We start from the raw sequence: 56,492 nt of genomic DNA, 5'->3' as shown, positions 1-56,492 counted from the left end.
CGTCGGTGGAGACGAAGCGGGCGGTCGATGACTCCTCCGTGTTGCGCGTGGGGTCGACGTGGATGCCTAAGGACGAGAGGTTGTCGAGGGACGCGGCGCGTACCTCGGCGGAGTGTTGCCCGACCCCGGCGGTGAAGACGATCGCGTCGACCTTGCCGAGTACGGCGTAGTACGCGCCGACGTACTTCTTGATCCGGTAGCAGTACACGTCAAAGGCCAAGTGGGCCCGCGCATCCCCAGCCTCCCGCCGCCGCGACAACTCGCGGAAGTCGTTCTCCCCGGACAGCCCCTTCAACCCAGACTCGGAGTTCAGCGCCCGATCGATCTCATCGACGGACCAGCCAAGCTCCCGCGCCAGATGCCCCAGGATCGCCGGATCCACGTCCCCCGACCGAGTCCCCATCACCAGACCCTCCAACGGCGTCAGCCCCATGGAGGTATCCACAGACTCACCACCCCGGACCGCGGTCGCCGAGCACCCGTTCCCCAAATGCAGCACGATCACGTTCACGTCAGCCGGCGCGCGACCGAGCAACGCAGCTGCCTGCTCAGAAACAAATGAGTGCGAAGTCCCATGAAACCCGTACCGCCGAATCCCATGCGACTCCGCCCACTCCCGCGGCACCGCGTAGGTGTAGGCGTACGGCGGCAACGTCTGATGAAACGCCGTATCGAACACCGCCACATGCGGCACCTCAGCCAGCAACCGCCGCGCAACGGAGATCCCCTCGAGATTCGCCGGATTGTGCAACGGCGCCAACGGCACCAAATCCTTCACCTCGGCGATCAAATCGTCGTCGATCAACGCAGGCGAAGCGAACCGAGCCCCACCGTGTACGACGCGATGCCCGACGGCAGCCAGATCCGCCTCATCCAGCGAAGGCCCGTACGACGAGAACGCCTCGACCACCCACCGCAGCGCCTCTTCGTGCGACCCGATCGACTCCTCGCCCCGCGACTCCCCGTCAGGCCCGCGATGGGACTGACGACCGCCCTCCTCCCCGATCCGCTCGACGATGCCACCGGCCACGCTCTCCCCCGACGACCCGTCGACGAGGCTGTACTTCAGGGAGGAGGACCCCGCGTTGATCACCAGGACGTTGTCGCTCATCTACTCGCCGCCCTGCTGTGCCTGGATCGCGGTGATCGCGACCGTGTTGACGATGTCCCGGACCGTCGCGCCACGCGACAGGTCGTTGACCGGTTTTCGCAGACCTTGCAGGACGGGCCCGACCGCGACCGCGTTCGCCGAGCGCTGGACCGCCTTGTACGTGTTGTTCCCGGTGTTCAGATCGGGGAACACGAACACGGTGGCCTTGCCGTCGACCGGCGAGTCCGGCAGCTTGGTCCGGGCGACGGCGGCGTCGATCGCGGCGTCGTACTGGATCGGCCCCTCGACGGGCAGGCCGGGTGCGCGCTCCCGGACGATGGTGGTTGCCTTCGACACCTTCTCGACGTCCGTCCCGGTGCCGGACGTGCCGGTCGAGTACGACAGCATCGCGACCCGCGGTTCGATGCCGAAGGCGGCCGCGGTCGCCGCCGACGAGGTCGCGATGTCGGCCAGCTGCTCGGCGGTCGGATCCGGGATGATCGCGCAGTCGCCGTACACGAGCACCTGGTTCTGCAGGCACATGAAGAACACCGACGAGACGGCGGAGACGTCCGGCACTGTCTTCACGACCTCGAGCGCCGGCCGGATCGTGTGCGCGGTGGTGTGCACGGCGCCCGACACCATCCCGTCGGCCAGGCCGAGCTCGACCATCATCGTGCCGAAGTACGACACGTCCTTCACCAGCTCGCGCGCCCGCTCGAGGTCGATCCCGCGGTGCTGCCGGAGCCGGTGGTACTCCGCGGCGAACTCTTCCGCCAGCGGATCGTCCTCGGGGTTGACGACTCGTGCCGCAGCGATGTCCACACCGGCCGCGGCCGCCCTCGCACTGATCGCGATCGGGTCACCGAGCAGCGTCAGGTCCGCGACTCCACGACGCAGGAGTACGTCGGCAGCGCGCAGGATCCGCTCCTCCTCGCCCTCCGGCAACACGATGTGCTTGCGGTCGGCAACTGCCCGGTCAAGCACCTGGTGCTCGAACATCAGCGGGGTCACCGCGCTGGTGCGCGCCACCGCGAGCTGGTCCAGGAGCGCCCGGCCGTCGACGTACTGCCCGAACAACGCGAGCGCCACGTCCACCTTCCGCGGCGAGTCCTTGGTCAACCGGCCCCGTACGGCGGTCAGCGCGGCCGACGTCGCCTGGGTGCCGAGACGGGTCTCGAGGATGGGCAGGGTGACGCCGAGCCCGCCGATCAGGCGCTGGACCTGGTCCGGCAACTCGAATCCGCCGTTCAGGACGATGGCCGAGATCTGCGGGAAGTTCCGGGACGCGTGCGCCATCAGGACCCCGAGGACGACCTCCGGACGGTCGCCGGCCGTCACCACGGCGGCGCCCTCGGACAGCCGGTCGAGGACGTTCGGCATGGTCATCGCGGCGACCACCAGCCCGGTCACCTCGCGGGACAGCAGTTGCGGATCGCCGCTGAGCAGGCGGCCGTCGATCGGAGCCAGGAGGTCCGCGACCGACGGCTGGTTCAGGACCGGCTCCTCCGGGATCGCGAACGCCGGAGCGCCGGCGCCGGCCAGCGCGTCGACCACCGGAGTCAACAGGTCCTTGCCGACCCGGTTCGCGATCACCGCGAACAGCGAGCCGTGGTTCGCGTGCAGCTCGGCGACCGCGATGTCGGCGATGGTCCGCACGTCGCGCGGCGTGCGGTCGTACCCGTTCAGGACCAGCAGCACCGGTACGCCGAGGTTCGCCGCGATCTTCGCGTTGTACGAGAACTCGGTCGGCGTACCCACATCGGTGTAGTCGCTGCCCACCACGACGACCGCGTCGGCCCGCTCGGCGACCGCGTGGAATCGCCGCACGATCGTGTCGAGCGCGGCATCCGGGTCCGCGTGCACCTCGTCGTACGTCACTCCGACGCTGTCGTCGTACGGCACGGCGACGGCCTCGTGCGAGGTGAGCAGATCGAGCACGTAGTCGCGTCCGCCGTGCCCGGCGGCGTCCGCGCGGACGATCGGCCGGAACACGGCCACCCGCCCGACCCGCCGCGAGAACTGCTCGAGCACCCCGAGCGCCACCGTGGACTTCCCGGTGAACCCCTCGACCGAAGCGACGTACACGCTGCTGCCCATACCGGCACCCTAACCACCCGGCGCTCCGACCCGCGCCACCCGGACGGGCCGCCACACGCCATCATTGGGGGATGCGAGTCCACCTCCCCACGCGCGCCCACGCCGCCGTGGTCGCGGGAGCGGCGGCAGTTCCCGCGCTGGTCTGCGCGGCGACGGTGCCGTTCCGGGCCCGAATCGAGAACACCAACGCCGCCCTGGTGCTCGTCCTGGTCGTGATCGCCGCCGCGGCGACCGGCATCCGGCGCGCGGGGATCATCGCCGCGTTGTCCGGCACGGTGTGCTGGGCCTTCTTCCTCGCACAGCCGTACCAGCAGTTCACCATGACCGATCAGGCGGACATCGCAACCGCCGTACTGCTCTCCGTGGTCGGCATCGCGGCCGCGGAGATCCTCTGGGGCCGCCGACGGCAGGTCCGCGCCGACCAGCAGCAGGCGTATCTCGACGGCATTCTCCGTACGGCGGGCATCGTCGCGGCCGGCAGCTCACACACCGAGGGCGTCATCGAGCACGTCGCCGACCAGCTCGTCGACCTGCTCGGCGTCGACGACTGCTACTTCGACAGCGACACCCGAGACGAGGCCCCGGCCGCCCTCGTCCGCGGCGGCACCGTCGTACGGCGGGGCCGCGAGCTCGACGTCGAACGTTTCGGCCTACCCACCGACTGCGAGATCGAGCTCCGCGTCCACCACGACGGCATCACCCGCGGCCGCTTCGTCCTGGTCGCATCCACCCGCCTGGCCCGCCCCTCACTCGCCCAGCGCAAGGTCGCAGTAGCCCTCGCCGACCAGGTCGGCGCCGCCCTAGCCACCCACCACCGCCCGACCTGATCGCACTCAGTTCTGGAAGGACGTGGTGATGAAGGACTTGATGTGAGGTAGCTGGTCGGGGGCGATGGTGTGGCCGCCGGGGAAGGGGTGGAGGCGGACGTCGGCGGAGTGGTGGCGGAGTTGTTCGGTGAGGCGGCGGGTTTGGGCGGGGGTGGCCATCGGGTCGTGGTCGCCGTTGACGATCAGGACGGGTTTGCCGGCCAGGGAGGCGTCCCTGGGTTCGTCGGCGGTGAACGGGACCATGGCGGCCAGGAGTACGGCGCCTGCCAGGGACTCGGGGTGGCGTAGGAGGAGGGCGGACGCCATATTGGCGCCGTTCGAGAAGCCGACCGCCAGCCAGGAGCCGGCGGGTACGTCGTACTTCTGCTCGGCGGCGGTGAGGAAGGCGGCCAGTTCGTCGGCCCGGAGGCGGAGATCCTCCTCGTCGAACACGCCCTCCCGGATCCTGCGGAAGAAGCGGGGCATGCCTTGCTCCGAGACCATCCCCCGCGGCGACAGGACGGCGGCGTCGGGAGCCAGGTGCTGCCGCAGTACGAGGAGGTCGTGCTCGTCGCCGCCGGTGCCGTGCAGCAGGAGGAGCGGTGGCGTGACGGTTCCCGGTTGCCAGACGTGTGGGCGCCGGAGCAGGTCCTCGCTCATTCGTCGACTTCGTCCGGCCGCGGGGCAGGCGGGACGCGGAGCGGCGGGAGCGAGGCTTGGATCTGCTCGCGGTTCGGCTCGAGCCAGGGCGGGAGTTTCAGGTGCTGGCCGAGCTCGAGCAGCGGTTCGTCGACGGTGAATCCGGGCTGGTCGGTGGCGATCTCGAGCAGGACGCCGCCCGGTTCCCGGAAGTAGATCGAGGTGAAGTATCGCCGGTCGAGGATCTCGGTGACCTTGACGCCGGCCTCGATCAGCTCGAGGCGCCACTTCGCCTGGGTCTCGCCGTCGGGCGCCCGGAAGGCGATGTGGTGTACGGTCCCAGCGGCCTGGAGTCCGCGCGACACGTTCTTGGGCTGTACGTCGACCGCCGTACCCTGCGCTCCTCCCGCCATCACGAACCGTGACCCGTGGGCGGAGTCGTGGCCGTGCTGCATGCCCAGCATGCCGGCCAGCATGTCCGCCGTCGGATCGAGCAGCCGCTCCGTCATCGTGACCGAGAACAGGCCGCGGATCGCATTGTCGAACGGGATCGAGGCGACACCGTCCCAGCCGGACCGGCTGTCGCCCTCGGACGCGACCAGCTCGATCACCAGGCCGTCGGGATCGCGCAGCCGCAGCACCTCCTCGTCCGTGCGGGCGACCGGCTCGTCCGCGTCGACGTCGAGCGCCCGCAGCCGCTTCTGCCACCACCCGAGCGACTCCGGCGGGACGCTGAACGCGGTCGCCGTGGTCAGGCCGGCGCCTTGCCGCCCGTACGGCGCTCCGGGCCACGGGAAGAACGTCAACAGGGTCGAGGGCTGGCCCGAGGAGTCGCCGTAGTACAGGTGGTACGTGTCCGGGGCGTCGAAGTTGACCGTCCGCTTCACCAGGCGCAACCCCAGCACCTTGGTGTAGAAGTCCACGTTCCGCTGCGGATCCTCCGCAATCGCCGTCACATGATGCAGCCCGTGCGGCGCGACCGACTCGACCATCGCTCGACCCCTCCCATCGCGAACGCCTACCCATTCGACAGTACGACCGGATGTCCGCCGCGACCACGGCCAAGACGTCAGCGATGGCCGGAGTTGTCCTCGGTGGACTCGCCACTGCCGGAGCTGCCCGAGTCGGAGCCGCTCCTGTCCTCCCCCGATCGATCGGTGCTCTTGCCGTCGCCAGGCTCGGTGGTCCGGTCGTCACCAGGCTCAGCGGTCCGGTCGTCACCAGGCTCGGTAGTGCGGCTGTCGTCTGAGGGCTTGGGTGTGCGGGTGCGGTCGCCGCCGTGGTCGTCCGGTGTCCGCGACGGGGTCGGCGTAGGCGTGACAGTCTCGGTCTGCGGGCGGATCGTCTCGGGTGGTGGGAACCACAGCGGCGCCGGCGACGGTCCCGGCGTACCAGGGTCGAACGCCGACCAGACCGCCGTACCACCCGCGATCAGCCCGGCCGCGGCGACGAGGCCGAGCAGGCCACTCCCAGCCCAAGCCAGATACCGAGCGGGCCGGCGCGCGGCGCCCTGGTCGTCGCCGCCGGTCGCCAGGACCACCGGCCGTCGGCGCGGGTCTTCCGAGTCCATACCGCAAGCCTGCGACGTCAGCCCGCCCCGTGCCATCGGACGTTGGTACTAGTACCTACCGCTCGCGCTGACGCTGCGCCCACAACGCAGCCTGCGTCCGGTCGGTCACCCCGAGCCGCTGGTACACGTTGGTCAGGTGTGCCTTGACCGTCCGCTCGCTGATCCCGAGCCGCCGGGCGATCGTCTTGTTGGGCAGTCCCGCCCCGACCATGTCGAGGACCTCCTGCTCCCGCTCGGTCAGCTTCGTCTCCGGCCCGGGACTGCGCCGGTTCGTCAGCAAGACCCGCGCGGCCTTCGGATCCAGCGGCGACCCACCGGCGACGATCTCCCGAACCCCGGCCAGGATGACCTCAGGCTCGCTGTGCTTGAGCAGATACCCCTCCGCCCCCGCCTGCAACGCGTCCAGGATCCGCGCCTGGTCGCTGAACGACGTCAGCACCAGCACATGCGTGTCGGGGTTGCCCGCGACGATCCGCCCGGTCGCAGCGATCCCGTCGGTGCCCGGCATGGACAGATCCATCAGTACGACGTCCGGCCGCAACTCGGCCGCCATCGCCACGGCCTCGTCGCCGTCCCCCGCCGCTCCGACCAGCTCGATGTCGTCCGCCGTACCGAGCAACTGCGACAGGCCGGTCCGGACGATCGCGTGGTCGTCGACGATGAGCACCTTGATCACACCGGCACCTCGGCTTCCACCCGTGTCCCCTGGCCCGGAGCGGCCCGGACCGTCAGCCTGCCACCCGACTCGGCCAGCAGGTCGCCGATCGAGCGTAGCCCGAGATGCCCGTTGCTGCTGCGCTCGTCGAGCCGGGACTCGTCGAACCCACGACCGTCGTCGTCGACCACCAGGACCGCTCGGCCGTCGAAGCGCGCCGCCCTGATCAGCACGCCGCGCGCGCCACTGTGCGCAGCCACGTTCCGAACCACTTCCTGTGCTGTCCGGAACAGCAGCGCGGCAGCCGCCGGCGGCAGGTCCTCCGCACCCTCGGTCTCGAGTTGTACGTCGATCCCCGCCCGCTCGAGCGCACCGGCCAGCTCGGCCAACGCCGAGGCCAGCCCTTCCTCGGCCAGGTTCGGCGGATAGATGTCGACCAGCAGGGACCGCAGCGAGCCGATGCTCTGCCGCAGCCGCCCGGCACTGTCCGCGATCAGCTCGGCGCGCTGCCCCTCACTCGGGTTCCCCAGCCGCATCGCGTCGAGCGCGTAGTTCAGCCCGGTCAACTCCTGTACGACGCCGTCGTGCAACTCCCCCGCGATCCGCCGGCGCTCGGCGTCCGAGGCCTCGACCGCGTGCCGCAGCAGCCGCTCGCGCTCACGCTGTTGCCGCTGCACCCGGCGCGCGAGCGACCACGCGAACGGGATCTGCACCAACTCCAGCACCAGCAACGCACCCAACGACGGTGGAGCGAAGCGCTGCCACGCGTCCTGCCCCGCCTGGGTCACGGCCTGGTACTGGAAGTACGCCTCGAACAACATCGGCTGACCGTCGGTCCCCCGCACGCCGACGTACACCTCGAGCAGCTTCCCGTACGGGACCTCGAACCGGTTCTCCGGCCGGCTCAGGTCGCTCACCTCCGACGCACTGCTGCCCTGCCGCTCCAGAGCCTCGGCCTCGTCGGCGCCGAGCGGGAACTGGGCGCCGATGAGCTGCGGCTCGTCGGAGTACACGATCCGCCCGTCGGCGTTCCACAGCTTCACCCGGACCAGCGAGCCCTCCAGCACGTACTCCCGCATCGCGGCGTCGAACGACCGCAGCGCCGCAGGCTGACCGGAGACGACGGCCGCGTCCAGCCGCGGCTCGACGACGCCGCGGGCGGTCACGTACGTCACCTGGCGAGCCGACTCGGTCGCCTGCTCGACGCCGGCCTGGCGTGCCACGATCGCGATCAGCGCCGCGAGTGACAGCAGGACGATCAGGCCGGCCGCGGTGAACCGGAGCAGCAGGCCGACCGTCGAGATCGGCTCGCGCTCGGTCCGCGAACGTCGCAGTCTCATGTCTCGGATGGTAGGCGGGCCGCCCAGGTACGGGCAGCCCGACGACAGTCGTAGTACCAAGGTGCACTACCGGGCCCGACCGGCATACGGGGAGCGTGGTGGACATGAAGCTCCCGCTGTCGCTCGCCGTCGCCCGGCCCGCCGTCAGAGCGCACCGTGGCGCGCTCGCGGCCGCTGCCGGCCTCGTCGTACTGCGAGTCGGCGCGGTGCTGCTTCGCCCGTGGCCGCTGGCGTTGGCGGTCGACCATGCGCTCGCACCAGAGCAGCAGTCGGCCGTGGATCCCGTTCTGCTGCTGGCCCTGTCGGCGCTGGCCGGCGTACTGCTGTCCACGGTGATCGGACTGCTCGACATGGCGAGTCTGCAAACCGCCGAGGGCGCGGCTGAGCGGATCGGAGCGTCGCTGCGGGCCACCATGTTCCAGCAGACGATGACGCGGTCCCTGCGCTGGCACGACCGGATGCGCAGCGGCGAGCTCGTGTCCCGGCTGACCACGGACGTCGGTCGCGTGCTCGACGGAGTCGTGGCCGTGACCACGTCGTTCCTGCCGGATGCGGTGATGCTGGTCGGGGTCCTCGCCCTGCTGTGCGTCTTCGATCCGCAACTCGCCCTGATCGGCCTCACGGTCGCGCCCGTACTGGCCGCCCTCGCGGTCCGTCAGCGCAGGCTCATTCGTACGGCGCAGCAGGACGCTCGCACCGAGTCGGGACGGTTGGCTGGGGCAACGACCGACTTGCTGCGGAACGTCCGCGCCGTGCAGGCGTTCGGCCGGATCGACCGCGCCGCGACGATCTTCGGCGCCCGCAACCGCGCCGTACTGGAGGTCGAGCAACGGGCGATCGGAGTGGACGCCCGGTGGACTCCAGTGGCCGACGTAGTCCTCGCGACCGGCGCGGCATTGGTGCTCGTCGTCGGTGGGCGCCAGGTGCTGGCCGGGGCGCTCTCGGTCGGGCAGTTGCTGGTGGTGCTGGCCTATCTGCGTGACTTGTACTCGCCGGTCCGCGGGCTGACTCGGCTGTCCGCCGTACTGGCGAAGGCCGGGGCGAGCGCGACGCGGGTGCAGGACGTGCTGGACTGCGACGAGGCGGTCGAGGATCGGTACGGCGCACGGCCCGCGCCGGCGTTGCGGTCGGGAGTGCGCTTCGAGCGAGTCAGGTTCAGCTACGAATCCGCGCACCCTGTGCTGACGGACTTCGACCTCGACATCGCCGCCGGCGAGACGGTCTGTCTGCTGGGGCCGAGCGGGATCGGCAAGAGCACCGTGCTGCACCTGCTACTCCGGCTGTACGACGTCGACGCCGGGCGGATCCTGATCGACGGGGTGGACCTCCGCGACTGCACGCAGCGGAGCCTGCGGGAGCGTTTCGCCTTCGTCCCGCAGGACCCGTGGCTGCTCGACGCCACCGTCGCCGAGAACATTGCCTTCGGCAACCAGGACGCTACTCGTGCGGGCGTGATCGCGGCCGGGCGGGCCGCACTGGTCGACGAGTTCGCCGACCGGCTGCCGTTCGGGTACGACACTCCGCTGGGTGAGGGCGGCGTCCGGCTGTCCGGCGGCCAGCGCCGCCGGGTCGCGATCGCCCGCGCCGCGGTCTCGCCCGCGCCGATGGTGCTGCTGGACGAGCCGACCGCGTCGCTCGACCCGGTCTCGGCCGCTGCGGTGATCGAAGCGATCCGGTCGACGACGACCCGGCGCACGGTCCTGCTGGTCACCCACGACCGCGACCTGGCGGCCATCGCCGACCGGGTCGTCACCCTGCTCCCGCACGGGAGCGAACTCCAACCGGCCGGAAGGAGGTGACAACCATGCTCCGCATCAAGCCGGTCATGCACCGCGGCCGCGGACGGTCTCGTAGCCGTTCCCGGTCCCACAGTCGCAGCCGCAGCAGGTCGCGTAGCCGTTCGCGCTACTGACCGCCCCCGGCCCGCCGGCACCCGTCCAGAGTGCCGGCGGGCCACCACCGATCGAAGGGTTGTCGACGTGATGATTGTTGACACTGTGGATGGCCTGGCCCTGTGGGACTGGGCCGAGGGCTGTGAGCTCCCGGGCGGCATGCTCGCCCTCGAGCGCCTGGGCGTCGGGCATCGCTGCGAGACCTGGCTGGTGTGGTCCGCGGAGTTGTGGGCTCCCGCCGTACTGAAGGTCGCGCGGCCGCATCAGGTCGGCCATCCGCGCGCGGTGAAGGCGCTCCGGCGTGAGATCGCCGCGCTCGCCGGCGCCTGGCATCCGGCTCTCCCCCACCTGATCGCCGCCGGCACCGATCACCCGATCCCGCACCTCGTGCTTGAGTACGTCGACGGCCCCACCCTCGCCGACGAACTGGACTCGGACGGCCCGCTGCCCGCGGACCAGGTCGCGCTCCTCGGTGCGCAGGTCCTCCCGGCATTGATGACGCTGCACAACCGCGGCCTCGCGCACCTCGACGTCAAGCCGGAGAACATCGTGCTGCGCGACGGCCGGCCCGTCCTGATCGACTTCGGTACGGCGCGCGCGATCGGCAGTCCGCAACCCGCCGGTCGTCCGGTCGGCACCGTCGGCTACGCCTCCCCCGATCAGGAGGCCTGCGCTCCGGTTTCCGTTGCCATGGACCTCTACAGCCTGGGCGAGACGCTCAAGGAGGCCGTGCAGACCTTAGGATTGTCGACAATCCTCAGCCGTCTCACTGCGCCCGAGCCCGCGGACCGCGGCACCACCACCGAGGCGCTCGTCGCCCTCGCCACCGCAGCCGGCGACCTTCGCCCCTGGCCCTCCTGGCTCGACCGCTTCACCAAGTCAGCACACTGCGGGGTCGGCGCAATTTTCGGCGCGGCCGCCGACGATGGTGGCGAGAACCTCGAGGTTCGGTAGCGAGTCGACCGGAGCGGTTGTCGGGTTGTCCGAGAGGATGACGAGGTCGGCGTACTTGCCCGGCGCAAGGCTGCCTTTCACGTCCTCCTCGAAGGTGCCGTACGCGGCGTCGATGGTGAACAGACGCAGCGCCTGATCGACCGTGAGGCGCTGCGCCAACTGCCAGTCCTCCGGCGGACGGCCCTGGTAGCTCTCCCGGGTCATCGCCTGGTGGATCGCCTCCAGGGGCGATCCGTGCGGCACCTGGTTGCCCACTGCAAGTACCAGCCAAGGGATGTCCGTGCTGCCGATGGTGCGAACGTTGCTCTCCACCAGATCCCGCCAGCGGGCGATCCAGCGGGTCTGGCCACGAGCCACCAGCTCCGGGAATCCTGCCTCTGCCGCCAGGTCGCCAGGGATCCCGGGCTGGATGGACGCGATCATCCCCAGCTCACCCATCCTGATGAGCTGGTCGTCGCGGACCTGGATCACGTGCTCGGCGCGGTGGCGTGCGTCCGGGACCGGCTCCGCGGCTTGTGCCCGCGCGACAGCCGTCAGGTACTGGTCGAGCGCCTGCGCGCTGATCGCGTGCGCGGTCACCTGCCAGCCGAGGCGGTGCGCCGACAGCACGTACTCGTCCAGCTCGGCCTGCCCCCAGTGGAACTTCGTGCCCCAGTCGTGGTCGAGGAACAGCTTGATGCCGCCCAGCCGAAGGTGCGGGCTGTACTCGTGCCGCGGCTCGAACCCGCGGAACCACTGGCCGAACTTCTCGTCCTCGAAGTTGACCGGCAGGTAGGCGTTGACCCGCAACCGGAGCCGGCCGGCCGCGTCGAGCGCCCGCAGGTCGGCCAGTCGCTGATAGTTGACGAACTGCTCGTTGATGCTGGTCCACCCCCGGCTGAGGGCCGCGTCGATCGCCAGGTCGGCGTTGTACCCGATCATGTTTCCGTCGCCGATCCAGTGCGCGTGCGAATCGATGAACCCCGGCAGCACCGTCCGCCCGCCGAGATCCACGACGCGCGTCGGGCGTTCCCGCAACGCCAGCACCTCGTCGTCGCCGCCGACCGCCAGAATCCGTCCGTTGCGCACCGCAACCGCCTCGGCCCGGGGCTGCCCGTCGTCCATCGTGAGCACGACCCCGTTGTGGTAGATCGCCTCGGGCGCATCGGGACTCGTCGCGGCAAGCGGCAGCAGCAGAAGCGCCCCGCACCCGACGACAACCCCACCAAGGCGCCAAGACAACCGCACGCCTCATCGTCCCACCGCGAGGCCTTAGACGCGATCACCCACGACGTGCTGCGCAGGGATAGGGAGTACTCCCGATGTGCGATCCCTACCTCAGAGGAGCAGATTACGCCGTCATGGGAGATGTCGAAGACAGCAACCAACCGCCCCGCCTCCTGATCATCGGCGGCACCCTCGACCACGTCCGCAAGGCCCGCGAACTCGGCATGGACGTGCTGCTCGCTCAATTCCCGGACGAGTACGACTGCAGCCACTGGGTGTACGTCGACCAGGCACTCCTGCTCGAGTACGGCGACATCGACCGCCTCCTGCCACTGGTCCGGGCACTGCACGAGGCGTACCCGTTCCAGGCGGCCGTGTCGCTGTTCGAGCTCGGACTGCTTCCGGCGGCCCGGACCAACGAGGAGCTCGGACTCGCCGGCGAGTCGGTCGCGACCGTGGAGCTCCTGCTGGACAAGTGGCGGATGCGCCGGCACCTGGACGCGAAGGGCATCAGCCCGGTGGCCTCCGCGGTCGGCCGGTCGACGGACGACGTACGGGAATTCGTCGAGGCGCACGGCCTCCCGGTCATCGTGAAGCCGACGCGTGAATCGGGCAGCCTGGCGGTGTTCTCCCTCCGCGACCAGGCCGACGTCGACGCGGTCGCCGAACGATTCCGGGCCCTCGACGGGCGTTGGGGAGCCAAGGACCTGACCGCCGCGGATTCGTTCGACGAGTTCCTGATGGAGGAGTTCCTGGACGGTCCCGAGATCAGTGTGGAGACGCTGAGCTTCGACGGCCGGCATGTGGTTGTTGCGGTGACGGACAAGGAGACCGGCCCCGGTTTCGTCGAGCTCGGGCACTCGCAGCCCAGCGGCCATCCGGCCGAGACGCTGCGCGAGGTCACGGAGTTGGTGACGGAGTTCCTGGGCGCCGTCGGGCTGCAGAACGGTCCAGGGCACACCGAGGTCAAGCTGACCTCGCGTGGTCCGCGGATCATCGAGTCGCACAATCGCGTCGGCGGTGACCGGATCAACGACCTGGCCGAGCTCGTGTACGGCGTCGACATGGAGCGATCCGCGTTGGGCGCGCCGTTCGGCCTGGTGGAGCCGCTGGCCGGGTCGCCGGAGCCGCGAGGTGGAGCGGCCGTCCGGTTCCTCACCCCGTCCCCCGGCCGGGTCGTGGAGATCGCCGGCGTGGACGCCGTACGTGCGGATCCGGCGTTCGTCGACCTGCGGTTGAAGGTGGGGCCGGGCGACGTCGTACCACCGCTGACCTGGAACGAGGACAAGGTCGGTCACGTCATCGCCCGTGGCGCGACCGCCGCCGAAGCGATCGCCAACGGGCAGCGGCTGGCCGCGGCGATCGACGTACGCACGGAGCACGTCTGATGAGCACGGTCGAGCCGCGCTTCCGGGACGCGCTGCGCACCCTGCCCGGGCGGGTGTGGATCGTCAGTCTCGGCGTCCTGGTCAACCGGCTCGGCAACTTCCTGCCGGTGTTCATCGTGCTCTACCTGATCGGGCGCGGGTACTCCGCCGGCGCCGCCGGGTTCGTGCTGGGCGTGTCCGGGCTGGCCAACGTGCTCGGCAACGCCATCGGCGGATACCTGACCGACAAGATCGGACGCCGGTGGACGATCGTGGTGTCCGCGGTACCCACCGCCGGGCTGACGGCTCTCGTGCCGTTTCTCGGACCGTATCCGCTGATCGTCGCGGTGGTCGGCCTGATCGGCGTCACGTCTCAGGTGTATCGGCCGGCCGCGGCCGCCGTACTACTCGATTCCGTGTCGACTCCTCAGCAGCGGCTGGCCGCGTTCGCGGTGTTCCGGTTTGCGATGAACGTCGGAGCTGCGCTGGGCGGCGTCATCGGCGGTGTGCTGGCCAGCACGTCGTACACGGAGCTTTTCCTGGGCAACGCCGTCGCGTGTCTGCTGTTCGGCGTGGTCATGGCGGTGCTGCTGCGGGATTCGCCGCAGCAGCAGTCCGCTCAAGACGAGGCCTCGGCGGAGGACCAGGCGGTGGGGTATCGGCAGGCGCTCGCCGACCGCACGCTGGTGAGGTTCCTGGTGATGACGCTGGTCGCGGAGTTCGTCTACATCCAGTCCACTGTCGGGCTGCCGTTACACGTCAGCGACGTCGGTCTGAGCGCGCGTGACTTCGGTCTCCTGATCGGGCTCAACGGTCTCGTCGTACTGGCGCTGGAGCTGCCCACCGCCGCCGTGGTCTCCCGGTACCGGCTGGCGTATGTCCTTGCCATAGGCAACCTACTCATCGGCGGCGGCCTCGCGCTGACCGGCTTGATGACTGACATGATCCTGCTGGCAGCCACAGTCCTGATCTGGACGCTCGGCGAGATGATGACCAGCTCCGTCGCCAACGCCTACCTGGGCAGCCTCACTCCGCCACGGATGACCGGCCGCTACCAAGGCCTCTACTTCGCCGCCTACACCACCGGAACCGGCATCGGCCCCCTCCTCGGCGGCGCCCTCTACACCCTGGCCCCCTGGACCCTGTGGACCCTGACCGCCACCGCCGGCGCCCTCTCCGCCTACCTCTGCCTACCCCGCCGTACGACGTAGCATCTCTTCATGGAGCCCAGCCACCAGATCGAGGTCTCCTACCACCAGTTCTTCCTGGCCCCGACCGACTGCAGCCCCATCTTCGACCACGCCACCATCGGCCCTCTCCTCGCCCTCGACCCCCGGTATCCGGACGCCGTCATCATCTTCACCGGCTGTTCCGACGGCCCCGTCAACGTGACCGTCCACACCGGCCAAGAACCACTCCCAAGCCTCGCAGCCTCAGCCACCGGCTGGGAGGTCGGCGAGCAGGTCACGATCACCATCCACAACGAGCTCTACCTCGTCCCCCTGATGGGGAACACCCCGGCGCCGCTGGCCTTCACGCCGCAGACCCCCGGCCTCCACCTGGTCCGCGTCCTCGCCCGCGGCCATACGACGAACTACGACATCCCCACCTGGGTCCCCACCGAGGACTACGAAATCACCATCACCCCGGTCACCGCGGACCCCGGCCGCCAAGCCACCGGCAACCTTCGCTGACCCGTCAGGCGTACAGGTCCCGGTCCCGCCAGGTGTCGGCGAAGGCGTCGATCATCGCGTTGTACAAGTCGAGACCGGCTCAACAGCCAGAGCCTTCCGAAGCACACCATGCGCGTCGGGGACCGACAGAACCCGCTTGTAGACCTGCCACCGAACGTGCTCGTCCCCCACCTCCGCCCCAGGCACACCCGCAAGCCGAGCAAGCAGCTCCAGGCTCGGGCGGAGGTCCGGCCCCGCCGCGTCAGACTGCATCGCGCCCACCCGCGGCTGCCCTACGCCGCCAGCCGCTGGTGGCCGCGGCTGTTCCCGCTCGACCGGCATCAGGGCGCAGCCCGATCCCCGCCGGGGCTGGTCTCGTCTGCTTGGTGGCGGAGTTGGGCCAGGACTACTGGGTCTAGCTTGCCGGGGACGAGGCGTTCCTCGAAGTTTTCGGTGCTTGCCCAGGTGTCGAGGGCCTCGACCACCGCGTCCCCGCCGTTGGTCGAGTAGCCGAGAGTTTCCAGCCGGGCCGCCACCTCGGCGGCCAGGTCACCTTCCAACGGCAGCAGGCTCTCCGGTGACGGCTTGCCGAAGTACAACTCGTGCAGGTCCAGCAGGCGGCTCAGCTCATCAACGGGCGTGCGGTGGTCGTCGACGCGCAGATCGATCGCGATGTCGAGCACCCCGCCGTACGCCGCCCCCTCACGCCACACCCGAAGCGCCGCACTCTGCCGGCCGCGCCGATCCCCACCGGCCTGGTCCCCAGCGGCCAACGCCGCCACCAACCGCCGCTCGAACGCCGCACCGGCACTCCCCTTCCAAGCGTCGGCCATGGCCGCCACCACCTGCGGTCCAGCCAAGATGTTGCCCTGAATCGCGAACCCGTCACCGGCCTCACCGCCGGCCCAATCCAGGCAGGCTCCACCCGTGAACGTAGCGCCGCGACCTTGAGCGTCGACCATCCCGACCTGACGGTGCTCACGCTCGTTGTCGGGTCCGGTCAGCTGCGCCACCGCCTGCTCAGCGGAAACACCGCCGGCGAGCAATTCAAGGCCGTCCGGCCCGTACGACAGGTTGGCCATCGCCTGCGTGGCAACCGCACCGGCCCCGGCCCGCCCCCACGGCACCACCGCCCCCACCGCCAGGAACTTGGAAGCAACCGCGATCCCCCAAGAGCCGGACCCCGCATCGAACGCCACAACAGAAAAGGTCATCCCACTCTCCCAGCCCGCACTCAGTCGCCAGGCAAAGCAGTGTAGATCGCCACAGGGCGGCCGGGGTGCTCACTGGTCCGCAACGGTTGCGGAGGTGACCGACGTCGCGCGTGGAAGGTCGCGGACTGAGCGGGAGACGAGTGTTGCCACGGCGATGGCGATGTACGCCAGCCCGGCGATCACCATGACGCGCTGGATGCCGAAGGCCAGCCCGAGTGGGCCGAACACCAACTGGCCGACAGGAATCGCGACGAACGAGCCGAGCATGTCGTAGGAATAGACGCGGGACAGCATCTCGTCGGGCACCTGCTCCTGCATCGCCAGGTCCCAGCCCAAACCGAAGACTTGGCTGCCGAGGCCGGCCAGGAACGCCGCCGCCATGCCCGCCACCAGCACCGGCTCGAAGCCGAGGACGAGCATCGGGAGCCCGGCGAGCGCCATCGCGAGCATCCCCCATCGGAGCGGCCGGCGTAGCGAGAGCCGGATCAGGATCAGCGAGCACACCAGGAAGCCGACTGCCTGGGCCGAGCGGATCAGCCCCCAGCCGGCCTCGCCGATGTCGGTCTGGGTGGCGAGCACTGGGCCGAGAGTGTTGAACGCTCCGCTGGTGATTGCGTTGAGCAACGAGAACGCCGCGACGACCACCCAGAGCCACGTGGTCGTGCGGAGGTAGGTCCAGCCCGCGCGGAGGTCGGCGACTGCGCCCCGGTTGTGCTGTCCTGCGGCCGGGCGCGGGAGGCGCACTCGGGTCAGGACCAGCGTCGCCAGCAGGTACGTCGCTCCGTCCACGGCCAGGGCCCAGCCCGGACCAACGACGGCCACAAGCACGCCGCTAGCTGCCGGACCGAGGACCATCAATGCGTTTTCGGGCACCGCGAGTACAAGGTTCGCCGCCTTGAGCTGGTCGCGTGGAACCAGTTGTGGGAGCACGCCCGCCAGGGCCGGCATGCCCGCTGCGCTGGCGGTGCCGTTGATCGCCGCGAGCGCCGCCAGGTGCCAGACCTCGGCGGTGCCACTGATCACCAGCACGGCCGATGCCAGCTGGCTGAGACCGGAAAGGACATTGGCCGCTTGGATCACGAGAGTCCGGCCGAACCGGTCGGCCAGCACGCCACCGGCGAGCAGGAACACGACCATCGGAATGCTGTACGCGGCCAGGACCGTGCCGAGGGCGGACGCCGAGTCGCTGACCTCGAGCACCGCGAACGCGAGCGCGACGCCGGCCATCGTCGTACCGGCCCTGTCGATCAGCCGGGACAGCCAGTAGTAGCGGAAGCTCGGCTCGCGCAGCGGCGCGAGGGCTTCGCTCATGACCGCGCCTGCTTGGTCATCTGGAACGTCCAGGACGTGGCGCTCACGTGCACGGTGCCCGGCGTCCGCGGCGGCTGGTTGTGGTCGTGCATCAACTTCGATGCCTCCATCAGCAGCTCGCGCACGCGCTCCCACACCTCGGGGTCCACCCAGCCGTCGAGGTCACTGAGGTGACTCGGCGCACCCCGCTTGCGCTGCCGGATCCGCCGCTCGAGCTCCCGGCCGAGCGCCCGCACCTCGGCGACCCGGCTCTCCGTGGTCGCGGGCGAGCGCCGGCTGCCGGCCTCGTGCGGATATCGGTAGCGCTTGGCGACACCACCCCGGATCCGCTCCTCCCCCGCCTCCACAACCGTCCCCGACTCGAGCAGGATCCGCAGATGGTACGACGCGTTCGCATGCGTCAACCCGAGCTCCCGAGCCACCTCCGCCGCACTCATCGCCGACCCCGTCAGCAACGAAAGCATCCGCAACCGCACCGGATGAGCCACCGCCCGCAGCTCCTTGACATCCGCACCGGCCACCGCAACCCCAACCCCCAAACAAGTCTTGGGCAGTACTCTGCCCGACGATCACCACAACCGTCAAACAGTTCTTGGGCAGTCGGGCCAGAGGCTCATATCAAGGATCTCGATGGGTTCTGTCAGGAATTGGCATTAGACGTCATATGGCGACTGGGCCAGGCTGATGCGTGACAGGAACTCAGCGCGACGACAACCCGAGGAGTGCAGCATGACGACAGGTAAGGGCAGGGTGATCAGCGGCATCACCATCTCGGCCGACGGGTATTCGGCCGGCCTCAACCAGACCGAGGAGCGTCCGTTCGGCGACGACGGCGGCGACGGCTGGGGTGACAAGCTGCACGCCTGGTACTCCGACACCGCCGACGAGAACCGGGAGGAGATCGAGGAGATGCTGAACGCCATGGCGTTCATCATGGGGCGCAACATGTTCGGCCCGGTGCGCGGCGAGTGGGACCGGGACTGGAACGGCTGGTGGGGCGACAATCCGCCGTACCACGCCCCCGTCTTCGTGCTCACCCACCACGCCCGCGACCCGCAGCCGATGGAGGGCGGTACGACGTACCACTTCGTCACGGACGGGATCGAGTCGGCGCTGGCTCAGGCTCGCGAGGCGGCCGGGGACGGCGACGTCGCGATCATGGGCGGTGCGACCACCATCAACGAGTACCTCGCGGCCGGTCTGATCGACGAACTGCAGTTGCACATCGCGCCGCTCACGCTCGGCGCCGGCACCCGGCTGTTCGAGGGCGTCCCGCAACTGAAGCTCGAGCAGGTGAAGGCACGCGCCGCGAGCCTGGTCACGCACGTGACCTACCGCGTGCTGTCCTGAGCTCGCGGCTGTCGGCCGGCCTCCTCGAGGGCTCGGATCAGTGCGGTCGTGGCGGGCGGGTCCGGCGGCTCGCCGTACGTGACAGCGCAGATCTGCCGACGGAAGTTGGTCAGCTCAGTGGCATGGACGTCGGGCAGGTGATGCGCTTCGAGCGCAAAGCCGGGCATCGTCGACACACCCACGCCGGCGGCGACCAGAGCTTGCACGACGGCGATGTCGTCGCTGAGTGAGGTGAAGCGTGGGGAGAAACCTTCCGACCGGCACACGTTGACCACTTCCTCCTGGCACCGTGCACAACCGCCGATCCAGGGTGAGTCGCGATGGTTCGCAACGCTGTCGTCGGGTTCCTGGCTCACCAGGTAGATCGAGTCGTCGCAGATGTGCACAAGCCGGAAGCCGTCGTCCTCGACCGGCGCGTGCGCGTACCGGAAGATCAGCGCGACGTCGATCTCGCCGTGCCGCAGCATCTGCAACGCCTCGACCGGGTGACGCTCGATCAGGTTGAGCTCGATCCCGGGGTACGCCTCGGTCATCGTCGGCACCGCCTTCGGCACGAGCGTGCTCAGCACGGACGCGTTGGCGGCCAGGCGAACCCGGCCGGTCTGCAGGCCGACCTGGGCCGCCAGCTCGTTGGTCGCCGCGTCGACGCGACCGATGATCTCGGCGGCCCGGTTGGCCAGCAGGTGCCCTTCCGGCGTCAAACGGATCCCCCGGCCGACGCGCTGCACGAGCTTGACGCCAGTCGCCGCTTCCAGGCGCGACAGGTGATGGCTGATCGACGGCTGCGAGTAGTGCAGCTCTCGTGCCGCTTCGGTCACCGACCCGTGCCGCGCCACCGAAGCCAGAACGTTCAGATGGACCAGATTCAGCATAGATCAAAGATATCAATGCGATTTTCGAAATTTGGCATTAGACGTCATCAATCTGCCGATCCATGCTGATCGTGAAGGAGGCCCACGATGTCCACACCCACCTCAGCAAAAGCGCCGGCGCCCGACGGTCAGGCGACTCTGCACAAGGGCCTGATCTTCGGCGTCTCCGCCTACGGCATCTGGGGCCTGTTCCCCTTGTACTGGCGGCTCCTCGACAACGTCGGCGCAGTCGAGGCCCTTGCCCACCGGTTCGTGTGGGCGCTCGGGATCTGCGCGCTGCTGCTGTGGGTCCGTCCCCGGGCCGGCTGGTGGCGCGAGCTGAAGGCCCGGCCCGCAGCGCTACGGCTCCTGGCCGCGGCCGCGGTGATCATCGCCGTCAACTGGTACATGTACATCTGGGGCGTCCAGAACGAGCGGGTTGTCGAGACCTCACTCGGATACTTCATCAGCCCACTCGTCACAGTCATGCTCGGCGTCGTGCTGTTTCGCGAGCGCCTCCGGCGACCGCAGTGGTTCGCCCTCTACCTCGCCGCTGCGGCTGTCGCGTGGCTGACCATCGACTACGGCCGCGTCCCCTGGGTCGCGATCGGGCTGGCAGTCACCTTTGCGACGTACGGCGTACTGAAGAAGAAGGCAGCCACCGGCGCCGTCGAGAGCCTGGCCGTCGAGGCAACGATCATCCTCCCGTTCACCCTGGGCTACCTGATCTGGCTGGACCTGGTTGGCCGCGCCGCCTTCATCCACGCCGGCTGGACCACCACCCTCCTCCTCATCGCAGCCGGCCCAGCCACAGCCATCCCCCTCCTCTTCTTCGCCGGCGCCGCCACCCGGATCCCCCTGACCTACCTAGGTCTCCTCCAGTACCTGACCCCCACCATTCAATTCCTCCTGGGCGTCTACCTGTACGGCGAACCCATGCCCGCCGCCCGCCTTGCCGGCTTCGCCCTCATCTGGCTAGCCCTGGCAATCTTCTCCGGCGGCACCCTCCACCACCTCCACAAACTCCGTGCCCCCACCCCACAACCTTGCACTTGACGGTCTTGGCTCAGCCCAGGGTGTGCATCAGGGTGGTGACGTAGGCGTCGAGGCGGCGTTCCACGGCTTGGGTCGTCAGGTCTGTTCTGCCTGCTTCCCGCCAGGGTTGGGACATCACTTGCACTTCTTCGGAGGACGCCAGGGCGTCTCGCACCAGCCAGTACAGCCGCTCGGTCGGGGCCGCGGCTAGTACGCCGCCGGCCTGCTCGTATGCGTCGGCGAAGCGCAGACCCCAGGCCGGGCCGTGCAGCAGCGCGAGGTTGACGGCGCAGTGCGCCACATCGAGATCCGCTGGGCCCAGGAGGTGGATGCCCAGTCGACGACGCCGGTGATCCGGGCAGCTACCGGTCCTGGGACGTTGAACAGCACGTTGCCGGGCTGGAAGTCCCGGTGCAGGAAGCACCCTTCGTACGGCGGTGCCAGCTTGCGGATCACGTCGATCGCCGCAGCCCATGCCTCCGCGTCGGCGCCTTCCGGAACCACGACCGTGTCGGCGGTCGTCAACGCCACGTAGTCCCGCGGCCCCTCGGCGGGTCGCAACGCGTGGATCGCGACGAGCTGACGGGCGAGCAGCTGGACGCGCGTCTCGAGTCCCTCGTCGTCGAGCACTGTCCGACCGGCCAGATGTGTCATCAGGAGCGACGGGTACTCGCAGTGCGCGGCAGTCGCATCAACCGCGACCAGCCCAGGAGCCGGCACGCCGGTCCCCGGGAGCAGCGTCAGGGCACCCGCCTCCCTGTTCAACGAGTCCTCAGCGTGCTCCACGCCACCAAAACTCCGCAGCACCAGATCCCGGGTCCGTCCATCCCGCGCACCGACGGTCAGCCTCCGCATCTCCGCACTGATCCCACCGTGCAGCACCTCGACGCTGACGACCCGCTCGCCGACCTCCAGATGCCGGTCCACCCAAGCCAACGTCAACGGTCGAACACCCGCAGCCTCATCGCGCCCAATCACCGAGCCACCTCACCACCCAGGCGGTGGCACACGCGACTGATTTGTTGAAGTCGCCGGTCAGCGCCCCGGCACAAGGCGGGACCGGCGCTGCGCACCTGGATGATGCCTCAGGGCGTAGCGGTGGCGTGGAGCGACTTGCCGGGCCGTGGGGCGGCCCGGCAAGTCGGGGAGTCAGCGTTTGGTGACGCGGATCTTGATGGAGGTGCCGTTGCGTTCGAGGACCTTGATGTTGACTCCGTTGTTCGGGACCTTGACGCCGGCTGTGGGTTGTTCGGCGTACCAGTAGGTCCTGCTGTCGTTGAAGGTGGGCACACCGGCCTGGCCGCGGATGTAGCTCGGCTGGCCGTTGATGTGCAGGGTGAACGAGTCCGCCTTCTCCAGGCCGAACGGCGCGTCGTAGCCGCCGACCCGTGGACGCCAGAGTTGGCCGTCGATGCGGTTGATCGGGACCGGATGCGAGTCGACCGGGAGCACCAGGCCTTCACCGAAGTGCTCGCTGGTGTTGTTGTCGCCCTGCGAGGTGTCCCAGTACCAGACCAGCAGGCCGTCCTGGTACGGGAAGTGCTCGACCCAGTCCGGCCGCGTGTTCAGGAAGCCGAAGTTGTACGGGCCGGTGCGCAGGTACTTGTCGTGCGACACGTAGTTGATGTGCGAGGCCAGGTAGAAGTTGTCGTGCAGCCCCGTCACCGACGCGCCGATCGAGCTGAAGCCGGCCAGCGTCCAGCCCTCCGGCGGCGCCTCGGCGCCGGACGTGAAGACCGTCGCGCCACCCGACGTCACCTGGATCGAGTCGGCGAAGAAGCCCTTGCCCTTGACCGCGCCGTCGGTCTGGTAGCGCAAGCGCAGCCCGACCGTCTTGTTCTGGTACGGCGTGAGGTCGAACGTCGCCGGGACGAAGGCGCCGTTCGTGGTCCCGTCGATCCCGTTGCCCTCCGCAACCTTCGTGATGTTGCCGGCGATCGGCTTGTAGCCGGTGCCGTCGTCCACCTCGACGAAGGCGTAGTCGCAGGGATCGGGGCCGCAGTCCTCGATGTCCCACTTCGCCTGGAACGTCAGCGCGGCCGCCCCGGCCCCGAGCGTGACCTGGCGCGACATCGTGTTGTTCAGGTCGTCACCACTGCCGCTCCACCACTGCCGGGCCCCGGCCGCCGGAGCGCCGTACTCGGTGGTCACGGACTTCTTGGGCAGGACGACGACCAGACCCTGGGCCTTCTTCGAGTTGTACTCGTGCGGACCCAGCACCAGCGTCCGGTTCTGTCCGGCCAGGACGATCTCGTAGTCCAGCCATCCGAGCTGCAGCTTGGACCAGGCGTCCAGGTCGGCGGAACGGGTGCCGATGCCCTGGTCATTGCGTGCGCTGACCCGGCTCTGAGCCATCAGCGACCACCAGTTGACGCTGTTCTCGCCGCCGCCGGAGGTGTCGTAGAGGTCGGGCAGGCCGAGGTCGTGCCCGTACTCGTGCGTGAAGACGCTGACGCCGCCGTTCTCCGGCTGGATCGTGTAGTCGCCGACCCAGACGCCGGTGTCGCCGGCCTGGGTGCCGCCGAGCGGGTTGCCCGTCGGGCCGCCGCCGCCGATCGGCGTGGTCTGCACGTACCAGCGGTGCGACCAGATCGCGTCCTCGCCCTGGTGCGGGTCACCGTCGGCCTGGTCGCCGCCGGCGTGCACGATCTGGAAGTGGTCGATGTAGCCGTCCGGCTCGTCGAAGTTCCCGTCACCGTCGAAGTCGTAGCGGTCCCACTGGTCGAACGTCTTCAGCTCGGCCGTGATCTGCGCCGTGGTCCGGCCCGCGGCCTTCTGGTCGGCGACCCACTGGTTGACCGCGTCCTGGATCAGGTTCCAGGTGTTGCTGCACACGTTGGACGCGCACGGGAAGCCGTCGCTGCGGCCGTACCGCGCCTCGTTGTACCTGACCTTCACCCAGTCGGTGACCTTGCCGTTGATGCTGTAACGGCCCGACGACTGCTTCTCGTAGTACTGCCGAACCGTCTCGACCCCGGCGATGCGGCCGTTGCCGAAGTACAGGTCCTGGTAGTACGGGCGGTTGTAGTCCGACCGCCACACCGTCGAGTTGTCGACCGTCCGGTCGGGCTCGGGGATCGCGTTGTGCAGCGGCCCGTCGAAGGTGGTCGGGCCCGGCGTGTCCGGATCGGTGTCCTGGTCCGGGTAGCTCGGATGCCGCTCGTTGCCGAACTCGGCCAGTACGACGAAGATCCGGTCGGTCTTCTCGCGCGCCAGCTCGACGTACTGGTCGACCTTGGCGACGGTCCGCCGGCCCCGGCTGTCGGTCTTGCGGACCGACTTCTTGCCCAGCTTCATCACGGTGCTGGCACCGCGCTTCTCGGCCTTCGCCCGGCCGCTCAGCAACAGGCTCCAGGCCTCCTCACGCAACTCCTGGCGCTTCTCCTCCTGCGGATGTGGAAGCGCGTCGGACGTCGTTGCCTTGGCCCCCTGACTCGCTGGGGTCGTATCCACCGGTGGTGCCGCGACGCCCGCCGAGCCGGTGCTCGCGCCGAACGTCGCCACGAGAGCCAGACCCAGTAGGCCGGCTGCTGATCTGCGCACGATCCCTCCCTGAATCGCGACGACCCAGGTCGGGTGCCTGGGTGTAACCCCCGAGCGCTGACAGCGTCACGTTACGACGAAGTCACCGATCGTTGAAGACTTCGGAGACCGGCTTGGCGGGAGCCCCGCGCACGAACACGCCCCTTGCCGTTCGCCCCGCTTGCCGCCACACTCTCTCAGTGGGGCTGGATCAGGCCGGGGGGGCGTGATCCTCATTTCTGGGGGTGGGGGCAATGGCGCATGCGCGTGCGCGAATCCGATTCGACCGGCTGGTGGGGATCCTGCTTGCGGTGGCGACGGTCGGGTTCGGCCTGTTCGCGCTGGCGGGTACGGCGGCCGCCGCCGCGCCCGCCCACGTCCAAAGTCGCGCCAAGCAAGTCAACGGCACGCTCAACAGCCTGGCGTTCGCGAGCGCCAACGCGGGCGGCAATCTCGTCGTCGTGTACCTGGTGTGGAACAACACCTCGACCGCGACGGTGACCGACAGCCAGGGCAACGTCTACGCGCCCGCGGCGCCGGTCCAGCGATGGAACGGCAACACGCTCAGTTCGCAGGTGTTCTACGCCAAGAACGTCGCCGCAGGGGCCAACACCGTGAGTGCGAGGCTGTCCAGCTCGACCTGGTCGGGCCTGTACATCCACGAGTACACGGGATTGGACAAGGCCAGTCCGCTCGACGTCTCCTCGGCAGCGGTCGGGACCGGTGGCGCGATGAACAGCGGAACCGCGACGACCACCAACGCCAACGACCTCATCTTCGGTGCCGGCGCATCCGCTGACACCGTCACCGCGGCGGGTACGGGTTTCACCAGCAGGCGCAGCGAGTTCGGCAACCGAACCGAGGACAGACTGGTCACCACGACCGGTGCACATCACGCCGACGGCACTCAGAACGGGTCGGCGTGGGTGATGCACATGGTGGCCTTCAAGGCAGAGGCGGGAGCTGTCGACACCACTCCCCCGACGGTCGCCGTGACCGCGCCGGCGAACAACGCCAGCGTCAGCGACATCGTCGCGGTCTCCGCGAACGCGTCCGACAACACCGGCGTGACGGGTGTCCAGTTCTTCGTCGACGGCGCGGCCAAGGGTCCCGAGGACACGACAGCGCCGTACGCGCTGAGCTGGGACAGTCGCACGGTCGCCAACGGCGCACACACCTTGTCGGCACGCGCCCGCGACGAGGCCGGAAACACGACGACGTCGACCGTGGTCAACGTCAACGTCGCGAACACGAACCACTTCCAGAACGAGATCCTCGCGACCGGGTTCGACCTGCCCACCACCTTCGAGTTCCTGCCGGACGGCCGGATGCTGGTCGGTGAGCTGCAGGGCAAGATCAAGGTGCTGCCGCCGCCGTACACCCAACCGAGCTCCACGCTGTTCCTGCAGATCCCGAACATCGGCTCGGCCGGCGTGCAGCAAGGCCTGTACGACATCGCGCTCGACCCGGGATTCGCGACCAACCGCCACTACTACGTCTTCTACACCCTGGGTACGCCGAACCACGACCGCGTCTCCCGCTTCACCGCGAACGCCACCCTCACCGGCACCGTGCCGGGCAGCGAGTTCGTGCTCTACGAGGACCCGCAGGACGCCGACGCCGAGCACCACGGCGGCGCGCTGAACTTCGCCAACGACGGGAAGCTGCTCTTCACGACCGGCGAGCACTTCATTCCCGAGCTGGCGCAACTGCTGACGAACCCGCGCGGCAAAGTACACCGGATCAACACCGACGGCACGGCGCCGGCCGACAACCCCTTCTACGACGGGACCGGGCCGAACATCGACACCATCTGGGCGCGCGGCCTGCGCAACCCGTTCCGGGCCTACTACGACCCGCCGACCGACCGCCTGTTCATCGGCGACGTGGGCGGCAACGATCCGGCGACGGCAGAGGAAGAAGTCAACCTGGCGACCCGCGGCGCGGACTTCGGCTGGCCCAACAGCGAGGGACCGTGCTCCGCTCCCTGCACCAGCCCGCTGATCTACTGGCCGCACGCGGGCCGCGACGCCTCCGTGACCGGTGGCTTCGTCTACCGCGGAACAGCCTTCCCGGCGGCCTACCGGGGCGCGTACTTCTACGCCGACTACGCCCAGAACTGGATCCGCGGCGTCACGCTGGACGCCAACGGAGCCGTCACCGGCAGCTTCAACTTCGAGCCCGCGGACGGCTCGGTCGACGGCCCGTACGGCGACATCGTCTACCTGGCCCAAGGACCGGACGGCGCCCTCTACTACGCGGACCTGGGCTACTCCGACGACAGTGGAACCTTCGGCGTCAGCAAGATCCGCCGGATCAAGTACGTCGAGTCCAACCAGGCGCCGGTCGTGAACGCCGCCGCGACGCCGTCGTCCGGCCCGACACCGCTCGAGGTCACCTTCTCCAGCGCCGGCTCGTCCGACCCCGAGGGCCAGCCGCTCACCTACTCGTGGACCTTCGGCGACGGCACCACCTCCACCCAACCGAACCCGGTCCACACCTACACCGCGGCCGGGGCGTACCAGGCCCGGCTGACGGTCTCGGACGGCGTGAACAGCACCATCTCCACGCCGATCGCGATCAACGCCGGCAGCCTCCCGGTGGCGACGATCCTGACACCGGCCAACGGCTCCCAGTTCCAGGCCGGGGACGTCATCACCTACTCCGGTGACGGCACCGATCCCGACGACGGTTCGCTACCGGCCAGCGCCTTCACCTGGAACATCGACTTCCTGCACGACGGCCATGTCCATCCCGGGACTCCGATCACCGGGGTCAAGAGCGGCAGCTTCACGATCCCCACGGAAGGCCACGACTACACCGGCAACACGCGCTACCGGATCACCCTGACGGTCCGCGACTCGACCGGACTGAGCTCGACCAAGTCCGTCACGATCCACCCCCAGAAGGTGAACCTGACCTTCGACAGCGTGCCGACCGGCCGGACCTTGTACTTCGACGGCATCGCGAAAACGACGCCGTTCGTCGCTGACACCCTCGTCGGCTTCCACCACACCGTCGAGGCACGCAACCAGGTCGCGGGCGGTACGTCGTACACCTTCGCCTCATGGTCGGACGGCGACGGCCAGCAACACACCATCACGGCGCCGGCGACGCCGCAGAGCTACACAGCGACGTACACCTCGACGCCGCTGCCCAATGGGCTGGTCGGCGCGTGGGGATTCAACGAAGGAACCGGGACGAGCGTGGGCGACTCGTCCGGCAGCGGAAACCACGGCACGCTGTCCGGCGCCACCTGGAACGCGGCCGGCAAGTACGGCGCCGCCCTGTCGTTCAACGGATCGACGGGCAACGTCACCGTCCCGCACTCGGCCTCACTCAACCTCAACTCCAGCTTCACCTTCGAAGCGTGGGTCAACCCGACGGCGCTCACGGCCTACCAGACCGTCCTGATCAAGGAGCTGACCGGCGGCTGCGGCTACTGGTTGCAGACCACGGGCAGCACCATCGCCAGCGGCTTCAGCAACAACGGCTGTCGCGAACATGCGAGCAGCGCTCCGGCGATCCCGCTCAACCAGTGGTCGCACCTGGCCGCCGTCTTCGACGACGCCGCCAACACCTACACCCTCTACCTCAACGGTACGGCGGTCCTGACCGAGAGCGAGACCGCTGCGCCGGTACCCAACACCCAAGCTCTCGTGTTCGGCCAGTCCGCTTGCACCAGTTGCGCCAACGAACGCTGGCGCGGCCTGCTCGACGACATCCGCATCTACAACCGGCCCCTCACGCCCGCCGAGATCCAGACCGACCTGGCCACAGCCGTCCAGTGAGTTGAGCGTTCTTACCAGCGCCACCAGCTGGAGCGGCGGTGGGCGACGCGCTTCTCGCCGTTCAGGCGCGGCAGGGTCAACAGGCAGTCCAGGCCCGCCTCGGCATCGACTCGGCTGCACAGGCGCGGCCGGCCTTCGTGGTCGTCCACGAGCACTTCCGGCCCGCGGCTGCCGTCGGGTTGCCGCACGTAGGCACGGGCGTCGGTACGACGGAGCCACCGGATCAAGTCGCCGACCGAGGACTCCTCGCTGCCACTGGAGCCGCCGTCGAACCGAACCGCGACGATGTTCTCCAGCCCGTCTCCTCCGGCCGTTCGGATCGCGCTGATGTACAGCGTCGTGTAGCTAGCCAAGCTGACCATTGCGTCCAGCCTCCTGGCTGCATCCTGCTGCATATCGCACCACCAACGGAAGATCCGTCGACCGCGCGTCACCGACCGACTACGGCGTGCCTCGACGCCGTCTGACCGCGTCGGCTTGACCTTGACGCAGCGTCAACCCTCCACGCTGGTGGCTCGAACAGCGACGTGGAGGGTTGACGGTGATGATTCGGGTGCAGGGGCTCGAGAAGGCCTACGGGAAGGTCGAGGTGTTGCGGGGGGTGGATTTCGAGGTGGAGCGGGGCAGTATTTTCGCTCTGCTCGGGTCGAACGGGTCGGGTAAGACCACGACCGTGCGGATCCTGGCCACGCTTCTCAGGGCCGACGCGGGGACGGTCAGCGTCAACGACTTCGACGTCGCGACGCAAGCGTCGTACGTCCGCGAGTCGTTCAGCCTCACCGGCCAGTTCGCGGCCGTCGACGAGATCCTCACCGGGCGGGAGAACCTCGTACTCGTCGCCAAGCTGCGCCACCTGGAGAATCCGGGCGCGATCGCGGACGGCCTGCTGCAGCGCTTCTCGCTGACCGATGCGGGTGGGCGAAGAGTGTCCACCTACTCGGGTGGGATGCGGCGCCGGCTGGACATCGCGATGAGCCTGATCGGGAGTCCGCCGGTGATCTTCCTGGACGAGCCGACGACCGGGCTCGACCCGGAGGCGCGCATCGAGGTGTGGGAGGCCGTGAAGGGGCTCGCCGGGCGCGGGACCACGGTGCTCCTGACCACGCAGTACCTGGAGGAGGCCGAGCAGCTCGCCGACCGGATCGCCATCCTGCACGAGGGCCGGATCATCGCCAACGGCACTCTCGCCGAGCTCAAGCGGCTCCTTCCGCCCGCCAAGGTCGAGTACGTCGAGAAGCAGCCCACCCTGGAAGACGTCTTCTTCGCCGTCGTCGGCAAGAACTGAGGAGCACTCATGGCCACGCACTTCTTCGGCGACACCGCCGTACTCACCGGTGGCACCCTGCGCCACGTCACGCGCAGCGTCGACACCATCCTCACCACCGCCATCATGCCGATCGCCATGATGCTGATGTTCGTCTTCGTGTTCGGAGGCGCGATCGACACCGGTCCGATCAAGTACGTCAACTACATGCTGCCCGGCATTTTGCTCATCACGGTCGCGTCGGGCATCGCCTACACGGCCTTCCGGCTGTTCATGGACATGCAGCGCGGGATCTTCGAGCGGTTCCAGTCAATGCCGATCGCACGGCCGGGCCTCCTGTGGGCGCACGTGCTGACCTCACTGTTCGCCAACCTGATCTCGCTCGTGATCGTGGTGGGCGTCGCTCTGCTCCTGGGCTTCCGCTCGGGGGCCGGACTGCCGGCGTGGCTCGGGGTCACCGGCCTGCTGCTTTTGTTCACCCTGGCACTGACCTGGCTGGCCGTCATCCCCGGTCTCACCGCGAAGACCATGGACGGCGCGAGCGCGTTCTCCTACCCGCTCCTCTTCCTGCCCTTTCTCAGCTCGGCCTTCGTGCCGACCGGCACCATGCCCGGTCCGGTGCGCTGGTTCGCCGAGAACCAGCCGGTGACGTCCATCGTCAACACGATCCGTGACCTGTTCACCCAGCAGCCGGTCGGCAACGACGTCTGGACCGCCCTCGCCTGGTGCGTCGGCATCCTGGTCGTGGCCTACGGCTTCGCCATGGTCACCTATCGCCGCAAGATCGCCTGAGGCAGGCTGAGACCCATGCTCACCATCAGCCAGCTTGCGGCCTACGCGGGAGTGACGGTGCGGGCGATACGCCACTACCACCAGATCGGGCTGCTGCCGGAACCCGAGCGCGACCAGTCCGGGTACCGGACCTACAACGCCGCCGCGGTCGTGCGACTGATCCGGATCCACACCCTGGCCGATGCCGGGGTGCCGCTGGCCCGGGTGCAGCAGCTCCTCGATGCCGGACCGGAGGAGTTCGCCGCTGGTGTCCAGGAGATCGACAAGCAACTGCGTGCGGAGGTCCGGCGGCTCCAGGGCAACCGGAAGCGGATCGCCAGGCTCGCCGCCGGAGAGCACCTGGCGCTTCCGCAGAGCGTCGTTGGCTACCTCGACCGGCTGCGTGGTCTCGGCGTCGAAGAGTGGTACATCGAGCTCGAGCGGGACGCCTGGATCATGGTTGCCGCCCAGCTGCCCCACCTGGTCGACGCCGTGATCGGCATGAAGCACGCGGCGCTGGAAGACCCCGACATGGTGAAGCTCTACAGCCTGCTGCGCGGGGGACTCGACTGGCAGGCCGACGATCCGCGGATCATCGAGATGGCCGACATCCTGGAGCGCCTGATGATTCGCGCTGTGCAGGCCGGTGAAGTGGGTGCCGACGTCGTCGACGACCGGTTCGTCGCGCTGATGGACGCGACCATGGCCGAGTCCGCGCCGGGCGCCGAGCAGCTTCTGGCGATCCTGGCGGAGCGGGGCTGGAAAGGCTGGACCCAGATCGAGCAAGTGCCGGCCGACCGCCTCAGCACCCCGGCAGACCATTAACCAACTCTCATTTTCAAATGGCGTCCGAGCGCCCGCTCGGTTGTTAGCGTGCGTTCATGTCCGAGCGCCGATCCATCGTTCCCGCCTTTGCGCGGGACGATCTCGGGCATGCGATCGGACGGCGGCTGGTGCCGATCTGCGCCGCGATCATGGTGCTCCACGTCGGGGCCGTCGCGGTCCGCAGCTTCGTCCGGCCCGAGCCCGGTGCCCTGGCCGATGCCCTGGCACTGCTGAACGCCGCTCAGGAGCGCTCGCTGGCGAGCTGGTGGACATCAGCGCTGCTGGCAACCTGCTGTCTGCTGACGATCGCCGCCGCCCGACTGGCTGACCGCGGCGCTCTCACCGGTCGAGCCGGTCGTGCCGGCCGCGCCGCGCGGCCCTGGCTTGTGCTGGCCGCGGTTTTCGCCCTGCTGTCCCTCGACGAGGTCGTCTCGCTCCACGAACGTGGCGCCGAGTGGACCACGGCGGTCTTCGAGACCAGCTCGCTGCTGGGGCGTCTGGGGTGGACGATCCCGGCCGCCGCGGCCCTGGTGCTCTCGCTGCTCGTCCTGGTTCCCGCGTTCCGGTCCATCCCGGCCCGGCCGCGCGTCGTCATCGTCGCCGGCCTGGCCACGTCGATCGCCGGGGCGCTGGGCATGGAGGTCGTCAACGTCCTGCTCACCGACGCCGGCGCCCGCTACCTGTGGCGGCACCTCGCGATGGCCGTCGAGGAGACGGCCGAGATGATCGGCGTCGCAATCGTGCTGCTCGGCGTGCTGACCGCCGTACGGATCCGCTGGGCCGACCGCGAACTGACAGTCACCTACATCCCCGACCGCTAAGGCCGTACGGCGTCGAGAGGGTTGGCGGCCATCCTGGCACTCAGGCCGGACTGGACTGCTCGCGCGGCCGAGCTCTCGGGCTTCCGCGCGGCCTGCGCCTGGAAGCAGGCGAGGAACTCCTCAGCCAGGCCGAGACGCGGGTGCTGTTGGAGTACGTCGTCCCGGAAAGCCGGACTCAAATCGTCGATCCCCCGACCCACGATGTCCAGTGCCGCAGCCCGCGACAGCAGGTGACCCTCGGGATCGTCAGCCGCCTCCAGGTCCATCCACATGTGCCTGACGATCACCTCGCCAAGCCGCACGCGCCGCGAGCTCGGCCACCCGGCACCGGCGGCGAACACGCGGGCGACATGCCCGCCGGCCTCCTCGAACGAAACGGTGTGACTGTCGAACTCCGGCACCAGGCTGATGTCATGGAACATCGCAGCCACGAACAGCAACTCGGCGTCGTACCGGATCCCCTGCTGCTCCCCCAACGCCGCCGCCCACAAGTAGACGCGGCGCGAGTGGGTCAGCAAGGCCGGCGACAGGTACGCCGAGGCCACCTCCAAGGCCGCCGCCGAGGCAGCCGTGTCAGGAACGCTCATGAGACGACGGTACGGCGCAGCAGGCCCGCACTCGTGGTCCACTCCGATACCACAATCACGGGCCAATCACCCACCCAAGCGGCCCATCAAGTTCGCGTCCAAATGGCCCATGGACAGCGGGCCGCGAGTACGTACTGTCGAGGTCATGCGTGCCATCACCGTCCGGGACCCCGAGGCCGGCGTCGACGGACTGTCTCTGACCGAGTTGCCCTACCCCCACGCCGCCGAGAACGACGTCGTCGTACAGGTTCATGCAGCCGGCTTCACCCGCGGTGAGCTGGACTGGCCGGGGACCTGGACCGACCGCGTCGGCCGCGACCGCACGCCAAGCGTCCCTGGCCACGAGCTGTCGGGCGTGGTCGTCGAGCTCGGCTACGGCACCACCGGTCTCACGGTCGGTCAGCGGGTCTTCGGGCTGGCCGACTGGGCCCGTAACGGCTCGCTCGCGGAGTACGCCGCCGTCGAGGCGCGCAACCTGGCGCCGCTCCCCGCCGGCGTCGACCACGTCACCGCGGCCGCGCTGCCGATCTCCGGCCTGACGGCTTGGCAGGCTCTGTTCGACCACGCCAAGCTGAAGACCGGGCAGACCGTCCTCATCCACGGAGTCGGCGGCGCGGTCGGCTCCGTCGCCGCACAGCTCGCCCGCGAAGCAGGCGCCCACATCATCGGCACCGGCCGAGCCGCCGACCAGAAGCAGGCCGCCGAGCTAGGCGTCCACACGTTCCTCGACCTGGACGGCGAACGCCTGGAGGACGCCGGCGAGGTCGACGTCGTGCTCGACGTGATCGGCGGCGAGATCCGTGATCGCTCCACCGCCCTGCTGCGCCCCGGCGGCGCCCTCGTCACCATCGCCGATCCGCCGGCCATCCACCCGCGCGACGGCCGGGCGATCTTCTTCGTCGTCGAGCCCAACCGCGACCAACTGGCCCAGCTCGCCAGCCGCCTCCACGACGGCCGGCTCACCCCGCTCGTCACGACCGTCCGCCCGCTGGCCGACGCCCCCGCCGCCTTCAGCACCCGCGGCCGGACGATCATCACGCTGACCTGAGGCACTTTGTCCGGGGCGGCCGGTAGTGTCCTGGGTCGTGGACGATGGGGAGCGCATTCAGGAACTGGCCGATCAGATCGTCGTACTGCGGGACGCCTACTACCGGGGTTCGCCGACGGTGGCCGACGCGGAGTACGACGCGATCGAGGACGAGCTGCGAACGCTGATCGCGGCCAACCCGGAGCTCGCGCCCGACCCGAACCCGCTGGAGCAGGTCGGCGCGCCCGCGGTGCTGCACGCCCCCGTCCGGCACTCCCGGCCGATGCTGTCCCTGGAGAAGGCGACTCGGCCCGAGCAGGTCGAAGCCTTCTTCACCCGCTTCCCCGGCCAGTCGGTGGTCGTCATGCCGAAGCTGGACGGCCTGTCACTGGCCCTGGTCTACGAGAAGGGCAAACTGGCCCGAGCAGTCACCCGCGGCGACGGGACCACCGGCGACGACGTCACCCCGCTCGTGCGGGCGCTCACCGACGGCGTCCCGGCCCGGCTCGACGTACCGGACCGCACCGAGGTCCGCGGTGAGGCGGTCATGTTGCGCTCCACCTTCGCCGCCTACAACGCCGCCCACCCCGACAAGCCTCTGATCAACCCGAGGAACGCCGCCGCCGGCACCCTCCGCGCCAAGGACCCGGCCACCGTGGCCGAGCGGCGGCTGCAGTTCTTCGCCTTCGACCTGCTCAGCGACTCCGACGACGCGGCCGCCGATCTGGAGCGCGCACTGCAGACGATGGGATTCACCGTCGCCGACATGCGGCACTGCGACGACGCCGCCGCGGCGCAGGCGGTGATCACCACGATCGAGCAGCAGCGCAACGATCTCGACTACGACCTGGACGGCGCCGTACTGCGGCTGGCCGACCGCGACGCCTTCGCTGCCGCCGGCACCCGTTCGAGCTCGCCCCGCGGCGCCCTCGCGTACAAATTCGCCGCCGAGGAGAAGACCACCGTGCTCGCCGACGTGGTCTGGGACGTCGGCAAGACCGGCAAGATCGCGCCGGTCGCCTGGCTCGAACCCGTCTTCGTCGGCGGTACGACGGTCACCCGGGCAACGCTCGCCAATCAGGAGGTCATCCGCGCCCGCGACATCAAGATCGGCGACACGGTCCTGGTCCGGCGCGCCGGAGACGTGATCCCGTTCGTCGCCGGCGTACTCGACGCCTCCAAGCGCACCGGAGCCGAGCGCGACATCGTGCCGCCGAGCGTCTGCCCGTCGTGCGAGCAGCCGCTGACCGAGCAAGGCAACAGTCGCGAGCTGTTCTGCACGAACGTGGCTTGCCCCGCCCAGACCGTCCGGCGACTCATCCACTGGGCGTCCCGCGCGGCCGCCGATATCGACGCCATCGGCGGGGTCTGGATCGAGCGCCTGGCCGAGGCCGGGATCCTGGAGCACCCGTCGGACTTCTACCAGCTGACCGCTGAGCGCCTGCTGGAGTTCGACCGCATCGGCGAGGTCTCGGCCGCCCGGATGATCGAGTCGATCGACGCGAGCCGCCAGGTCGGCCTGCGCCGGGCACTGATCGGCCTCGCGATCCCGATGGCGTCCGAGGGTACGGCGGCCAGGCTGTGCCGGGCGGGATTCGCCTCCCTGGAAGCGGTCGCCGACGCGGGCGTCGACGGCGTGGTGGCCGTGGACGACATCGGCCCGAAGGTGGCCGCCTCCCTGATCGAGCATCTCACCCGCCTGCGCCCCGAGCTCGAGCGGCTCCGCGCGGCCGGCGTCTCGCTCGACGTCCGCGAGGAAGACCTCCCACCGGTCGTGGCAGCCGGTGCGCCGCTCGCCGGCAAAACAGTCGTCGTCACCGGTTCGATCAGTGACCCACGCTCCGGCGAGAAGGTCACCCGCCCGGCCTTCCAGCGCCTCTGCGAACGGGCCGGCGCGACCATCGCCTCATCCGTCTCGGCAAGCACCGACTTTCTCATCACCGGCGCGGACGTCGGCGCCAGCAAGCTCACCAAGGCCGAGAAGCTCGGCGTCACCGTCGTCGACCAGTCCGAGATCTGGCAACAACTGCAAGCCGCTGACCTACTCCCCCGCTGACCCCCGGGAAGGGCACATGACAAACGGCAAGCATCGCGAGGCGACCGGCTTCCAGGAGCAGGCGCCGTACGACGAAACCATCGACCTGCGGACCGACTTCGTGATGGTCTACGGGCTCAACGACACCACACCGGAGCGCATCGCCCGGTGGCGCGAGGCCGGCTATCGCGTCCACCTGATGACCGGCATCTCCTGGGGCACCTACCAGGACTACCTCGATGGCCGGTGGGACGGCTCCGACCACTGGGCCGACGCACAGACCGCGGGTGACGGATCCCCGATCCTGCACGGGCACAGCACCGACATCCCGTACATGGTCCCGACCTTCGGCTTCACCGAGTACCTGGTGCAGAAGCTCCGCCCGATCATCGGGCTCGGGGTCGAGGGCATCCACCTCGAAGAGCCGGAGTTCTGGGCCCGCGCCGGCTACTCGGAATCGTTCAAGCGGGAGTGGCAGGCGTTCTTCGGCGAGCCGTGGCAGCCGCCGCACAGCACCCCCGAGGCGCACTTCCGCGCCGGGCAGCTCAAGCAGCACCTGCTGTCCCGCAGCCTTGACCGGGTCACCTCCGTGCTGCGGGACGAAGCTCTCCAGCAAGGCCGCGAGGTGCGGTTCTACGTCCCGACGCACAGCCTGCTGAACTACACCCAGTGGCAGATCATCAGCCCCGAGTCCCGCCTCCGGACGCTGCCCTCGATCGACGGCGCCATCGCGCAGGTGTGGACCGGGACCTCCCGCACCCCCAACGTGTACGCCGGCAAGGTCGCGGAGCGCACGTTCGAGACGGCCTACCTGGAGTACGGCATCGCCCAGGACCTGACCCGCGGCACCGACCGGCGGATGTGGTTCCTGCACGACCCGATCGAGGACCACCCGGACCGCACCTGGGAGGACTACCTGGCCAACTACCAGCGCACCCTCGTCGCCTCGCTGCTGCACCCGGGCGTCTCGCGGTACGAGGTGGCGCCGTGGCCGAACCGGATCTTCAACCGTCCCTACCTGCGCGAGGGGTCGACCGAACGGGAATCGATTCCGCACGACACCGCCACCAGCTACCTGATCGCGATGAACAGCCTGCGCGACCTGGACCAGCCGGAGGTGCGCTGGGCTCACGAAGGACCGCGGATCGGGGTCGCGCTCTCGGACACCGCCATGTTCCAGCGCTGGTCCCCCGGCGGTGAGAGTGGACACTACGACGGCCTGCAGGACGCCCTGGCAGTGGAAGGCCGCGAGCAGTTGCACTTCTCCGACTTCTACGGTTTGGCGCTGCCACCGCTGTGCGACGGGCAGCGGGTCTGTCCGGTCCAGCTGGAGAACGTGATCGACACTCCGGATGCGCTGGACGATGTCGACGTACTCGTCCTGAGCTATGAGTTCCAGAAGCCGTTGGCGCCCGGCATCCACTACGCGCTGGCCGGGTGGGTCAGCCGCGGCGGCAGTCTGCTGTACGTCGGCGACGGCGCCGACCCGTACCACGAGATCCGGTCCTGGTGGACCGGCCGCTACGACACCTGCGCCGACCATCTGGCCGAGGCGCTCGGCGCGGAGCGCGACCACGACGGCGTCCAGCCGATCGGGCAGGGCCGGGTCCGGTTCCTCCCGTCCCGACCGGCCGACTTCACCGAGTCGCCGGAACGCGCCGACGAGCTGGTCGCGGCGATCCGCGAGCTGGCCGAAGCAGGCGGCCACACCTGGAAGTCCACCAACTGGCTGTCCGTGCGGCGCGGTCCGTACCTCGTCGGCGCCGTCCTGGAGGAGGCCGGCGGCTCGCACGTCGTCGAGGGCAAGTATCTCGATCTGCTCGACCCACAGCTGGGCGTCGTCCGGCGGCGCGAGCTGGGCCCGGGCGAGCTGACCTGGCTCCGCGACCTGACGTACGACGAGGAACCGCTGCTCGCCTCCGCCGGTCGGATCGTGGACTGGGAACGCGACCAGACCACGATCCGTTTCGGCTGCGAGGCGCCGCGCGGAGTGCAGGTCACGACCGCCCTGCGCGTGCCGGCCAGGCCGGCCGCCGTCCGAGCCGACGGCGCCGACCTCCCCGACCTGCGGTACGACGCCGAGGTCGGCGTGCTGTGGCTCCGGCATCCCGGCGTTCCCACCGGCTCCCGGGTTGAGATCACCTTCTGAACGGCACCGTCGAGAAGACGGCCAAAAAAACTTCGCCGAAGCTGTCGAAGACGGTGTGGTGGCTTCGAGGTAGCGGCATCAGAGCAACCTCGAAAGGATGGTCCGAGATGACCGAGTACGAGTTCCCACCCGTCCCGCAGCCCAGTGAAGCCCTGCGCCGGCTCGACCGGCTGGTCGGCGAGTGGAGCGTGTCCGGAGGCACCGTCGGCACGGTGACCTACGAGTGGATGGAAGGCGGCTACTTCCTGCTCCAGCGCGTCCTGATGCACCAGCAGGGGCACGAGATCAACGGCCTGGAGGTGATCGGGCACGAGCGTCCGTTCGGCGCCGCGCCGGGCGACGACATCAAGTCCAGGTTCTACGACAGCGAGGGGAACACCCTCGACTACGTGTACGAGCTCGAGGGCGACACCCTGACCATCTGGGGTGGCGAGAAGGGCTCACCGGCGTACTTCCGGGGGACCTTCAGCGACGGCGACACGCGGATGGATGGAGAGTGGGTCTACCCCGGTGGCGGCGGCTACCAGTCCACCATGACGAGAAGCGACCGAGGAGACGACAAGTGAAGTACATCCTGCTGGCCTACACGAACAAGGCCGACTGGGAGACCGTGGACACCAGCAGTCCGGAGTTCATCGCCATGTGCCAGTTCTACGAGGACCTCGGCCGGGAGCTGACCGAGTCCGGCGAGTTCGTGGCGACCGAAGGGCTGGCCGACCCGTCCCTGACAGTCACCGTCCGCAAGACCGACAAGGGCGCGGTGGCGGTCGACGGCCCGTACGCCGAGTTCAAGGAAGTCCTCGTCAGTTACGCCATCGTGGACACCGCCACCCACGACCGGGCGGTGGAGATCGCCGCCCGGATCGTCGAGGCGATCGGCGACACCGTCGAGATCCGCCCGATCCCGGACGGACCGGACGGGAGCTGACGTGACACCCCGGATCGAGGACCTGCTGCGTGAGCTCGCGCCGCAGGTCCTCGGTGCCCTGGTACGGCGGTACGGCCACTTCGACACCGCCGAGGACGCAGTCCAGGAGGCGCTGCTGGTCGCGGCGACCAGCTGGCCGGCTGACGGCATCCCGGACGATCCGCGCCCGTGGCTGATCCGGGTCGCGTCCCGCAAGATGATCGACCAGCTACGCCAGGACCAGGCGCGACGGGAGCGCGAGGCGATCGACGCGACCCGGCAACTCCCGCCACCCGAGGGCACACCATCGGCGGACCAGGACGACTCGCTGGTCCTGCTGTTCCTCTGCTGCCACCCCGTGCTCAGCCGGGAGTCTCAGGTCGCACTCACCTTGCGCGCCGTCGGCGGTTTGACGACCGAGGAGATCGCCCGGGCGTACTTGTTGCCGCTGCCAACGATGGGGCAGCGGATCAGCCGGGCCAAGCAACGGGTCAAGGCCGCGGGATCCACCTTTCGGCTCCCGTCCCCGGTCGACCGGGCCGAGCGTCTGGACGCCGTACTGCAGGTCCTGTACCTGATCTTCAACGAGGGCTACACCGCCACCGCAGGCCCTGAGCCGGACCGGGTGGAGCTCTCCGCCGAGGCGATCCGGCTGACCAGGATGCTGCACCGGCTGCTGCCCGCCGACGGGGAGGTCGCGGGCCTGCTCGCACTGATGCTGCTGACCGATGCCCGACGGCCGGCCCGCACCGGCGACGACGGCGTGCTGATCCCGATGCACGAGCAGGACCGCCGTCGCTGGAACCCCGAACTGATTGCTGAGGGCACCAATCTGCTGACGGCCGCGATGGCGCGTGGAAAGCCGGGACCGTACCAGTTGCAGGCCGCGATCGCCGCCGTACATGACGAAGCGGCCGATGCCGCGAGCACCGACTGGAAGCAGATCCTCGGCCTGTACACACTCCTGGAGCGGCTGACCGACAACCCCATGGTCACGCTCAATCGCGCCGTCGCCGCCGGCATGGTCCACGGCCCGGACGCCGGCCTCCGCCTCCTCGACACCCTCGCCGACGACCCCCGCTTCACCGAGCACCACCGCCTGACCGCGGTCCGCGCGCACCTCCTGGAGTCCGCCGGCGACCAAGCCGCCGCCGCAACCCACTACCGCCTGGCCGCCGACCAAACCCCAAGCCCCCTGGAACAGCAGTACCTCCTCGCCCGCGCCGACCGTCTTACGTGATGGGCTTGGTCCCGACGCCGATGTTGAGTGGAGCCGTGAGTACGACGGAACCGTTGCCGCCGGCGCGGTCGCGGATCATGCCGTCGAGCACGCCGATGATCTCCTGGCGTTGCTCGTCGGTGAGGCCGGCGACGAGTTGGCCGGGGATCGGGTTGCCGCCGAGGGTCCAGTCCCAGAGCTGCTGTCCGGTCCGGACGCTGACGCTCTCCTGCTGACTCGCGTCGACGACGACGTCCGACAGTCCCGCGTCGGTCAGCCGTTGCCGCAGCACCGCCGGATCGGCCACCTGGAACTCGAGCATCGGCTCGTCCTCCGGCGGGCCCTCGAAACCCGGAACGACCGCCTGCGCGGCGCCGACGAAGAAGTGCAGCGCCTCGAACTCCGCGGGATTCCCGTAGGCGATGAGGAGGACGCGTCCACCCGGCTTCGTCACGCGGACCATTTCACGGAGCGCCTGCGCCTGGTCCGGAACCAGCATGACGCCGAACTGTGAGCCCGTGACGTCGTAGGTGTCGTCGGGGATGGCCAGCGCGTGACAGTCCATCACCTTGCCTTCGGCATCGAGGCCTTCGGCAGCGACCCGCGCGCTGAAGCGGTCGATCATGTTCGGCGACCAGTCGGTTGCCAGCACCCTCGCGCCGAGTCGCGCCGCGGGAAGGCTCAGGCCGCCGGTCCCGGCGGCGACGTCGAGGAAGGAGTCGCCCGCTGTGAGGCCCGCCAGTCGAAGGCCGGCCGTAGCCAGTTCGGACTCCCCCGGCGCCACGTGTTCGTCGTACGCCTGAGCAATCGCGTCCCATGCCTGCAAAGCTGTCATGGCCTGAAGGTAGGCCGGCGACCGGCCGTCCGACTTCGGTCAGACGACCCAGCTCCACGTCGAGAGCATGGGTAGTTGTGTCTAGATCAGACGGTGCTCGTACGCGTAGGCGGTCGCGGCAGCCCGCGATGGCACGCCGGTCTTGGCGAAGATGTTGCTGACATGGCGAGCGACTGTCTTCTCGGCCAGGCCGAGCTCGCGAGCGATAGCGCGATTCGTCCTGCCGGTGGCCAGCAGGCGCAAGACCTCGGCCTCACGCGCGGTCAGGGCGCCGGCGACCCGGCCGACGAGATCGTCGAGCCGCTGGAGATCCGGCTGCGCACCCAACTCCTCGAAGGTGCTCCGCGCGCCGTCGATCTCCACTGCTGAGGTCTCCGAATCCCCGAGCTCAGCACAGGCCAAGCCGACCAGAACCCGAACGCGCGCCGTCTCGTACGGCGCAGCCAGCGACCGCCACGCCCCGACGGCCACCCGAAGCGTCCGCAACGCGGGGCCTGGCTCACCCTCGGCGAGTAGGACTGCGCCCTCGGCGGACGCACTCACCGCGCGCAGATAGGGCACGTCCATGGACTCGGCGATCTGCCGGAGTTCATTGGCGGATGCCCGCGCCGATGCCACCTCCCCCGCGGCCAGCATGGTCTCGACGTAGGCGGGCAGGATCCGCGCACGCGCAGGTGGCTCCAGGACCTCGTGGAGCGCGCGAGTCAGCACGCTGGTCGCGACGTCGACGCGACCTTGCGCCAGCCGCAGCAACGCCAGGCCGGGCTCGGGTGAGCGTCCGGCTTCACTCGCCTTGCGGTAGCTGTCCTCAGCGTCAGCATGCTCACCACGCAACCGCTGCAGCTCGCCCAACTGGTAGTAGGCCGAACCCAGCGTGTCCCAGCGGACCGCGCCGGAGAGCCGGTCGCAGGCGTCGCGAGCAGCTGCGACCGCGTCAGACCAGGCTCCGTCGAGCTGCATGAGCTCGCAGCGATGGACCAGGCAGTTGCCGCGGAAGGGAACCAGGTCGGGCTGGGACTCGCACCATCGACTCAGCGCCGCCGTCCATTCCCTGGCCCGCCGCAGGTCGAAGACCCCCGAGCAGCCGGCGATCACCGTGCAGTAGGCGATACCGGCGTACATCGGCGATGCCTCGCCTGAGGTGACGCCGGCCATGACCTCGTCCAACAGGGCCATCGCGGCCGGGACCTGCCCTTGCATCAGCAGCGACATGCCTTCGCCGAGCCGTGCCATGGTCACCAGATCGGGGTCGCCGCACCGACGGCCGGCCGCAACCCCTTCCGCGAAGGCAGGCTGCGCGTTCTCCGGATCGCCGGCCCACAGCTGGACGAAGGCGTTCCAGGTCAGCACCCACGCGTGCTCGGCGCCGTACCCCAAGCCCTCGAGTGCACGTCCGGCGCGAGCGAGCCATCCCATCGCAGGTGCGGTCTCACCTCGGAACAGCAGTCCGGCCCCGATCCGGACGGCGTACCGCACGGCCCGCTGCCGCTCGCCGGCTCGGGTGGCCTCGTGGTGAGCGCGCGTCCACAGCTGCGTAGCCTGCTCATCCTCCCCAGCCAGGTACGCGGCAAGCGCGAGCCGGTCGAGGTCGTCCAGCTCGAGTCCGCTGATCCCGGTCACCACCCCAGTGTCATCCTGTGGGGCCGCCCTCAGACAGCGACTGGCAGGTCCGCCAAGCGCCACTCGAGCATGCCCTCGGTCAGCCGAACGGCCCGGCGCCCCTCGGTGGTCAGCATGCGCACCGCCTCGTGCGCCATCACGCAGTACGCACCGCGGCAGTACGCCACGATGGTGGTGCCGGCCGGCAACGACGCAATCCGTTCCGCCAGCCGGTCGACCGGGATCGAGACAGCGCCGGGGATGTGGCCGGCGTCGTATTCCTCGACCGGCCGTACGTCGATCACCGTGACATCGCCCGCTTCCAAGCGCAGCAAGAGCTCGTCCCGGGTCAGCTCATCGATGTCGTCTGCACCCAGATACGCGGCCTTGGCGCGCTCGACCCCGGCGCTGTGCATCGCCGCGACGTTCCGAAGCTGTGACCAGAGCCCCGCCACGTCGGCGCCGGCCAGCCGGTAGTAGACCTTCGTGCCCTCTTTCCGGGTCGCCAGCAAGCCCGCGTGGCGCAGGATCTGCAGGTGGTTCGACGCTGTCGTGAGGCCGAGCCCGGCCCGGCCGGCCAGCAGCTCGACCGGCCGCTCCCCTTGCGCCAGCAGGTCCAGCAACTCCAGCCGCTTGGCGCTGGCCAGCGCCTTGCCGACCTTGGCGAACTCCTCGAACAGGTCCGCCTTGCGCGCCGGGTCACCCATTGACATTCCTCCAAAGATTCATGGAATAGTGTAGGAGTGGCTGCTGACCTCGGCAACATGGTCGTTCCGGTCGTCGACGACGGCCTGGGCAACTCGGCCTACCTGGTGGACCTGGGTGATCGACGGGCACTGGCGGTCGACCCGTCGCTCGATCTGCGGGCGCTGCGAGCCGAAGCGGAGCGGCGCGACCTCACGGTGGCCTTCGCCGCCGACACTCACCTCCACGCCGACTTTCTGTCCGGCGCGGTCCAACTTGGTGAGACCGAAGGTGCCAAGGTCCTGGCATCCGCGGCCGGAGGCCGGCTGTTCGACCACGCACGCCTGAGCGACGGAGACGAGGTCGATCTCGGCGGGCTGACCTTGCGTGCGCTGACCACGCCCGGCCACACCGGCGAGCACTTGGCCTACGAGTTGCTCGACGGCTCGAGCCGGCTCGGTGTGTTCACCGGCGGCTCGCTGATCGTCGGCGGCGCCGCCCGTACAGACCTCGCCGGCGCCGACCAGACCGAAGCACTCAGCTCGGCGCAGTACCGATCGTTGCGGCGGCTTGCCGAACTGCCCGACTCCACTCCGTTGTGGCCAACTCACGGCGCCGGATCCTTCTGCTCCGCGCCCGGCAGCGGCGAGCGGACCTCCACCGTCGGGCGGGAGAAGGCCACCAACCCGTTGCTGGCCGCGACCGACGAGGATGCGTTCGTCCGGCAACTCTTGGATGGGCTCGGCAGCTTCCCGCCGTACTTCCTGCGCCTCCCCGAAGAGAACCGCCGCGGCCCCAGCCTGTCCGCCGGCCTGGCAGTTCCGGGACTGGATGCGTCGAGGGTGGCCAAGCTGGCCCGGCTCGGCGCCGTGGTGATCGACGTGCGGCCGGTGCGGGACTTCGCTGCCGGGCACATCCCGGGAGCGCTGTCCATCCCGCTCCGGGCCCAGTTCGTCTCCTGGCTCGGCTGGTTGCTCGACTCGGCGACGCCGTACGTGATCGTCCGCCGCCCGGACCAGGACCTGACCGAGGTCGTCTGGCAGGCCGTCAAGATCGGGTACGACGTACCGGTCGGAGAGCTCGCCGGCGGTATGGCGGCGTGGGACGGACCCCCCACCCGGACGCCGCTGCTCACCGCGAGCGAGATCGGCGACCACCGTGTGCTCGACGTACGGCAGGACAACGAGTTCCACAACGGCCACATCCCAGGCGCCGTCCACGTCGAGCTCGGCAACCTGCCGGATCACGTAGCCGACCTTCCGACCGAGCCCATCGTGGTGATGTGCGGCCACGGGGAACGCGCGATGACCGCCGCGAGCATCCTGCGCCGTCACGGCCACGTCGGTGTCCAGGTCCTCGAGGGTGGCGTGGACGACTGGACAGCCGCCACCGGCAGACCGCTGGCATGACCACCCGGACCGGCCCACCGCGGCTGGGCCTGCGAGCCAACCTCGGCCAGTTCGTCGTGCTCGTCGCGGTCAACGCCCTGGTGGGCGGCATGCTCGGCCAGGAACGCGTGGTCCTGCCGCTGCTCGCCGAGCAGACCTTCCAGCTCACCGCCTACACCGGCGCGCTGACCTTCATCCTCGCCTTCGGCCTGGTCAAGGCCGTCACCAACTTCTTCGCGGGCACCTGGTCGGACCGCTTCGGCCGCAAACCCGTGCTCGTCGCCGGCTGGCTCGTCGGCATCCCCGTCCCGCTGCTGCTGATCTGGGCCCCGCACTGGGGCTGGGTGATCGCCGCCAACGTGCTGCTCGGCGTCAACCAGGGCCTCACCTGGTCCACGACCGTGATCATGAAGATCGACCTGGTCGGACCCGCTCGTCGTGGTCTCGCCATGGGCCTCAACGAGGCCGCCGGGTACGTCGCAGTCGCCGGAACCGCGATGGCCACCGGGTACCTCGCCGCCGCGCACGGTCTGCGGCCGGCGCCGTTCCTGCTCGGCGCCGCGTACGCGGCCCTCGGACTCGGGCTGTCGACCCTCGTCGTCCGCGAGACTCGCGGTCACGCACACCAGGAGGCAGGTACGACGCATCCCGGTCTCACCACCCGCGAGGTCTTCACCCGGACCAGCTTCACCGAACCCGCACTGTCCTCGGCATCCCAGGCGGGCCTGGTCAACAACCTCAACGACGGCCTGGCCTGGGGACTCTTCCCGATCCTGTTCACCAGCCAGGGACTCGGTCTCGCCGCGGTAGGCCTCCTCGGCGCGCTCTACCCCGCGGTCTGGGGGTTCGCCCAGCTCGCGACCGGGACACTGTCGGACCGGATCGGGCGCAAGTGGCTGATCGCAGGCGGCATGTTCGTCCAGGCAGCCGCACTCGTCATGGTTGCTGTGAGCACCGAACTGTCGAGCTGGCTCGTCGCGGTGACGGCACTCGGGCTGGGTACGGCGGCCGTGTACCCGACCCTGCTCGCGGCCGTCGGGGACGTCGCGGAGCCGACCTGGCGTGCCCGCGCCGTCGGGGTCTACCGGCTGTGGCGCGACGGCGGCTTCGCTGTCGGCGCGCTCCTCGCGGGCGTGATCGCCGACCTCTGGGGCATACCCACGGCCATCTGGACCGTCGCCGCCATCACCGCCGCGTCCGGACTCGTCGTCGCCGCCCGGATGTACGAAACACATCCCAAGAGCTCGCGATGAGCCGGCCGGTGTCGTATTCGGCCTGCCGCCGATCGTCAGGTTCGTGAAAGGACCACAGCGAGAAGGGACATGACCATGTCAGCGACCGTGAACGCGCTCGACATCGCGGTGACCGACCTGACTGCCGCGATCGAGTTCTACCGTCGGCTCGGGCTGGAGTTCGTCCGGGACGAGCACTGGCCGAACGACCACGCCGGGTGCGACCTGCCGAACGGTTTGCACCTGATGCTCGATTCCGACGAGCTGCGCGGCAAGACCACCTCCGGCTGGAAGCCGACCGCCACGGGACGGACCTTCCTGACCTTCGAGCAGGAGTCACCGGCGGCGGTCGACGCCAAGTACGCCGAGCTCGTCGCCGGCGGCGTCACCGGACTGCAGGAGCCGTACGACGCGCCGTGGGGCATGCGGTACGCGACCGTGGCCGACCCGTCCGGGAACGGCGTCGACCTGTTCGCCAGTCTCCCCGCGGGTGACGCAGACTCAGCACAGGAGGTGGTGCAGTGAAGTACGTGCTCATGTTCGTCGACACCCCGGAGTTCGCCCAGGAGCTCGAGGCGATGAGCCCGGCTGAGCTGGAGCAGGCCTATCAGAAGGTGTACCAGTGGTTCGCCGATCACGCGCCGAAGATCACCAACCGCGGCGCGAAGCTGCAGGGCGCGGCGTCGGCCACCACGGTTCGGCTCGACGGCGCCGAACCGGTGACCACCGACGGCCCGTTCATGGAAGGCAAGGAGGTCATCTCCGGCTTCGTCGAGGTCGACGTCGCCGACCTCGACGAGGCGCTGCGGATCGTGAAGACCTGGCCGGGCTGCCCGGTCGTCGAGATCCGCCCAGTGGAGTCATGACCGAAGTCCACGCCGCCGACGAGCTGGCCCGCGTCGTACGCGAGCACGCGGGCCGGCTCGGCGCATCGCTGATGTCGCTGCTCGGCGACTTCTCCGCTGCCGAGGACCTGGTCCAGGACGCGGTCGAGACCGCGCTCCGACGCTGGCCGGACGAAGGCATCCCGGACCGGCCGGACGCCTGGCTGTTCACGGTCGCCAAGCGGCGCGGGCTCGACGTACTGCGCCGTCAGGAGAACTACCGCACCAAGCTCAGCCACCTGCAGTGGCCGGTCCGGCCGGAACCCGACGACCGGCTTCGGCTCATCTTCACCTGCTGCCACCCAGCACTGCCGCGGGAAGCTCAGATCGCCCTGACCCTCCGCGTCGTCTGCGGACTGACCACCGCTCAGATCGCCGCGGCATTCCTCGTCGGCGAGACGACGGTCGCCCAGCGCATCACCCGCGCCAAACGCAAGATCGCCGACGCCGGCATCCCGTACCGGATCCCCCGCGACGAGGAGCTCCCCGAACGACTGAACGAAGTACTCACCGTCATCTACCTGCTGTTCAACGAGGGGTACTTGTCCAGCACCGGCGACCGCGCGCACTCCCGCGACCTGGTCGACGACGCCGAATGGCTGACCGCGCTGCTGGCCGGCCTGCTCCCCAACGAACCCGAAGTCACCGGACTCCTGACCCTCATCCGACTGCATCGCGCCCGCGTCGCCGCACGGTTCACCACCGACGGACAGCTCGTCCTCCTCCAAGACCAGGACCGCGCACTGTGGAACCACGAGGCCATCGCCAACGCAACGGCCTTGCTCACCCGTACGGCGCGCCGCCACCACTCCCCCGGCCCGTACCAACTCCAGGCCGCCATCGCCGCCTGCCACTGCGACGCCCCCACCTGGGCCGACACCGACTGGAAGCAGATCCTCGTCCTCTACGACATGCTTCTCCACCTCCAACCGACCCCCATCACCCGCCTCCACCGCGCCGTCGCCATCAGGTACGTCCACGGACCACGAGCCGCCCTCACCGAGCTCGACGACCTCGACACCGCGCTCGACAACTACCCGCTGTACCACGCAATCCGCGGCGAACTACTCCGAGCCGACGGAAGATCCACAGAAGCCCACGAAGCCGACCGCCGAGCCCTCGAACTCACCAGCAACCCGGCGCAACTCCACCTCCTGCACTCCCGTCACACCAACCTGTGACCCGACCGGCCCACCGCGAGGTCAGGTTGTGCCCAGCGCGAGGACGACCGCGGTGACCGCGGCGGCGACGCAGGCACTTGCGGCCCACGCTGCCTGGCGTGGGATCACGCCGTACTCGCGGTGGACCGCTTTGTCAGCTGCCAGCTGTCCGCCGCGGCGCCGGGCGATCCAGATCGCCACCGCGACCAGCAGGCCGCCGGCAGCGAGCAGCGCGATCGCGGCAGCCAACTCACCGGGGAACCACTCGTTGACCGCGATCGGCAGGAACTGCACGGCACCCCAGCCGCCGAGGGCGAGCACCAGCAGATCCCGGGCCAGTACCGCGAGTGAGACCAGCGCGGCCGCCGTTGCCAGAGCCAGCACGATCCCGCCATCGGCAGGCATCGTCATTCCCGCGCCGACGATCAAGCCGATCCCGCCGAACAGCAATGCGGCCGAGCGCGGCCGTACCACGCCACCCCAGCCGAGCAGGAACCAGATCGCGCCTACGCCCCACACGGCCAGTCCAGGCAACTCGGCCTCGGCAGCGTGAAGCTGTGCGGCCGCGGCGCCTGCAAAGCCGGCCAGCCCCACGACCAGGGCCGCCTGCTGCAGGCTCGTGGGCAACCGCCACCACAGCACCGAGGCAAGAGCCGCCGAGCCCGCGAAGACCAGCAGTGCAAGGTCTTCGTCGTACCACTCGAGCACCTCGCGGCCGAGCAGGCCAAGGAAGCCGGCGGTGGTCACTGTGGCGCCGAGCCACAGGACAGCATGCATCCGCAGACCAGCCGGGCCCAGCCGCTTCGGTACGGCGAACCCAGCCAGCAACAGCGTCACGGCTGCCGCACCGACAACGATCAGGTGACCAGCGGTCGACAGGTCGTTCCAGTACTGCGAAGCCAGGAGCAGCGAGGCCACCACGATCAGCGCGCTGCCGAGGTATCCGAGCGCTTCGATCGCCAGTGAGGTCTGGCGCTGTCGTTCCACACCCGCAGGCATGGAGGGCGGATGTGCCGCGACATCGGCCAGCATCCGTGCGGCTTGTGCGGGTGTGATCACACCCGCCGCGACCCAGCGATCGAGCAGGGCCGGCAACTCGGCCGGGCCGACGGGCACCTCGTCCCTCATAGCACAACCATCGCTTCGTCCGGTGCGCTCGCCCAGAGTCCAAGGTCACTCAGCGCCGGGCACCTCAGCGTGGCCACCACGCCGGCCGGGTCGCGCGGAGCCGTAGACGATGACGGCTCGCGCTGCCCCGGAGATCGCTGGGGTCCGCTCAGTACAGCGGTGCGACGGGCGCGGTCCACGACCTGTTCCGGTCGAGCAGCTCTTCCCGCTCGGCGACCGCTACGTGATGCGGCACGATCGCGACCGGGCAGGTCACATCGGCGACGGACCGGCGCGTGACCGGATCCGCGATTGTCAGCAGACCGGAGTGGGAGCCGACGACGACCAGGCCGACCTCCTGGCTTTCGTGCACGAGCGCCGCCACCGCATCCCTGGCGGTCAGGAACCTGGTCACCCGAACCCGCGGATACGCGGCCGTCCACACCGCAAGCGCGTCGGTCAGCATCTGGTCGGCCCGGCGGATCCATGCTCCGTCGCCGTCCGTGCGGCGGGCGCTGTGAACGACGATCAGGTCACCCTCGCGGCCGGCCGCGGCGCGGAACGCGAACTCCAGTGCCTCGTCCGACAGCGGCGTACCATCGAGGCCCACGGCAACCTTTCGGTCGTCGATCGAGGGCTTCCAGAACGACGGTACGACGACGACCGGGCATCCGGTTCGGCCGGCCAGGAACAGATTCCCCTGGGCCGCCACCAACCGCTGCGGACCGCGGATTGCTCGCCGGCCGACGACCAGCATCCGCGCGTGCCGGGCGACCGCGGGCAGGACCCGCTGCCGCGATCCTTCCTTCGACACGGCGTTCAACTGCACCCAGTTGCCGTAACGGTGACGAATGTGCGCGACCGCCGTCCGCAGCGCCGCGTCGGCCAGGTCCTCGGGCGAGGCCGATTGGAGCTCCGGCGCCATCGGCCTGGATGCGGCGGGGTACGGCGCTGCCAGGATCAACTCGGCGCCGGACCGAAGTGCCTCCATGCAGGCGTAGTCGACGATGCGCAGGTCGTCGTGGCTGCCGTCGATCTCCACCGCCACCGGACCCGTGCGCGCCCAAGTATTCATGTCGTCCCTCCGCTTCCCGTCAGCTCGACCCTCGCGGACCGGCAGATTCACCGGCAGAGCCGCCCTGCCTCACGGACCTAGCCGGACGCCACGCCCTCGCGGGACCTTCGGCCCTGACGGTGCGGGCCTCATCGGGAGACAGTCGACGTACCAAGTCATTCCGAGGAGGAACGATGTCGTCACAGGCCGCCCCGATCGTCGCCGGCTACGACGGTTCGCCCGCCGCCCGGGCCGCGTTGCACTGGGCCGCCGCCGAGGCCGACCGGCTCGACAGCCCGCTGCGCGTCGTCGAGGTCTTCGAACTGATCGTCGCGCTTCGCCCCACGCCCGGAACCGTCGTCCCACTCGAGGCGCTGCGGACGGCGCGCGAACACGGCCTCAGTGCGCTGGCCGACGCGCTGCGAGCTCAGCACCCCGACCTCCGGGTGGAGACCCTGCTGGTCGAGGGCACTCCCGCCGAGGTCCTCGTCGAGGAGACCGCACACGCCCGGATGCTCGTCCTCGGCTCCCGCGGCCTCGGTGGTTGGAGCGGGCTGCTGCTCGGATCGGTCGCCGTACAGGTCAGCGCGCACGCGCAGTGCCCCGTCGTCGTCGTACCACCCGATCTGCGGCCCCGCGCGCACGAGAAGCTGACCGTCGTCGTCGGCGTCGACGGCTCCAAGGACTCCGCAAAAGCCATCGATTTCGCCTTTGACCAGGCCGAGGCGATCGGGGCCACGGTCGTCGCCGTCAACGCCTGGTCCAGCCCGTTCCTGACCTACGTGGACGGGCACTCGATCCTGCAGTTCGACGACGGTGACGTGCAGGAGTCTGCCCGTCTCCTCGTCGCGGAGTCGGTCGCCGGCGCCCGCCAGGATCACCCGGACGTGGAGTGTGAGACCCGGCTGACGAACGGCCATCCGGCGCAGGCGATCCTGCTCGCGGCCGAGTCCGCCCAGCTCGCCGTGGTCGGGTCCCGAGGCCGGGGCGGCTTCGCCGGCCTCGTCCTCGGCTCGGTCAGCCAGGGCGTCCTGCATCACGCCCACTGCCCGGTCGCCATCGTCCGCTGAGGTGGCTCGACGATGTCCACCAAGCCTCAGCCACCCCTCATCGTCGGAATCGACGGGTCCCGCGACGGGCTGATCGCCCTCGCTTGGGCGGTCCGGCACGCCCGGAGACGTGGGCTGGCACTCCGTGCCGTCCATGTCGTCGACGACGACCGCCCGGCGCCGGACGCGCCACCGGCCGGCCACGACGACGGCTCCGACGAGCTCGAAGACACCGCCTGCGAGCTGGCTCGGCTCGGTTTCCCGGACGCCACCGCCGAAGTGCAGCATGGTCATCCGGCCAAGACACTGCTCGAACTCGCGAGCGAGTCCGGCAGCACACTGGTGATCGGCCGGCGCGGCCTGGGTGGTTTCGCCGAGCTGGTCCTCGGCTCGACGTCGCAACTCTGCGCAGCGCTGTCGACCGGAACGCTGGTCGTCGTACCCGACGAGTGGAATCCCGAGGCGGCGCCGAAGGGCCGGGTCGTGGTCGGCGTCGACGGCTCGGTCGACTGTCAGGCCGCTCTGGGCTTCGCCTTCGAGACAGCGGGCATCGAGGGGGCCGAACTCGAGGCGGTGCACGCGGCCAACCTGCCGGAGAACTATCCGGCGACGGATCTGTGGCCCGACCCCGAGCAGCGGCCGTGGATCCCGCACGCCGAGGCCATCCTGTCCGGGTCTCTCGCCGGCTGGCCGGAGAAGTTCCGTGAGGTCGAGATCCGGACCCGCTGCACCGACGGGCATCCTGTCCAGGTGCTGGCCCTCGAGTCTGCCGAGGCGGATCTCGTGGTGGTCGGCGGCCGCGGCCGTACCCAGTTCACTCCGCTGCTGCTGGGATCGGTGGCCCGCGGCTTGCTGCACCACAGCAAATGCCCGGTGGCTGTTGTCCATCACGAGAGTCGCGTGGCCGGATGAGCATCGACGTCTCGGTGCCCCAGGGCCTTACCGATGCCGAGGCCGCACGGGCGCTGGCCGGCCACGGGCCCAACGCCATCGCCGAGCCCAAGCCTGTCCCGGTCCGCCGCCGGGTACTGGCGCAGCTGCGCGATCCGATGATCCTGCTGCTGATCGCTGCGGCGGTGCTCACTGCGAGTCTGCATGACCTGACCGATCTTGCGGTCATCCTTGCGGTGATCGTGCTCAACACCACGGTCGGTGTGATGCAGGAACTCCGAGCCGAGCGTGCGCTCGCCACCCTGCACCGGCTCGCCGCGCCGCATGCGACGGTGGTCCGCTCCGGGCGAACCAGTGTGATTCCGGCGGCAGATCTCGTTCCGGGTGACCTGGTCGTCCTGGACGCCGGCGACATCGTGCCTGCCGACCTGACGCTGTCCAGCGCTGTCCGGCTGCAGGCCGACGAGTCCGCACTGACCGGCGAGTCCGTCCCGGTCGAGAAGAACCCCGGCAGCGAGGTGTTCGCCGGCACGGTCATCACCAGGGGCCGCGGCTCGGGCACGGTCGCCCGAACCGGGCCGGACAGCGCACTGGGCAAGATCGCCGGTCTCCTCGCCACCGAGCAACCGCGGCCGACTCCCCTGCAGAACCGCCTCACCGCGCTCAGCCGGATCCTCAGCCTGATCGCGTTGCTCCTGTCCGGCGTCGTCGCCCTCGCCGGGCTGCTCAGAGGACTTCCGCCGGCCGACATGGTCGTGACCGCGGTCAGCCTCACGGTCGCCGCGGTCCCGGAGTCACTGCCCGCAGTGGTCACCCTGGCCCTGGCGATCGGCGCACACCGCATGGCCCGCCGCTCTGCCATCGTCCGGCGGTTGCCCGCCGTCGAGACCCTCGGATCGGTCACCATGGTTGCCGCCGACAAGACCGGCACGCTGACCGAAGGCGTCATGCTGGCTGAGCGGCTGTGGACCGAGCAGGGCGACTTCATCGCCAGCGGCAACGGTTACGCACCGGAAGGCGAGCTGTCGCCACAGGGTGAGTTCCCCCCGCCGGCCAGGCTGCTCCGCGACGTTGCCCTCTGCAACGACGCCGATCTGCGCGCACCGGAGGAAGACCAGCCTGACTGGCTTCCGATGGGCGATCCGACCGAGGCCGCACTGCTCACCCTCGCGCATCGAGGTGGCAGCGACCCGGCCCTGCTGCGCGCAGCATTCCCACGGATCGCGGAGATCCCGTTCGACAGCACCCGGAAGCGGATGACGACCTTCCACCGGCTGCCGGACGGCGCCGGCGTGCTTGCCGTCGGCAAGGGCGCACCCGAGGTCATGCTCGATCCCACGGTCACGACGTACGGCGAGCTGGCGGCGGCCCGCGCTGTCGCCGTGGAGCTCGCGTCCGCCGGCTATCGCGTTCTGGCAGTCGCGGACCGGGTGCTGCCAGTGGGCTCCGAGCGATCCGAGAACGGGCTGCGGCTCGCCGGTCTGGTCGCGATCACCGACCCCGTTCGCCACAACGCCGCCGAGGTGGTCGAATCCTTCGGCCACGCCGGAGTCGGAGTACTGCTGATCACCGGCGACGCCCCCGGGACAGCCCAGGCGGTGGCCGGCCGGATCGGCCTGCACACCGACGAGGTGGTCACCGGCGCCGACATCGACGCCGGCGCGGACCCGGCCGGCGGCCGGGTGTATGCCCGGATCCGCCCGGAGCAGAAGCTCGACATCGTCCGCGCCTGGCAGGACGCCGGCCATGTCGTCGCGATGACCGGCGACGGCGTCAACGACGCACCCGCTCTGCGGCGCGCCGACATCGGCGTCGCCATGGGCAAGGAAGGCACCGAGGTGGCCCGGCAGGCGGCCGACCTGATCCTGACCGACGACGACCTCGGCACGGTCGCGGCCGCGATCGAGGAGGGCCGGCGGATCTACGCCAACGTACGGACCTTCCTGCGGTACGCGCTCAGTGGCGGGCTCGCCGAAGTACTCGTGATGCTGATCGGTCCGCTGCTCGGGCTGACCACGCCCCTGGTGCCGGCGCAGATCCTCTGGATCAATCTGCTCACCCACGGACTGCCCGGGGTCGCGATCGGAGCGGAACCCGCCGACCCACGGGCGATGCGCCGTGGGCCGCGCTCTCCGGACGAACAGGTCCTGGGCTCCGGCCTGTGGCAGCGCATCGCCTGGACCGGAACCCTGATCGCAGCCGTCACGCTCGCCGGCGCGCTCTGGGCCCGGTCGACCGGTGCTCCCTGGCAAGCCATGACATACCTCATCCTCGGACTGGCCCAGCTCGGAGTCGCGATCGCGCTGCGCCGGCCCCGCCCCCGCGGCGAACCCCGGCTGCGCTTCCTCGACATCGCCGTCGCCGGCGCGCTGGTCGCTCAGGTCGTCCCACTGTTGCTGCCGCCCCTGCGCGACCTGCTGAGTCTGCAACCGCTGTCACTGACCCAGTTCGCGGCAGCCCTCGCCTTCGCGGCAGTGCCTGGCCTGGTGGTCGCCCTAGTCCGGCTCCGCCGCCCACGCGGCCTTGCGGGGACAGGTCCTTCGGCCCACCGGAACGGGACGTAACCGCTCTGCCCCGACACCTGCGATCCCGGTGTGCTGGCAAGAGGAGGAGGTCCATCATGAGTACGACGGCAACACAACCACAGCAACGGTGGTCGGCAGGACGGGTGATCGTCACCGTCATCGGCATCGTGGTCGCGCTGATGTCCGCCTTCGGGCTGATCATCGGCGGGACGATGCTCTGGCTCGACCAAACCCAGCGCGACAACGCCGGCTACCTGACGTCCGACACGGTGTCGATCCAGACCGCCGGCTACGCCCTCGTCAGCGAGGACATGACGATCGAGGCCACCCCGGGCGTGCCGCGTCGTCTGCTCGGCGATGCACGCCTACGGGTCGAGGCTGCTGACGGCAGTCCGGTGTTCGTCGGCATCGCCCGGTCGAGCGACGTCCACAGGTATCTCCAAGGAGTCGATTACTCGACCGTGCGATCGTGGTACGGCTCGGACCGGGACCAGTACGTCGATCACGCCGGCACCGCACCGTCGGCGGCGCCGACCGAGCTGTCGATCTGGCGAGTCCAAGCCGACGGAACCGGGACGCAGTCGATCACCTGGCCGGTCGAGAGCGGCAACTGGACGATCGTCGTCATGTCGTCCGACGCGTCAGCCGGCGTCGACGTCCGGCTGGACCTCGGTGCCACGGTACCGGCGCTCGACTGGCTGTCGATCGTCGTACTCGTCAGCGCCGGCGCCTTCTTCGTACTCGGCGTGGTCGCCACTATTCTGGCAGTGCCGCGCGCCGGCCGGCAGGTCGAGTGATCCACATGGACAGTACGAAGGACCAGGTGCCGAGGCCGTTGCAGGCCGGGCCTGAGATGGCGGCGCTCGCGCGCTTCCACCGCGACGTGACGTGGACCGGGACGATCCGGCCGGAGGTCTTCGGTCCTGGCAGCCCGGAGCTGACAGCCACCGGCGAGGGTGTGCACCACCTCATCCAGGACGGCCTGTGGATCGTCGGCGACTACTGGCAGGACCAGTTCCTTGCCGACGGCACCTTCGTCGCCCGGTGGCAGCTGCACTGGGTGGCCGGATGGGATCCGCGAGCACAGGAGTACCGCGCCACTGTGGCCGACAACAACGGCCACGCCGAGGTCCTCCGCGGACGGATCGACGGCGACCTGCTCACGTTCGAGTCGATCGGGCGCCCGCCGGTCCGGATCCGGATGTTCTGGCACCTGGTCGACGACACCGAGATGATCTGGCGCAACGAGGCCTCGATCGACGGCGGCCCGTTCCGGCTGGTCGAGCGCTACGTCTGCCGGACGAAGGTACCTGGTTAGCGGATACCGGCTACTCGCCACCACGCGTCCTGGTCAGGCGGCTCGGCCGTCGCCAGGACGCCGGGGTCGGCGAGCAGTTCGTCCCGACGCAGGCCAGGGATCACCTGGTAGTGGATCGAGTCCTTGACGGAGACCAGCTCGAGGACGCGCCAGAGCGCGCGGGCGTACGCGACCGCCCGCTCCGGCCCGTCCCATTCGTACAGACCGCGGTACGAACCGTGCTCGTCGTTCGCCAGCCACAGTTTGGAGACGAACCCGTCGAAGCCGACGAACAGCGGCGTGTTCAGCCAGGACTCCCAACGGAACGCGGTGTGTCCCCAGCCGCGCACACCTCGCAGCCGGAACGTGACCACGAGAACGCAGGGATCGGCAACTGGCCGCTCGACGATCGTCTCGCGGTAGACGCGGCCGTGCGATCCGTCGGCGAAGCTCAGCCGCCGTTGGAGGTTCTCGCGCGGCAGGTGGACTCGCCGTCGCGCCAGCAGCACAACGGTGGCCGCGACACATCGCGCGACCCGGACGAAGGCGGTGGCCCGGGGCAACGGACCTGGTTCGGCCATCACGCACCCCCTCAGGTGACTCGTGCGTACCAGCATGACGGCGCGTTCGCCGGCCGAGCAGGGACCAATGTCCCGGTCTTGGGGGCGTCTGGTCCCTGCCCGCCGGCCCGCGACCGGATGACGGTAGAGGTGGGAGGCTGATCGTGATGGCAATGACTTCACAGACTGAAGAGACCAACGCCGCGCTGGCCTGGCGCGCTGTCTACTGGGGCTTTCTTGCGTTGTTCGGCGTGGG

Annotated in this window: 51 protein-coding genes (1 of these 51 running past the window's edge); 29 read left to right on the top strand and 22 right to left on the bottom strand. The window is 69.6% G+C overall.

All coding sequences use genetic code 11. The annotated features are described in order from the left end of the window. Together ACWCOV_RS16825 and pta are read right to left on the bottom strand one after the other, a co-directional pair. On the bottom strand, positions 1–1,111 hold the 5' portion of the coding sequence (locus tag ACWCOV_RS16825; RefSeq protein WP_449830162.1) for an acetate/propionate family kinase. The gene continues 86 nt to the left of window position 1, outside the view; only the first 1,111 of its 1,197 coding nucleotides appear in the window; its start codon is at positions 1,109–1,111; its stop codon lies beyond the left edge, outside the window. After that, the gene (gene pta / locus ACWCOV_RS16820) at positions 1,112–3,190 is read right to left on the bottom strand and encodes a phosphate acetyltransferase (protein WP_449830161.1); all 2,079 of its coding nucleotides are present in this window, start codon (positions 3,188–3,190) and stop codon (positions 1,112–1,114) included. A 71-nt stretch (positions 3,191–3,261) separates the two neighbouring features. Between pta and ACWCOV_RS16815 the strand changes: the two genes are divergently transcribed. Next, positions 3,262–4,017, top strand: a complete 756-nt coding sequence (locus tag ACWCOV_RS16815; protein ID WP_449830160.1) for a DUF4118 domain-containing protein — start codon at positions 3,262–3,264, stop codon at positions 4,015–4,017. A 6-nt stretch (positions 4,018–4,023) separates the two neighbouring features. On the opposite strand, the gene ACWCOV_RS16810 is transcribed toward ACWCOV_RS16815, so the two are convergent. From ACWCOV_RS16810 to ACWCOV_RS16790, 5 genes are all read right to left on the bottom strand, one after another. Next, positions 4,024–4,656: an alpha/beta hydrolase gene (locus ACWCOV_RS16810; RefSeq protein ID WP_449830159.1), complete on the bottom strand. Its 633-nt coding sequence runs from the start codon at positions 4,654–4,656 to the stop codon at positions 4,024–4,026. After that, positions 4,653–5,627, bottom strand: a complete 975-nt coding sequence (locus ACWCOV_RS16805; protein ID WP_449830158.1) for a ring-cleaving dioxygenase — start codon at positions 5,625–5,627, stop codon at positions 4,653–4,655. The genes ACWCOV_RS16810 and ACWCOV_RS16805 overlap by 4 nt, the downstream gene beginning before the upstream one ends. A 77-nt stretch (positions 5,628–5,704) precedes the next feature. After that, positions 5,705–6,205, bottom strand: coding sequence for a hypothetical protein (locus tag ACWCOV_RS16800; protein WP_449830157.1), 501 nt, complete (start codon positions 6,203–6,205; stop codon positions 5,705–5,707). Between the two features lie 55 nt (positions 6,206–6,260). Then, positions 6,261–6,881 carry a response regulator gene (locus ACWCOV_RS16795; protein WP_449830156.1) on the bottom strand — a complete coding sequence of 207 codons (621 nt, stop codon included), beginning with the start codon at positions 6,879–6,881 and terminating at the stop codon, positions 6,261–6,263. After that, positions 6,878–8,200, bottom strand: coding sequence for a sensor histidine kinase (locus ACWCOV_RS16790; protein ID WP_449830155.1), 1,323 nt, complete (start codon positions 8,198–8,200; stop codon positions 6,878–6,880). The genes ACWCOV_RS16795 and ACWCOV_RS16790 overlap by 4 nt, the downstream gene beginning before the upstream one ends. Positions 8,201–8,304: 104 nt before the next feature. On the opposite strand from ACWCOV_RS16790, the gene ACWCOV_RS16785 reads away from it, so the two are divergent. Both ACWCOV_RS16785 and ACWCOV_RS16780 read left to right on the top strand, forming a co-directional pair. Further along, positions 8,305–9,999, top strand: coding sequence for an ABC transporter ATP-binding protein (locus ACWCOV_RS16785; RefSeq protein WP_449830154.1), 1,695 nt, complete (start codon positions 8,305–8,307; stop codon positions 9,997–9,999). Between the two features lie 183 nt (positions 10,000–10,182). Further along, positions 10,183–11,046 carry a serine/threonine-protein kinase gene (locus tag ACWCOV_RS16780; protein ID WP_449830153.1) on the top strand — a complete coding sequence of 288 codons (864 nt, stop codon included), beginning with the start codon at positions 10,183–10,185 and terminating at the stop codon, positions 11,044–11,046. Here ACWCOV_RS16780 and ACWCOV_RS16775 read toward each other — a convergent pair. Next, positions 10,972–12,273, bottom strand: a complete 1,302-nt coding sequence (locus tag ACWCOV_RS16775) for an amidohydrolase (RefSeq protein WP_449830152.1) — start codon at positions 12,271–12,273, stop codon at positions 10,972–10,974. The genes ACWCOV_RS16780 and ACWCOV_RS16775 overlap by 75 nt on opposite strands. Positions 12,274–12,386: 113 nt before the next feature. On the opposite strand from ACWCOV_RS16775, the gene ACWCOV_RS16770 reads away from it, so the two are divergent. The 3 genes from ACWCOV_RS16770 to ACWCOV_RS16760 are packed head-to-tail and all read left to right on the top strand — an operon-like array spanning position 12,387 to position 15,313. Further along, positions 12,387–13,640 carry an ATP-grasp domain-containing protein gene (locus tag ACWCOV_RS16770; protein ID WP_449830151.1) on the top strand — a complete coding sequence of 418 codons (1,254 nt, stop codon included), beginning with the start codon at positions 12,387–12,389 and terminating at the stop codon, positions 13,638–13,640. Beyond that, the gene (locus tag ACWCOV_RS16765) at positions 13,640–14,830 is read left to right on the top strand and encodes an MFS transporter (RefSeq protein ID WP_449830150.1); all 1,191 of its coding nucleotides are present in this window, start codon (positions 13,640–13,642) and stop codon (positions 14,828–14,830) included. Before ACWCOV_RS16770 ends, ACWCOV_RS16765 begins: the two co-directional genes overlap by 1 nt. A gap of 9 nt (positions 14,831–14,839) precedes the next feature. Continuing rightward, complete coding sequence (locus ACWCOV_RS16760; protein ID WP_449830149.1) at positions 14,840–15,313, top strand: hypothetical protein; 474 nt, start codon at positions 14,840–14,842, stop codon at positions 15,311–15,313. A gap of 320 nt (positions 15,314–15,633) precedes the next feature. Here the strand turns inward: ACWCOV_RS16760 and ACWCOV_RS16755 are convergent, their stop codons facing one another. The 3 genes from ACWCOV_RS16755 to ACWCOV_RS16745 all read right to left on the bottom strand — a co-directional run bounded on the left by ACWCOV_RS16755 (position 15,634) and on the right by ACWCOV_RS16745 (position 18,305). Further along, complete coding sequence (locus ACWCOV_RS16755; RefSeq protein ID WP_449830148.1) at positions 15,634–16,506, bottom strand: DUF1028 domain-containing protein; 873 nt, start codon at positions 16,504–16,506, stop codon at positions 15,634–15,636. 69 nt (positions 16,507–16,575) lie between these two features. After that, entirely contained in the window at positions 16,576–17,817 is a 1,242-nt protein-coding gene (locus ACWCOV_RS16750) for an MFS transporter (RefSeq protein ID WP_449830147.1), read from the bottom strand. Then, positions 17,814–18,305: a helix-turn-helix domain-containing protein gene (locus ACWCOV_RS16745; protein ID WP_449830146.1), complete on the bottom strand. Its 492-nt coding sequence runs from the start codon at positions 18,303–18,305 to the stop codon at positions 17,814–17,816. Before ACWCOV_RS16745 ends, ACWCOV_RS16750 begins: the two co-directional genes overlap by 4 nt. Before the next feature lie 241 nt (positions 18,306–18,546). Between ACWCOV_RS16745 and ACWCOV_RS16740 the strand changes: the two genes are divergently transcribed. Continuing rightward, positions 18,547–19,167, top strand: a complete 621-nt coding sequence (locus ACWCOV_RS16740) for a dihydrofolate reductase family protein (RefSeq protein ID WP_449830145.1) — start codon at positions 18,547–18,549, stop codon at positions 19,165–19,167. Here ACWCOV_RS16740 and ACWCOV_RS16735 read toward each other — a convergent pair. Continuing rightward, positions 19,149–20,039, bottom strand: coding sequence for a LysR family transcriptional regulator (locus ACWCOV_RS16735; protein ID WP_449830144.1), 891 nt, complete (start codon positions 20,037–20,039; stop codon positions 19,149–19,151). The genes ACWCOV_RS16740 and ACWCOV_RS16735 overlap by 19 nt on opposite strands. 87 nt (positions 20,040–20,126) lie before the next feature. On the opposite strand from ACWCOV_RS16735, the gene rarD reads away from it, so the two are divergent. Then, positions 20,127–21,074, top strand: a complete 948-nt coding sequence (rarD, locus tag ACWCOV_RS16730) for an EamA family transporter RarD (protein ID WP_449830143.1) — start codon at positions 20,127–20,129, stop codon at positions 21,072–21,074. A 186-nt stretch (positions 21,075–21,260) separates the two neighbouring features. Here the strand turns inward: rarD and ACWCOV_RS16725 are convergent, their stop codons facing one another. Next, positions 21,261–21,980, bottom strand: coding sequence for a phosphotransferase family protein (locus tag ACWCOV_RS16725; RefSeq protein WP_449830142.1), 720 nt, complete (start codon positions 21,978–21,980; stop codon positions 21,261–21,263). 222 nt (positions 21,981–22,202) lie between these two features. Further along, the gene (locus tag ACWCOV_RS16720) at positions 22,203–24,596 is read right to left on the bottom strand and encodes an immune inhibitor A domain-containing protein (protein ID WP_449830141.1); all 2,394 of its coding nucleotides are present in this window, start codon (positions 24,594–24,596) and stop codon (positions 22,203–22,205) included. A gap of 233 nt (positions 24,597–24,829) precedes the next feature. Between ACWCOV_RS16720 and ACWCOV_RS16715 the strand changes: the two genes are divergently transcribed. Next, positions 24,830–28,366, top strand: coding sequence for a PQQ-dependent sugar dehydrogenase (locus ACWCOV_RS16715; protein WP_449830140.1), 3,537 nt, complete (start codon positions 24,830–24,832; stop codon positions 28,364–28,366). An 11-nt stretch (positions 28,367–28,377) separates the two neighbouring features. On the opposite strand, the gene ACWCOV_RS16710 is transcribed toward ACWCOV_RS16715, so the two are convergent. Next, positions 28,378–28,728 (bottom strand): hypothetical protein, encoded by a 351-nt coding sequence (locus ACWCOV_RS16710; protein ID WP_449830139.1) that lies wholly within the window; start codon positions 28,726–28,728, stop codon positions 28,378–28,380. 182 nt (positions 28,729–28,910) lie between these two features. Between ACWCOV_RS16710 and ACWCOV_RS16705 the strand changes: the two genes are divergently transcribed. The 4 genes from ACWCOV_RS16705 to ACWCOV_RS16690 are packed head-to-tail and all read left to right on the top strand — an operon-like array spanning position 28,911 to position 32,047. Further along, positions 28,911–29,651 (top strand): ABC transporter ATP-binding protein, encoded by a 741-nt coding sequence (locus ACWCOV_RS16705; RefSeq protein ID WP_449830138.1) that lies wholly within the window; start codon positions 28,911–28,913, stop codon positions 29,649–29,651. A gap of 9 nt (positions 29,652–29,660) precedes the next feature. After that, the gene (locus ACWCOV_RS16700; RefSeq protein ID WP_449830137.1) at positions 29,661–30,422 is read left to right on the top strand and encodes an ABC transporter permease; all 762 of its coding nucleotides are present in this window, start codon (positions 29,661–29,663) and stop codon (positions 30,420–30,422) included. Between the two features lie 15 nt (positions 30,423–30,437). Then, positions 30,438–31,226, top strand: a complete 789-nt coding sequence (locus ACWCOV_RS16695) for a MerR family transcriptional regulator (protein WP_449830136.1) — start codon at positions 30,438–30,440, stop codon at positions 31,224–31,226. A gap of 56 nt (positions 31,227–31,282) precedes the next feature. Continuing rightward, the gene (locus ACWCOV_RS16690) at positions 31,283–32,047 is read left to right on the top strand and encodes a hypothetical protein (RefSeq protein WP_449830135.1); all 765 of its coding nucleotides are present in this window, start codon (positions 31,283–31,285) and stop codon (positions 32,045–32,047) included. On the opposite strand, the gene ACWCOV_RS16685 is transcribed toward ACWCOV_RS16690, so the two are convergent. After that, positions 32,044–32,634: an HD domain-containing protein gene (locus tag ACWCOV_RS16685; protein WP_449830134.1), complete on the bottom strand. Its 591-nt coding sequence runs from the start codon at positions 32,632–32,634 to the stop codon at positions 32,044–32,046. The genes ACWCOV_RS16690 and ACWCOV_RS16685 overlap by 4 nt on opposite strands. 145 nt (positions 32,635–32,779) lie before the next feature. Between ACWCOV_RS16685 and ACWCOV_RS16680 the strand changes: the two genes are divergently transcribed. The 6 genes from ACWCOV_RS16680 to ACWCOV_RS16655 all read left to right on the top strand — a co-directional run bounded on the left by ACWCOV_RS16680 (position 32,780) and on the right by ACWCOV_RS16655 (position 39,992). Next, positions 32,780–33,682 carry an NADP-dependent oxidoreductase gene (locus tag ACWCOV_RS16680; protein ID WP_449830133.1) on the top strand — a complete coding sequence of 301 codons (903 nt, stop codon included), beginning with the start codon at positions 32,780–32,782 and terminating at the stop codon, positions 33,680–33,682. Positions 33,683–33,719: 37 nt separating this feature from the next. Beyond that, positions 33,720–35,717 carry an NAD-dependent DNA ligase LigA gene (gene ligA, locus ACWCOV_RS16675; protein ID WP_449830132.1) on the top strand — a complete coding sequence of 666 codons (1,998 nt, stop codon included), beginning with the start codon at positions 33,720–33,722 and terminating at the stop codon, positions 35,715–35,717. A 16-nt stretch (positions 35,718–35,733) separates the two neighbouring features. Further along, complete coding sequence (locus ACWCOV_RS16670; protein ID WP_449830131.1) at positions 35,734–37,845, top strand: hypothetical protein; 2,112 nt, start codon at positions 35,734–35,736, stop codon at positions 37,843–37,845. Between the two features lie 107 nt (positions 37,846–37,952). Next, on the top strand, positions 37,953–38,411 hold the full coding sequence (locus ACWCOV_RS16665; RefSeq protein ID WP_449830130.1) for a hypothetical protein: 459 nt from the start codon (positions 37,953–37,955) through the stop codon (positions 38,409–38,411). After that, positions 38,408–38,773 carry a YciI family protein gene (locus ACWCOV_RS16660; RefSeq protein ID WP_449830129.1) on the top strand — a complete coding sequence of 122 codons (366 nt, stop codon included), beginning with the start codon at positions 38,408–38,410 and terminating at the stop codon, positions 38,771–38,773. The genes ACWCOV_RS16665 and ACWCOV_RS16660 overlap by 4 nt, the downstream gene beginning before the upstream one ends. A 1-nt stretch (position 38,774) precedes the next feature. After that, positions 38,775–39,992: an RNA polymerase sigma factor gene (locus tag ACWCOV_RS16655; RefSeq protein ID WP_449830128.1), complete on the top strand. Its 1,218-nt coding sequence runs from the start codon at positions 38,775–38,777 to the stop codon at positions 39,990–39,992. Here ACWCOV_RS16655 and ACWCOV_RS16650 read toward each other — a convergent pair. The 3 genes from ACWCOV_RS16650 to ACWCOV_RS16640 all read right to left on the bottom strand — a co-directional run bounded on the left by ACWCOV_RS16650 (position 39,985) and on the right by ACWCOV_RS16640 (position 43,112). After that, positions 39,985–40,806, bottom strand: coding sequence for a class I SAM-dependent methyltransferase (locus tag ACWCOV_RS16650; protein ID WP_449830127.1), 822 nt, complete (start codon positions 40,804–40,806; stop codon positions 39,985–39,987). The two genes, ACWCOV_RS16655 and ACWCOV_RS16650, sit on opposite strands and share 8 nt — an antisense overlap. An 81-nt stretch (positions 40,807–40,887) precedes the next feature. Beyond that, on the bottom strand, positions 40,888–42,426 hold the full coding sequence (locus ACWCOV_RS16645; protein ID WP_449830126.1) for a LuxR C-terminal-related transcriptional regulator: 1,539 nt from the start codon (positions 42,424–42,426) through the stop codon (positions 40,888–40,890). Between the two features lie 29 nt (positions 42,427–42,455). After that, positions 42,456–43,112 carry an ArsR/SmtB family transcription factor gene (locus tag ACWCOV_RS16640; RefSeq protein ID WP_449830125.1) on the bottom strand — a complete coding sequence of 219 codons (657 nt, stop codon included), beginning with the start codon at positions 43,110–43,112 and terminating at the stop codon, positions 42,456–42,458. 36 nt (positions 43,113–43,148) lie between these two features. Between ACWCOV_RS16640 and ACWCOV_RS16635 the strand changes: the two genes are divergently transcribed. From ACWCOV_RS16635 to ACWCOV_RS16615, 5 genes are all read left to right on the top strand, one after another. After that, entirely contained in the window at positions 43,149–44,498 is a 1,350-nt protein-coding gene (locus ACWCOV_RS16635; protein ID WP_449830124.1) for an MBL fold metallo-hydrolase, read from the top strand. Further along, positions 44,495–45,730: an MFS transporter gene (locus ACWCOV_RS16630; protein ID WP_449830123.1), complete on the top strand. Its 1,236-nt coding sequence runs from the start codon at positions 44,495–44,497 to the stop codon at positions 45,728–45,730. The genes ACWCOV_RS16635 and ACWCOV_RS16630 overlap by 4 nt, the downstream gene beginning before the upstream one ends. A gap of 75 nt (positions 45,731–45,805) precedes the next feature. After that, the gene (locus ACWCOV_RS16625) at positions 45,806–46,234 is read left to right on the top strand and encodes a VOC family protein (RefSeq protein WP_449830122.1); all 429 of its coding nucleotides are present in this window, start codon (positions 45,806–45,808) and stop codon (positions 46,232–46,234) included. Next, a complete protein-coding gene (locus ACWCOV_RS16620) occupies positions 46,231–46,575 on the top strand; it encodes a YciI family protein (RefSeq protein WP_449830121.1) in 345 nt (114 codons plus the stop codon). Before ACWCOV_RS16625 ends, ACWCOV_RS16620 begins: the two co-directional genes overlap by 4 nt. Then, positions 46,572–47,774: an RNA polymerase sigma factor gene (locus ACWCOV_RS16615; protein WP_449830120.1), complete on the top strand. Its 1,203-nt coding sequence runs from the start codon at positions 46,572–46,574 to the stop codon at positions 47,772–47,774. The genes ACWCOV_RS16620 and ACWCOV_RS16615 overlap by 4 nt, the downstream gene beginning before the upstream one ends. Positions 47,775–47,795: 21 nt before the next feature. Here the strand turns inward: ACWCOV_RS16615 and ACWCOV_RS16610 are convergent, their stop codons facing one another. Next, positions 47,796–48,881 carry a DUF2157 domain-containing protein gene (locus tag ACWCOV_RS16610; protein ID WP_449830119.1) on the bottom strand — a complete coding sequence of 362 codons (1,086 nt, stop codon included), beginning with the start codon at positions 48,879–48,881 and terminating at the stop codon, positions 47,796–47,798. A gap of 148 nt (positions 48,882–49,029) precedes the next feature. Beyond that, positions 49,030–49,935, bottom strand: a complete 906-nt coding sequence (locus tag ACWCOV_RS16605; protein WP_449830118.1) for a universal stress protein — start codon at positions 49,933–49,935, stop codon at positions 49,030–49,032. 173 nt (positions 49,936–50,108) lie between these two features. On the opposite strand from ACWCOV_RS16605, the gene ACWCOV_RS16600 reads away from it, so the two are divergent. Genes ACWCOV_RS16600 through ACWCOV_RS16580 form a run of 5 tightly spaced genes read left to right on the top strand, consistent with a single transcriptional unit; the run spans position 50,109 to position 55,697 of the window. Beyond that, a complete protein-coding gene (locus tag ACWCOV_RS16600) occupies positions 50,109–50,984 on the top strand; it encodes a universal stress protein (protein ID WP_449830117.1) in 876 nt (291 codons plus the stop codon). A 12-nt stretch (positions 50,985–50,996) separates the two neighbouring features. Further along, positions 50,997–51,875, top strand: a complete 879-nt coding sequence (locus ACWCOV_RS16595; protein WP_449830116.1) for a universal stress protein — start codon at positions 50,997–50,999, stop codon at positions 51,873–51,875. Beyond that, a complete protein-coding gene (locus ACWCOV_RS16590; protein WP_449830115.1) occupies positions 51,872–54,418 on the top strand; it encodes a cation-translocating P-type ATPase in 2,547 nt (848 codons plus the stop codon). The genes ACWCOV_RS16595 and ACWCOV_RS16590 overlap by 4 nt, the downstream gene beginning before the upstream one ends. A gap of 56 nt (positions 54,419–54,474) precedes the next feature. Further along, positions 54,475–55,176: a hypothetical protein gene (locus ACWCOV_RS16585; RefSeq protein ID WP_449830114.1), complete on the top strand. Its 702-nt coding sequence runs from the start codon at positions 54,475–54,477 to the stop codon at positions 55,174–55,176. A gap of 5 nt (positions 55,177–55,181) precedes the next feature. After that, the gene (locus tag ACWCOV_RS16580) at positions 55,182–55,697 is read left to right on the top strand and encodes a DUF1579 family protein (RefSeq protein ID WP_449830113.1); all 516 of its coding nucleotides are present in this window, start codon (positions 55,182–55,184) and stop codon (positions 55,695–55,697) included. On the opposite strand, the gene ACWCOV_RS16575 is transcribed toward ACWCOV_RS16580, so the two are convergent. Further along, the gene (locus tag ACWCOV_RS16575) at positions 55,694–56,257 is read right to left on the bottom strand and encodes a hypothetical protein (RefSeq protein WP_449830112.1); all 564 of its coding nucleotides are present in this window, start codon (positions 56,255–56,257) and stop codon (positions 55,694–55,696) included. The two genes, ACWCOV_RS16580 and ACWCOV_RS16575, sit on opposite strands and share 4 nt — an antisense overlap. Positions 56,258–56,492: the final 235 nt, after the last annotated feature.

The organism is Kribbella sp. NPDC002412 (assembly GCF_053592935.1).
Note: the sequence above shows the minus strand (reverse complement) of the source record. Positions and strands in the feature narration are given on the sequence as shown.

Bases quoted from the DNA above. Each gene is read 5' to 3' on its own strand.
- ACWCOV_RS16750 (WP_449830147.1), bottom strand. From the start codon at position 17,817: ATGAGCGAAGCCCTCGCGCCGCTGCGCGAGCCGAGCTTCCGCTACTAC.
- ACWCOV_RS16715 (WP_449830140.1), top strand. From the start codon at position 24,830: ATGGCGCATGCGCGTGCGCGAATCCGATTCGACCGGCTGGTGGGGATC.
- ACWCOV_RS16755 (WP_449830148.1), bottom strand. From the start codon at position 16,506: ATGACCTTTTCTGTTGTGGCGTTCGATGCGGGGTCCGGCTCTTGGGGG.
- ACWCOV_RS16735 (WP_449830144.1), bottom strand. From the start codon at position 20,039: ATGCTGAATCTGGTCCATCTGAACGTTCTGGCTTCGGTGGCGCGGCAC.
- ACWCOV_RS16685 (WP_449830134.1), bottom strand. From the start codon at position 32,634: ATGAGCGTTCCTGACACGGCTGCCTCGGCGGCGGCCTTGGAGGTGGCC.
- ACWCOV_RS16695 (WP_449830136.1), top strand. From the start codon at position 30,438: ATGCTCACCATCAGCCAGCTTGCGGCCTACGCGGGAGTGACGGTGCGG.
- ACWCOV_RS16670 (WP_449830131.1), top strand. From the start codon at position 35,734: ATGACAAACGGCAAGCATCGCGAGGCGACCGGCTTCCAGGAGCAGGCG.
- ACWCOV_RS16615 (WP_449830120.1), top strand. From the start codon at position 46,572: ATGACCGAAGTCCACGCCGCCGACGAGCTGGCCCGCGTCGTACGCGAG.
- ACWCOV_RS16710 (WP_449830139.1), bottom strand. From the start codon at position 28,728: ATGGTCAGCTTGGCTAGCTACACGACGCTGTACATCAGCGCGATCCGA.
- ACWCOV_RS16575 (WP_449830112.1), bottom strand. From the start codon at position 56,257: ATGGCCGAACCAGGTCCGTTGCCCCGGGCCACCGCCTTCGTCCGGGTC.
- ACWCOV_RS16780 (WP_449830153.1), top strand. From the start codon at position 10,183: ATGATTGTTGACACTGTGGATGGCCTGGCCCTGTGGGACTGGGCCGAG.
- ACWCOV_RS16590 (WP_449830115.1), top strand. From the start codon at position 51,872: ATGAGCATCGACGTCTCGGTGCCCCAGGGCCTTACCGATGCCGAGGCC.
- ACWCOV_RS16605 (WP_449830118.1), bottom strand. From the start codon at position 49,935: ATGAATACTTGGGCGCGCACGGGTCCGGTGGCGGTGGAGATCGACGGC.
- ACWCOV_RS16600 (WP_449830117.1), top strand. From the start codon at position 50,109: ATGTCGTCACAGGCCGCCCCGATCGTCGCCGGCTACGACGGTTCGCCC.
- ACWCOV_RS16765 (WP_449830150.1), top strand. From the start codon at position 13,640: ATGAGCACGGTCGAGCCGCGCTTCCGGGACGCGCTGCGCACCCTGCCC.
- ACWCOV_RS16805 (WP_449830158.1), bottom strand. From the start codon at position 5,627: ATGGTCGAGTCGGTCGCGCCGCACGGGCTGCATCATGTGACGGCGATT.
- ACWCOV_RS16740 (WP_449830145.1), top strand. From the start codon at position 18,547: ATGACGACAGGTAAGGGCAGGGTGATCAGCGGCATCACCATCTCGGCC.
- ACWCOV_RS16630 (WP_449830123.1), top strand. From the start codon at position 44,495: ATGACCACCCGGACCGGCCCACCGCGGCTGGGCCTGCGAGCCAACCTC.
- ACWCOV_RS16665 (WP_449830130.1), top strand. From the start codon at position 37,953: ATGACCGAGTACGAGTTCCCACCCGTCCCGCAGCCCAGTGAAGCCCTG.
- ACWCOV_RS16650 (WP_449830127.1), bottom strand. From the start codon at position 40,806: ATGACAGCTTTGCAGGCATGGGACGCGATTGCTCAGGCGTACGACGAA.
- ACWCOV_RS16690 (WP_449830135.1), top strand. From the start codon at position 31,283: ATGTCCGAGCGCCGATCCATCGTTCCCGCCTTTGCGCGGGACGATCTC.
- ACWCOV_RS16610 (WP_449830119.1), bottom strand. From the start codon at position 48,881: ATGAGGGACGAGGTGCCCGTCGGCCCGGCCGAGTTGCCGGCCCTGCTC.
- pta (WP_449830161.1), bottom strand. From the start codon at position 3,190: ATGGGCAGCAGCGTGTACGTCGCTTCGGTCGAGGGGTTCACCGGGAAG.
- ACWCOV_RS16760 (WP_449830149.1), top strand. From the start codon at position 14,840: ATGGAGCCCAGCCACCAGATCGAGGTCTCCTACCACCAGTTCTTCCTG.
- ACWCOV_RS16790 (WP_449830155.1), bottom strand. From the start codon at position 8,200: ATGAGACTGCGACGTTCGCGGACCGAGCGCGAGCCGATCTCGACGGTC.
- ACWCOV_RS16785 (WP_449830154.1), top strand. From the start codon at position 8,305: ATGAAGCTCCCGCTGTCGCTCGCCGTCGCCCGGCCCGCCGTCAGAGCG.
- ACWCOV_RS16810 (WP_449830159.1), bottom strand. From the start codon at position 4,656: ATGAGCGAGGACCTGCTCCGGCGCCCACACGTCTGGCAACCGGGAACC.
- ACWCOV_RS16585 (WP_449830114.1), top strand. From the start codon at position 54,475: ATGAGTACGACGGCAACACAACCACAGCAACGGTGGTCGGCAGGACGG.
- rarD (WP_449830143.1), top strand. From the start codon at position 20,127: ATGTCCACACCCACCTCAGCAAAAGCGCCGGCGCCCGACGGTCAGGCG.
- ACWCOV_RS16640 (WP_449830125.1), bottom strand. From the start codon at position 43,112: ATGGGTGACCCGGCGCGCAAGGCGGACCTGTTCGAGGAGTTCGCCAAG.
- ACWCOV_RS16770 (WP_449830151.1), top strand. From the start codon at position 12,387: ATGGGAGATGTCGAAGACAGCAACCAACCGCCCCGCCTCCTGATCATC.
- ACWCOV_RS16815 (WP_449830160.1), top strand. From the start codon at position 3,262: ATGCGAGTCCACCTCCCCACGCGCGCCCACGCCGCCGTGGTCGCGGGA.
- ACWCOV_RS16680 (WP_449830133.1), top strand. From the start codon at position 32,780: ATGCGTGCCATCACCGTCCGGGACCCCGAGGCCGGCGTCGACGGACTG.
- ACWCOV_RS16700 (WP_449830137.1), top strand. From the start codon at position 29,661: ATGGCCACGCACTTCTTCGGCGACACCGCCGTACTCACCGGTGGCACC.
- ACWCOV_RS16595 (WP_449830116.1), top strand. From the start codon at position 50,997: ATGTCCACCAAGCCTCAGCCACCCCTCATCGTCGGAATCGACGGGTCC.
- ACWCOV_RS16625 (WP_449830122.1), top strand. From the start codon at position 45,806: ATGTCAGCGACCGTGAACGCGCTCGACATCGCGGTGACCGACCTGACT.
- ACWCOV_RS16580 (WP_449830113.1), top strand. From the start codon at position 55,182: ATGGACAGTACGAAGGACCAGGTGCCGAGGCCGTTGCAGGCCGGGCCT.
- ACWCOV_RS16705 (WP_449830138.1), top strand. From the start codon at position 28,911: ATGATTCGGGTGCAGGGGCTCGAGAAGGCCTACGGGAAGGTCGAGGTG.
- ACWCOV_RS16800 (WP_449830157.1), bottom strand. From the start codon at position 6,205: ATGGACTCGGAAGACCCGCGCCGACGGCCGGTGGTCCTGGCGACCGGC.